Below are 54038 nucleotides of genomic sequence, written 5' to 3' on the forward strand. Positions count from 1 at the left end.
AGTTGGTAAGCCTCCAGCACCGCTCCCAGATAGCCATCGCTGAAACCGCGGTTGGTGGCGGTGATCACCAGGCACATGAGAAACGCCATGATGCCGGACATGAAAAAGGCGAAGGCCACCGGCGACAGCTTGGCCGGCAACTTCCAGTTTCGGCGAGTACGGCTGCGGGTTGCTTCAGGCATGGGCTAAATCCTTCGAATAGTGAGATGCCGCCAAGGTGCGGCAGAGGCGGCTATTATCGCGGCGGCCCGTTGCAGCGAGTAGCGGGCCGCAGGTAAGGTCAGTACCAAGCTAACCTTATCAATTCGACCATCAGTAGAAAGCTTTACCATGGATACCCTGCGCGGCATCGAGAGTTTCGTGAAGGCGGTGGAAACCGGCAGCATCGCTGCGGGCGCTCGCCTGCTGGGTATCAGCGCCGCTGCAGCCAGCCAGAACATCGCCCGACTGGAGTCTTCCCTCGGCGTGAGGTTGCTGACGCGCACAACCCGCAGCCTGGCACTTACCGAAAGCGGTACGCTGTATTTCGAGCAGGTGCGCGATGTGCTGCGCGACCTGGAGCTGGCACGCAGCACGGCCACGCAAGCACACGACACGCCTCAAGGTCGGTTGCGGATCGCGTCCAGCGCCGCATTCGGTCGCCATGTCCTCGCGCCGTTGCTGCCCGCCTTCACCGCCCGACACCCGCGTATCGCCTGCGAGCTGATCACCACTGACCGCAGCGTCAATCATATTCAGGAGTCGGTGGATATCAGCATCCGTATCCCACAGCAGCTCGAAGATGGCCTGGTGGCACGGCATATTGCCAGCGTGCCATCGATCTACTGCGCGTCGCCGGCCTATCTGCACAAAGCCGGAACGCCAGTCACCCCAGAAGACTTGCGCGAGCACGATTGCCTGGCTTTCAAGGTTGCCGTGGACGGACGCCTGATGCCTTGGCGGTTCGTACGCGATGGGATTCGCTTCGATGCACAGATTCGCGTGGCGCTGGTCAGCGACGATATCGACGTGCTCGCCAGGGTTGCCGCCCACGGTGGCGGTATCACGCGCCTGGCGGCCTTTGTCGCCGAGCCCTATCTGGCCAGTGGTCACCTGCAGCAGTTGTTCGCCAACCCGCAGCAGTCGAGTAGCCAGGCGCTTAGCGAACCCCTGGACTACTACCTGTGCGTGCGTGATCGCTACGAACTGACGCCCAAGGTGCGCGCCTTCGTGGAGCATCTGCAAGACAGCCTGCGCGACGACTGGCGCCCCTAACGAATTTGACTCGCCAGACGAATCCGGTACGCTCGGCAGCTCATTTGAATGGAGTGTTTCCCCCATGGCCAAAGCCACTGCCCGTCACATCCTGGTTGCTACCGAAGACAAGTGCAACGAACTGAAAGCTGCCATCGAAGGCGGTGCCGACTTCGCCCAGGTCGCCAAAGACAACTCCAGCTGCCCGTCCAGCCGTGACGGCGGCAACCTCGGCTCGTTCGGCCCGGGCCAGATGGTCAAGGAATTCGACACCGTCGTGTTCAGCGCGCCGGTCAACGTGGTTCAGGGCCCGGTGAAAACCCAATTCGGTTATCACCTGCTCGAAGTGACCAGCCGCCAGGACTGATCATCCCGCGCCTGGTGCCCCACGGCACCAGGCCGCTCGCCCGCTTTCCCCGGCACGCCGCCCTGGCCACAGAAAATGCCGGAACCGCCCCACCACCGCACCACTCTATCGCTCCGGTAGTTCCCACCTTCCGCGAGGCCATGATATGAACCGGTTCTTCCAAGCCCTCGGCCTGCGCATTGGCGATTCGGCAAAACAGGCTCGCACGCCCAGCCAGAAGGCATTGGGACAATGCACCTGCGGCCAGCCGATTTTCTTCCGCAACAGTCAGTGCCTGGCCTGCCAATCGCCGCTGGGCTACGAGCCAGAACGCGGCCAGGTGGTAACCCTGGTGGCCAGCGAGCAAACCGACGTATGGCGGGTGGACGGTGATCCGCAGGGCTGGCGCTACCGGCGCTGCGACAATCTGCATACCGCCGCGGGCTGTAACTGGCTGCTACCGGCCATGTACGGCGCCGGTCTGTGCACGGCCTGCCAGCTCAACCGCACCATTCCCGACCTGTCGGTGCCGGACAACGATAGGCGCTGGGCGCGCTTCGAAACCGCCAAGCGCCGCCTGGTGGCGCAGTTGCTGACCATGGGCCTGCCGCTGATCAGCAAGACTCAGGACGAGATCAACGGCCTGGCCTTCGACTTTCTCGGCCCGGATGCCGAAGGCAAGCAGCCCACCACTGGGCACGCCAATGGCTTGATCACCCTGAACATCGCCGAAGCCGACGACGACGTGCGCGAGCAGACCCGCATCCAGTTGCGCGAGCCCTACCGCACCCTGCTCGGCCACTTCCGTCATGAAGTCGGCCATTACTATTGGGATCGGCTGATCGCCAACAGCCAGTGGCTGAACGATTACCGGATGCTGTTCGGTGACGAACGTGCCGACTACGGCACCGCCCTGCAGCGTCATTATGAGCAGGGCGCGCCGGCCGACTGGCAAACTTCCTTCGTCAGCGCCTACGCCACCATGCACCCCTGGGAAGATTGGGCGGAAACCTGGGCCCACTACCTGCACATGATGGATACCCTGGACACCGCCCTGAGCTTCGGCATGCGTGCCGGTGACGTGGAGCTGGAATTCCGGCCCTTCACCCGAGCGGCGTTGTATGACCCGAACGATCCACTGGCAGAAGAGTTCCTGCAGTTCGTCAACGCCTGGATCGAACTGGCTGCCATGCTCAACGAACTGGCGCGCAGCATGGGCCAGAAGGATCTCTACCCCTTCGTGTTGCCCGCCGCGGTGATCGGCAAGCTACAGTTCATTCATCGTGTGGTTCAGGGTGCGTCTCCCATCCAGTAGGCGCGCAGCGGCTGCACCGAACCACCGGCTGATTTTTTAGGAGCGCGCAGCATGGCTCATCTTGAGAAACACGGCAGTTGCCTGTGTGGGGCGGTCAGCCTTACGTTGCAGGTCAGCACTGCAAACGTGAGCGCCTGCCACTGCGCAACGTGCCGCAAATGGGGCGGTGGCCCGCTGCTGGTGGTCGAAGGGGAAACCGCGCAGTTCAGCGGGCAACAGCATATGCGCACCTACGCGTCTTCAGAGTGGGCCGAGCGTGCATTCTGCGCGGAATGTGGCACCCACTTGTTCTATCGTCTCACCAGTGGTGGGTTCTACGCAGTGCCGGTGGGCCTGCTCGACGGCGAGGAGAACTGGCAGTTCGAAAGCCAGGTATTCATTGATGCCAAACCCGCTTACTACTGCTTCGCCAATCAGACGCGGGAGCTGACCGGCGAACAACTGTTCGCGCAATACAGCTCCACATGACAATGCCTCAATCGGCGTCCAGCGACGGGCCGACCATAGCCGCCAGCTGTTCGTAGACACCCGGCGCGGCGACCAGATAGGGATTACCGCCGAGCAGCCCATCGCCACGCAGAAAATCGTTATGGCTACCACCGGCCTCGCGTACCAGCACCAGCCCGGCCAGGCAGTCCCAGCTTTTCAGGTGGGTTTCGTAATAGCCGATCAGGCGACCAGCCGCCACATAGGCAGTCATCAGGGCGCCGGAACCGTTGCGCAGGAACATGCCACCCTCATCCAGCAGCGCACCGACGAAGGGCAAGAAGTTCTCCTTGCCCGGCCGGTGAGTGGTGCCCACACCGACCAGTCCCTCACGCACATGGCGGGCGCCATGAGCCGCCAGCGGCGTGTCGTTGACGAACGCACCGTGGCCGATGAACCCATGGAACAGCTCATCGTGATTGGGATCGGCAATCGCCCCGAGCAGCGGCTGCCCATCCACCAGCAGACCTATGGACACGCACCAGTTGTGCAAGCCATTTAGAAAGCACGCGGTGCCGTCGATGGGATCGATCACCCAGATGCAGCGAGCCTCCAGGCCACCGCTACCGCCCTCCTCGCCAACGATGCCGTCCTCGGGAAAATGCGCGGCCAGCTCGGCGCGAATGAAGGCCTCCACGTCCTGATCGGCGATGCTCACCACATCCTGCAGGTCATCGCCCTTGTGCTGCACGGCCAGGCTGTGGCGCCGTTCGTAGTAGCTCATGCCGCGCTCGGCGGCTTCCACGGCTACGCGTTTGGCAAACGCGTAACGAGCGGTCAGATCCTGGTTGGTTACGTTGCTGGCGTTCGACATGCTCGGGGCACTCCTGAGTGACAGCGGGAATCAGCCGACTTGCGATGCAGCGGCAACAGCCTCTACCCTGCGCGCTTCCTGATCGGGCTGCAGTGCAATGACCCTCGTCGACCTCTTGTTGTTCGCCATTCCGGCAGTTTTTCTCACCGGCCTTTCCAAAGGCGGCTTCGGCGGTGCGCTGGGCGGTATCGCGGTGCCGTTGCTGGCCCTGGCCACCTCACCGATGCAGGCGGTGGCGGTGATGCTGCCGATACTCTGCCTGGCCGACGTGGTCGGGCTCAAGGCTTACTGGGGCAAGTGGGACGTGGCCAACCTCAAGGTCATGCTGCCCGGCGCGCTGATCGGTATCGCCATTGGCTCGCTGACCTTCGAGCTGCTCAACGAGAACCTGATCGGCCTGCTGATCGGCCTCATCGCCATTTCCTTCGTGTTGATGGGGTTGCTCAAGACCGACCCAGCACCTCGCCCACTGCAGCCCAAGCGCGGCTTGATCCTCTCGTCACTGGCCGGCTTTACCAGCTTCGTTGCCCATGCCGGCGGGCCACCGGTGATGATGCACCTGCTCCCGCAGCAGTTGGAAAAAGTGCGCTACGTGGCCACCATCAACATGTTCTTTCTGCTGACCAATGCCATGAAACTGATTCCCTACACCTGGCTCGGGCAGTTCAGCCGGGAGAATCTGCTGCTCAGTCTGATGCTCGCGCCCATCGTACCGCTCGGCGTATGGACGGGCCTGTGGCTGCAGTCGCGGATCAACCACACCTGGTTCTACCGCATCGCCCGCATAGGCATGCTGGTCGCAGGGCTGCAGCTGATCTGGAAGAACATCTGAACTACAAGGCCGACAACGTGCGGTATTCGTCCTGTGCATGCTGATCGGTCATGCCGCTGATGAAGTCCTGCAGTAAACGGCAGCGGTAGTAGAACTCCCAGGCGGCCTGGTCGCTCCCGACTGACTCGCGCACAGCCTGACAGTAGGCCTTGAGCAGTTGCCCCGGCAGGCGCCGCACAAGCATCTGCAGATAGGCCTCACGACGGCACTGACCCTCGGTCAATTCCAGAAAGGTCTGCGCATCGACGCGCAGCAGCGCGCCATAGCTGTCCAGCAAGCCCTGGATGATTCGGTAGCCCTGCAACTGCAGAGTTTCCACCTCGCGGTGGCAGAACACCCGCGCCATGGCGACATCCTTGAAAGTCTGCACGATGGCGTGAGGCAGGCTGTCGTCCTCGATCAGCGCACGGTCCAGAGTGCCAGCGTATACCGCCTCGATGTTATCGATGAACTGACGTGCAGCGTGCTGCACCAGCGGGTGGATCATGCTGACCCGTAGCTTGACGAAGAACTCGCCAGCCTTGTTGATTTCTTCTTGGTGATAGCTCTCCAGCGCCTGCTCCACCAGGCTGCGGAACGAGTGACGCGAGCCGGGAATCTGCACATCGGGCGACTGCATGTCTGCGAAGGTGTCGATCAGCAGCGGCGCCAGCTCGGCCACGCCAAGAATGCCCTTCTCCACCGAGTCCTCGATATCGGCGAGGCAATAGGAAATGTCGTCGGCCGCCTCCATGATGTAGGCCACCGGATGGCGCGTCCCCGGCTGCTGACCCAGCTTCTGCTGCAGGCCCGTGACGAAGTCTTCCTCGGAAAGATAGAAGCCCGGTTTCTTGTTCAGGTAGGCGTTGGCAGCCCCTTTGGCCGGCTTCGGCTGATAGGCGGGGCGCAGGTATTTGAGCAGACCCGCGGTCTGGGTGTAGGTCAGGCGCAGGCGCTGCAGGTTGACCACCAGCCTCACGGCCTGGGCATTACCTTCGAAATTGCGCAGGTCGGCACGCATTCGGGTGTGCAGTTCGTCGTTGTCCGGCGGTTGCGGTAAAGCTACGGCAAACAAGCCGTCCAGCCCACGATCGAACCACTCACCGATGGCGAACTCACCAAAGTGGCCAAACGGCGGATTGCCGATGTCATGCATCAGACAGGTCATTTCCACCAGGCTTTCCAGCGCGCCCTGCAAGCCATCCAGGCCGTAATCCACGGCGCGCTCACCTAGTTGCACATACAGCGTGCGGACGATGAAGCGCCCTGTCTGCTGCACTTCCATCGAATGGGTCAGGCGGCTGCGCACCGCGGCGTTTCGCTCCAGGGGAAATACCTGGGTGCGCTGTTGCAGACGGCGGATGGCCGCAGAATTAATGATGCGCCCACGGTCGCTTTCGAAGGCATAAAGCAGATCGACATCGGCTGCTACGCCAACCTGATCGCCAGGGCGCAGTGCAAGAATCCTGTCTTTGAAATTCACCACTGAAGGCATCGCTTGAGTCTCGACCAGGCGCAGAAACCGCGAGCCTAACGCGCAAGGAGCGGTTTACCAAGCACCTGCGCGTGGCGAGAATGGGCACCACGCCAATTGAACCGCAAGAGATCTCGCTATGAGCCGCGCCGACTTTCACCAGCAACAAGCCGAGCAGGCCAGCGCCGAAGCCATGCGCCTGCTGGAGCAGCAGGCGGCACTCGGGCCTCGCTGGCTGGGCTGGGTAGCCAGCGAGCTATACAGCCTGTCGCCTCCCGAGTACGCGGCCATGGTCAGGCGCGAGCTGCAGCGCCTGACGGAGGTTTAGCTAAACCGGCTTGCTCTCGTGTAGGCGCACGTTGAGCTCATCGACCACCGGCGCCCACTCGGCGTCTTCGAGCAGCTCTTCTTTCAGAAACGCCGCCTGGGATTCGTTCCAGAACGGCGCCTCGGACACCTTGACCTCATCGGGCAATGGATAGTGCTCGGCAATGAAGGCGTCGATGCTGGCCGGGTCGGAATCCAGCCCCAGCTGTGCGAACAGGGTGCCGAGGTCTTTATTGGGAAGTTCCATGTAGGTCTCCGTCAGGTAAGTCGGTTTTCATGCACGTACGCAATAGAGCGACGTCGACGAACGACAGTTCAACCTCTCCGGCCCACGGTTCAGCGGCTGCTCGCTGCCGTTATCGGCTATGGTTGAAGCCAACAGCCATGATCGGGAAAGCACCATGAGCACCAGAGCCGCATGCCGCAACGCCCTCGTTCTACCCGCAATCGCCCTGCTGCTCGGTGCCTGCGCCAGTTCGCAGACACCTCCGGCCGAAAAACCCGAGCGGATCGGCCGTGCCCAGGATCTTTACGAGCTGCGTCCGGCCTACCAACCTGGCACCTACCGGCACATGGACGAGCTGTTCTTCACCCGTACCGTGCCCCGCGGCCCCAAGGTCTATCCACTGCCAGCCCGTGCCGAAGTACCGGTGCAGTACAGCGTCGACGGCCAGTCACTGGGTGTCGACGAGTTCATGCGCCGCAATCAGGTCGGCGGCGTGCTGATCATCAAGGACGGCAAGGTCGCGCTGGAAAAATACGCCATGGGTAACGACGCCAGTACCCGCTGGACGTCGTTCAGCGTGGTCAAGTCGATCTCCTCGACGCTGATAGGTGCCGCCGTGCAACAGGGCAGTATCGCCAGCGTGAAAGACCCGCTGACCCGCTACCTGCCACAACTCAAGGGCGGCGCCTATGACGGTGTGAGCGTCGAACAGATTCTGCAGATGAGCTCCGGCGCGGCCTGGGACGAAACCTACCGCGACCCGAAATCCGACCGGCGTCGCATGTTCGAGCTGCAACTGGCCAACAACCCTGGCGCCCTGCTCAAGCAGATGTCCGGGCTCAAGAAAGCCCACGCCCCAGGCACGACATTCGCCTACAGCACGGGTGAGTCCCACCTGCAGAGCGAACTGGTTCGCGCAGCAACCGGCATGAGCACCAGCGATTACCTCTCCGAGCGCATCTGGTCGCGCCTGGGTATGGAGCGCGATGCCTTCTGGCAACTGGACAGCCGTGCTGGCCAGGAAATCGGCAGCAGCGGCCTGTCCGCAACCCTGCGCGATTACGGACGCTTCGGCCAATTCATCCTCAATGACGGGGTGATCGACGGCGAGCGCATCCTGCCTGCCGGTTGGCTGGTAAGTGCCACCCGCGCCACCCCAGGCTCGCACCTGGAACCCGGCAAGCTGTATGACGGCGAATACGCGCTCGGCTATGGCTACCAGTGGTGGCTGTTCCCCACCGGCGCCGCAGCGCTACCGGAGCACGACGGTGGCGCCTTCGAGGCCCAAGGCATCTTTGGCCAGTTCCTTTATATCAACCCCAAGGAAAAGGTCGTGGCGGTGATCTGGAGCACCTGGCCAAAGCCGGAAATGGATAAGCGGGAAATGGAAACCTATGCCTTCATCGGCGCTGCGGTGAAGGCATTGCGTTGATCGGGCCGGCTCGCGCGCACCACAAAGATCGTCGGTTGGTCGAACCCGGCGACGCCGTGCTGGTCGATACATCAGATTTGCCTGAGGGATACCTATGATTGATTGCCGACACGGCGTTGGCTGCCTGCTGCTGAGCCTGATGCTCGGTGGCTGCGCCTCCTCGACTTCCTGCGACGAGCCCCTGAGCGGCGACAGCTGCCGCGACCAACAACTGCTTTACCAGAACGATATGCTGCAAGCCAAGATGCTGGTGGCGTCCGGCGACATGGAAAGCCACGAGCTGGTCAACGCCCTGCTACGCCGCGCGGAAAGCCTGGATGAACGCGGAGAGGTCGAGTTCTATCAGGCGATTCTGATGATTCGCGAAGGCCCGCAGACCGAAGAAGTGCTCAAGAAGCTGGAAGATGCTGCCGCGCAGCAGCAACCCTATGCCGTGGCCCTGCTCTACAAGATCTGGTCGGAGCCCTACCTGGTCGACGAGGCCGACCTCATACGCGCGGAGGAATATCGCGCCGACTATTCCGAACTGGACGTCGCCAAAAGCGGTTACCCATCATTCGAAAAGGCGCTGGAACTGGTCAATCAACTGGTGCAGACGCCCTGACGCTGGCATTGCTGCACGCGTTATGAGGCTGTAAAGCAATTTGCAGGGTGCCAGCGCGGCGACGACGGATTAAAATCCGCCACCAGATTCGCCGCGCAGCCCTTACCCGCCAACGCAAGGCTGCGCCTATCCATCATCCGCATAGTCGAGAGAACAGACATGGGCGCCCAGTGGAAAGCCAAACCTAAAGAAGCCGCCGCCAACGCCAGAGGCAAGATTTTCGGTCGCCTGGTCAAGGAGATCATGGTCTGCGCGCGTAACGGCGCCGATCCGGACATGAACCCCAAGCTGCGTCTGGCCATCCATCAGGCCAAGAAAGCCTCGATGCCCAAGGACACTCTGGATCGGGCGATCAAGAAAGGCGCAGGTCTGAGCGGCGAGACGGTCAACTTCGAACGCACCACCTACGAAGGCTTCGCACCGCACCAGGTGCCGCTGATCGTCGAGTGCCTGACCGACAACGTGAACCGCACCGTAGCGGAGATTCGCGTGCTGTTCCGCAAGGGCCAGCTCGGCAGCAGCGGCTCGGTCGCCTGGGATTTCGACCATGTCGGGCTGATCGAGGCCTCCAGCGAGAGCGGCGCCGACCCGGAACTGGCGGCCATCGAAGCCGGCGCTCAGGATTTCGACGAAGCCGATGAAGGCAACACCCTGTTCATCACCGAGCCGACGGATCTCGATCTGGTCAGCCGTGCACTGCCGGAACAAGGCTTCACAGTGAACTCGGCTAACCTCGGTTACCGCCCGAAAAACCCGGTCGCGAACCTGACGCCCGAGCAGCGTGAAGAAGTCGAAGCCTTCCTCGAAGCCATCGACAACCATGACGATGTACAGAACGTCTATGTAGGTCTGGCAGGCTAACAGAGGCCAATTGCGGCAGTTCATCACGGTATTGCCGCAATAACCGGCTATACTGTGCGGCTTCCTTCTTTGCGGATAAATCGCAGAGCGGAACATTGCCGCACAGGAGCTGCATCTTGCACAAGTCACTCGTTCTCGCCGCCTGCTTAATGCTTGGAGCTTGCAGTAGCGCGCCTCAATCGTCGTCGCCCTCCACCACGGCCGACCACGACACTATCGTTCGTAGCAACCTGGAAGCGATCCACAACGCCCAGGTTGTTCCGCTGCCGCTTAATGCGCATTCCGCTCTGCCACCTGGCAAGGTCGGGAGCGCGAACATGCAGTTTGGCAGTTCGCTGTCCAACTACCGTTTGTATTCCCTCCAGTTGAAACAGGGCGAGCGCTATCGTCTAAACGTCAACTCGCTGTGCGATCACACCTGCATGGGCATCAACAAGTTCGCCCTTAAGCCGCACGCGGTTCTGATGGACGCCTACGGCACGGTGATTCCCAACAAGCCCGCCCGCTCGTCTAGCGTAATTGGCATGACCACTCTGGGTTGGGATGGCGAAGCACCGGAAGACGGTACCTACTACCTGCTCGTGGCTGCCGACAAGGAAGACATCGGCCGCACCATCGTCATCGACAATGTGTGGATCAACAACTCGCCACTGATGGCAGTGAAAGTCGGCCTGCTCGACGACCTGATGCAGCCAAAGAATCTGCACTGAGCCATGCCCCCACGTACTCTGCACATCGCAGCAGCCTGCCTGTTCGACGAAACGGGTCGCCTGCTTCTGGTGCGCAAGCGCGGCACGCACATGTTCATGCTGCCCGGCGGCAAACGTGATGAGGGCGAAACACCGCTGCAGACGCTCCTGCGTGAACTCCACGAAGAGCTGGATCTGCATCTGCCCGAGTCGGCGTTCGTGCAGTTGGGCCATTTCGGCGAAGTCGCCGCCAACGAAGCGGATACCCGGGTCGAGGCCGATATTTTCAGGGCCCTGCTCCCACACCCGGTACTGCCCGCAGCCGAGCTGGAAGAGCTGCGCTGGCTGAGCGCCCACGACCCGCGCACCGACGACCTGGCGCCGCTGCTGCGCCGTCACGTGCTGCCACGGATCTGGCCAAGCGCCTGAGCCTACGATTTCGCCATCCGCGCTGAAACAACGATAGCCACTATCGAAGCGAATGATTTCTGCCAGAAGCGAGCAGTGAATAGCCTATGACCTATCCAAACGGCCTCGCTCACAGGTGCTCTCATGCAACGCTCGCTGATCCTTCTGCTCACAGTCTTTACCTTGCTTCTCACTGGCTGTGCCGCCCCGCAGTCAGCCGCTGAACGACCTTACACAAACGCCGAGGTCAAGCAGTTCGCCCTGGAGATGATCAGCCGCAGCGGCCTTTCGTACGAGGATTACGAAAAAATCCGCAGCGCCCTGCAAGCGCCGAACTATCGGGCCTCCAACTCGATTCGCGATGCAGACCTACCGCGCGGCATCGATCCCGAAGGCTGAGTGCATCAGGCCTATCGACAGCCTCGATCATAGGGCCAGGGTTTCCACCGCAATCCGAGCTTCTGCGACAAGGCGTCCACTGAACCGCCTGCCATCCATTGATCTGCAGCAAGGTCTCTTTGTTTCCAGTGCGTAGCCTGTGGTGATCCGCTCCGTATCCTCGAGGGTTCACCATGGCTATCACTTCTGCCGACATCTGCGCAGCCGCCGACCAGTTGAAAGGGTTCGTCGGCTTCAACGTCAAGACTGGTCAGCACATCGTGCGTTTCAGTGAAGACTCCTTTGGCCTCAATATCGCCGAAGACAGCATCACGCCGACCAGCGAGTTCGTCTGGGCAGTTGGCGAGACGCCCGAACTGATGACCCTGAAACGCGAACGCCTGGGCCTGTTGTCCGATCTGCGCATCGACGAACGCCTGAACCTCGGCGAGCCGCTACGCATCTACCTGCGTCGCGAGGATCTGCCGGAAATCAGCGCGCAACGGCAACTGCAAGCGAACGGCTGATCAGGCGCGAACCACTGGTTTCACTCTCGCCCGCAACTTAGACTGGCCAGCCATTCAACGCTGCAGCCTGCCATGCCCGTGTTCTGCCTGTTGCCCGATCATCTGCGCCCATTGGCGGACAAGTTCTATCGCAGCCACCGCTCCGCCATGCGCACCCGCAGCGACCATCAGGTCTGGGTCGCCAGGGACGGCGAGATTGTTGCCGCACTTTGTCTGCAGGAGGCAGCTCACGGCCACTGGCTGACCAGTCTGCTGGTCGCGCCAGCGCGGCGCCAACAAGGCCTGGCCAGCACCTTGATCGCCGCGGCGCTAGAGGAGACAGATAAGCCTACCTGGCTGTTCTGCCACCCTGACCTGCAGCCGCTCTACGAGCGCCTGGGTTTTCAGCCCTGTGACGAGCTGCCCTCGCCGCTGGCCGAGCGCCTGGCCCGCTACCGGCGTACCAAAACACTGGTCGCCATGCTGCGCTGAAGTGCACCGTTCGTACTTCCTGGCGTATATGCTGGCACTTTGACCACTTCCCCCACTTGCCGCCCGCCAAAGCGCTCGCCAATGTGAACGGCTGACCGGGGTTGAACTCCTATGGGCAAGCGACCTGTCCGTAGTCATCGAGCATGCGCGTCCACAACAAGAATGAAAGCACCATGGCTATTCACGTGAAGCGTCTGCTTGCGCGGCTGCGCAAGGACTTCCAACTGTCGATCATCACCCTCATGGGTCTGTTCGGCGTGCTCGGCATTTCGCCCTATGCCGTCTATCGAGCCCTGCACGGCAACTACCTGGTCAGCATCGCCGATACGGTGATCGTGCTGTCGACCATCATGGCCGTCATCCATGCCTGGCGCACGGGCGACACGGTCAAGCCCGGTGTCTGGCTGGCCGGCATCTTCTCGCTATGCGCCACGCTGATCACCATCAATCTGGGGGTCAACGGGCTGTTCTGGATCTACCCGTTGATCCTCTTCAATTTCTTCATGGTGTCACCGCCAAGGGCGCTGCTCGCCACCGTACTGGTGGTCGCAGCGCTGGCGGTGTACGCCCTGCTGTTGCCGGGTACGGTATTCGAAAGCCGTTATCAGATGCTGTCGTTTCTGGTCACCGCGCTGATGGCCAGCGTGCTGACCTTCATCTTTGCCTACCGCACCCAACATCAGCGCGAACAGCTACACGCCTGGGCCACCCGCGACCCGCTGACCGGTGCCCGCAATCGCCGGGTGATGAACGACGAGTTGAAGATCGCCATGGCCAACCTTCGCCGGCATGACATCAGCGCCGCGGTACTCCTGATCGATCTCGACCATTTCAAGCAGATCAACGACCGCTTCGGCCATCAGGCCGGCGATCAGGTGCTGGTGGATTTCGTCGAACTGGCCCAGCGCAGCGTCCGCCAGGAAGATCGGCTGTTTCGCTTTGGTGGTGAAGAGTTTTTGCTGTTGCTGGGCAACACCGATCAACAAGGGCTGCTCTCGGCTGCAGAGCACTTGCAGGCGCAGATTGCCGAGCACCTGAGCAGCCCTGGCGGCGCGGTGACGGTTTCCATGGGTGGATCGGTGCTACGAGCGGGCGAACGATGGGAAAGCTGGCTGGAGCGTGCGGATCAGCAGCTCTACCAGGCCAAGGGCGCAGGCCGTAACCGTATCCATATTGATCGCGACACAACGCTCGAGCCAAGCTAGGAACAACCTCAAGCGCAGGTGCCACCTATACAAGAGCTAGCCTTAGCAGGCCGTTGAAAAACGTTGGCGAGGCAGCCAGCGCAAGGCAAAAACAGGCGAAAAAGCGGAGTTTACGTGTTGTAAATGAGCATTTTTAGCCTGTTTTTAACGCCGCGATGGCCACGCAGGTAGTTTTTCAACAGCCTGCTAGCCCGACGGCGCAACACTGCAAACGCACCTGGCCAGCTAACGCCTGATTGCCAATCGCAACAAAAGAAAAGGGCGACCCTCGGGTCGCCCTTTTCCTTACAGCAGGATCGATCAGTGAGACGAAGCGCCACTGGCGCCCAGGCCGGTGTGCGAACGTACGAACTGCGGCAGGAACAGCGCACGTTCCTCTGCAGCCGATTCGGACTTGTCGGTGATCGAGAAGAACCAGATACCGACGAATGCCACGATGATGGAGAACAGCGCCGGGTATTCGTACGGGAAGATCGCCTTCTCGTGACCGAGCACCGTGACCCAGATGGTTGGACCGAGCACCATCAGCACCACGGCAGTGATCAGGCCGAGCCAGCCACCGATCATTGCGCCACGGGTGGTCAGGTTCTTCCAGTACATGCTCAGGAACAGCACAGGGAAGTTACAGCTCGCCGCGATGGAGAACGCCAGGCCCACCATGAAGGCGATGTTCTGCTTCTCGAAGAGAATCCCCAGACCGATGGCCAGGACACCCAGGCACACAGTGGTGATCTTCGATACGCGCAGTTCATCCTTCTCGTTGACGTTGCCCTTCTTGATCACGCTGGCATACAGGTCGTGGGATACCGCCGAGGCACCGGCCAGGGTCAGACCGGCAACCACCGCGAGGATGGTGGCGAAAGCCACGGCCGAGATGAAGCCCAGGAAGATGCTGCCACCCACGGCGTTGGCCAGGTGCACCGCTGCCATGTTGTTACCGCCCAGCAGAGCGCCAGCAGCGTCCTTGAAGGCCGGATTGGTGCTGACCAGCAGAATCGCGCCGAAGCCGATGATGAAGGTCAGGATGTAGAAGTAACCGATGAAGCCGGTAGCGTAGAACACCGACTTACGGGCTTCCTTGGCGTCACCCACGGTGAAGAAGCGCATCAGGATGTGCGGCAGACCGGCAGTACCGAACATCAGCGCCAGGCCGAGGGAAATCGCCGAAATCGGGTCTTTCACCAAACCGCCGGGGCTCATGATCGCTTCGCCGTTGGCGTGAACCTTGATTGCTTCTGTGAACAGGGTGTTGAAGTTGAAGCCAACGTGCTTCATCACCATGAACGCCATGAACGACGCACCGGAGAGCAACAGCACTGCCTTGATGATCTGTACCCAAGTGGTAGCCAGCATGCCGCCGAACAGCACGTACATCACCATCAGGATACCGACCAGCACAACCGCCACGTGGTAGTCGAGGCCAAACAGCAGCTGGATCAGCTTGCCGGCGCCGACCATCTGCGCGATCAGGTAGAACGCCACCACCACCAGCGAACCGCTGGCTGACAGGGTGCGAATTTCCTTCTGCTTGAGGCGATAGGACGCCACGTCGGCAAAGGTGTACTTGCCCAGGTTACGCAGGCGTTCGGCGATCAGGAAGAGGATCACCGGCCAGCCGACCAGGAAGCCGATCGAATAGATCAGACCGTCGTAGCCGGACGTGAACACCAGGGCGGAAATACCCAGGAAGGACGCCGCCGACATGTAGTCACCAGCGATTGCCAAGCCGTTCTGGAAGCCTGTGATACCGCCCCCCGCGGTATAGAAATCAGACGTGGACTTGCTACGTTTGGAAGCCCAGTAGGTGATGCACAACGTGCCACCGACGAAGGCCAGGAACATCAGAATTGCGGGCGTATTGACGGCCTGACGCTGTACTTCACCAGTCAATGCATCGGCGGCCCACAAAGCTGGGGCCAGGGCCATAAGGGCCAGAGCGGAGAGGATACGGCCGATCATTTGCCCACCTCATCCAGGATCACCTGGTTCAAGTGGTCGAATTCACTGTTGGCACGACGTACGTAGATACCGGTCAGCACGAAGGCCGAGAGGATTACGCCGAGGCCTACGGGAATACCCCAAGTGATCGGAGAGCTATCAGTGATACGTGTGCCGAGCCAGCCGGGCACGAAGGCGATCAGCAGAATGAAGCCGATGTAGATGCCAAGCATGATGGCGGAGAGTATCCAGGCGAACCGCTCACGCTTGGCTACCAGCTCCTTGAAATGCGGACTTTGCTCGATCCGCCGATAAATGCTGTCGTTCATTTTATTGTTATCCTCACCCAGCTGGATGCTGGTTGGGATAACTGTAAATCTGTGCTCAGCCTGCGACAGACGACCTTAGTCGAAGCCCAGTGCTTTTTAGACCAAAGTCTAATGCCCGATGCAGCATCAGCGGCGCTGCTGATATTGCTGCGAGCCCTGCCCCGGATAGCGCTGAACCTCATAGCCGTTCGGATATTCGGTGCTCTGGCGAATGCCGCCGCGGGTTTCGAAGGTCGAGCTGCGCTGGCCACTTTCATAACGGCGTGAATCGATACCTTGCGGTATGCGCTGGCCACCATAAAGGTTGTAACGTTCCTGACGCTCATAGGTGTCGACGCTGCCACTGGCGCCTGGGCTAACGTAAGCCTTGGGGATCACGCGGATGGTCTGCGGTGAGCGCTCGTCGGCGGATGCGACCGTGGCGGTCAGCACAGCCAGCATCAGGGTAAAACCGATCAGTGATTTCATCTCGAACTCCGGTAGCCGTTGAGGCGCCAGGCAATGGCGCCTTCGCCTCATGTCCAGCTAAGACAACACGCAGCGCGGATCATTTGCGGCTCAGCGCCTCGCCGATCCCATAAAAGTGACCGCCGGCTACGTGATGGATGCTGCGCCAGGCAGGATCGGCGTCCTCGAAGTGCCAACGTCCGTCGCTGAATACTCGAGAATCGGCCCATGCACCGGTCACCTCGGCGATGAACAGGTCATAGGTCTGCTGGTTGTGCGGCTCGACGATCAGGCGGCAGGCCAGCCACGCAGAGCAGCCCGCGACGAAAGGCAGATCCTGATCGCTCAGGGTGATGAGTTCGACACCGGTAGTGGCCAACTTGTCGGGCTCGTCGTTGAGGCTGCGCGAGCCGACCTGATGGGTCAGTTCCAGCTGCGCGACCGTGGGCACCTGAATGACCAACTGGCCGCTACGCTCGACCAGCACGCGGGTCGCGGTGATCTTGTCCAGCACCACGGTCAGCTTGGGCGGATCGAAATCCAGGGCACAAGCCCAGGCGGCGGCCATCACCCCGTCCACGCCGTCATGGCGGGCCGACACCAGCACCGTGGGGCCGTGGTTGAGCAGCCGGTAGGCTTTATCCAGGCTCACGGGCTTGATCGGGTTGTCCATCGCTGCGCCTCATCGATAGTCGAAAACGGCAATGTACAACATCGCACCTCGCGAGCCAGCAGCTGCAACGACGTGATCGCCCGGACAGCCACTCGCGCGCTAGAATCGGCGCCCGTGCCGGCTTTGCTCGAGCCCTCCATCCCATTCAGGTGCAGCATGACGCCAGACGTCGCCCGCCTGTCAGCAACCAGTGGTGAGACCATGATCGAGGTAACCGAAGTTTCCATTGCCCAACTGCGTGCCGCGCTCGAGGCAGGTCGCACCACGGCGGTCGAACTGGTCAAGGCCTACCTCGCCAGGATCGATGCCTACGACGGCCCGCAAACGCCCACCGCGCTGAATGCCGTGGTGGTACGCAACCCGGACGCGCTGCGCGAGGCCGAGGCATCCGACGCCCGCCGCGCCCGTGGCGAAACCCTCGGCCCGCTCGATGGCATCCCCTACACGGCCAAGGACAGCTATTTGGTCAAAGGGCTGACCGCCGCCTCGGGCAGCCCGGCCTTCAAGGATCTGCTCGCTCACCGCGACGCCTTTACCGTCGAACGCCTGCGCGCTGCCGGCGCCATCTGCCTGGGCAAGACCAACATGCCGCCCATGGCCAACGGCGGCATGCAGCGTGGCGTCTACGGCCGCGCCGAAAGCCCGTACAACGCCGAGTACCTGACCGCACCGTTCGCCTCGGGCTCATCCAATGGCGCAGGTACCGCCACGGCTGCCAGCTTCGCCGCCTTCGGCCTGGCCGAGGAAACCTGGTCGAGCGGCCGCGGGCCGGCTTCCAACAACGGCCTGTGCGCCTACACACCGTCACGCGGAGTGATCTCGGTGCGCGGCAACTGGCCGCTGACGCCGACCATGGACGTGGTGGTGCCCTACGCGCGCAGCATGGCCGATCTCCTCGAAGTGCTCGACGTGGTCGTCGCCGATGATCCCGACACCCGTGGCGACCTGTGGCGCCTGCAGCCCTGGGTGCCGATTCCCAGCGCCTCCTCGGTGCGCCCCGACTCCTATCACACACTGGCTGCGGATGCCGGCGCACTGGCCGGCAAACGCTTCGGCGTACCGCGCATGTTCATAAATGCCGACCCCGAAGCGGGCACCAGCGAGTCGCCAGGCATCGGCGGGCCAACCGGGCAGCGGATCAATACCCGCGCCTCGGTGATCGCACTGTGGGAGAGCGCCCGTAAGGCGCTGGAAAGTGCCGGTGCCGAAGTGATCGACGTCGACTTCCCGCTGGTTTCCAACTGCGAGGGTGATCGCCCTGGCGCCTCGACGGTGTTCAACCGTGGCCTGGTTTCCAAAGAGTTTCTGCATGACGAACTCTGGGAGCTGTCGGCCTGGGCCTTCGATGATTTCCTGCGTGCCAATGGTGATCCGAAACTCAATCGCCTAGCCGACGTCGATGGGCCGCAGATTTTCCCCCACGACCCAGGTACCCTGCCCAACCGCGAGGATGATCTGGCCGCCGGGATGGACGAGTACGTGCGCATGGCCGAGCGCGGCATCACCCCGTGGAATGAGATTGCCACGCTGCCCGATGGCCTGCGCGGACTGGAGAAGACCCGGCAGATCGATCTCGAGCAATGGATGGACACGCTCAAGCTCGACGCCGTGCTCTTCCCCACAGTCGCCGACGTGGGCCCGGCGGATGCCGACGTCAACCTCGCCTCTGCGGACATCGCCTGGAGCAACGGCATCTGGGTCGCCAACGGCAACCTCGCCATTCGCCACCTCGGCGTGCCCACAGTCACCGTGCCGATGGGCGTGATGGCCGATATCGGCATGCCCGTCGGGCTGACCTTCGCTGGCCGCGCCTACGATGACTCGACGCTGCTGCGCCTGGCCTGTGCCTACGAGTCGACCGGCTCGAAACGCCAGATTCCACCGCGCACCCCGCCGCTGTCAGAGGCTGAGTAATGAGACACCGTCGATTACTGGAGCAAACGGCTTGAGCAAATCGAATTGAATTTTCCCTGCTGCATTCGTAATTCGAATAACAGGCAGCTGGATTATGCGATTTACGGGAAGAAGGCACCCGACACATACTTTCCCCATAGGCTCACCGCACCCTGTGTGGAGAAACTCGAATCAACAGCGCTAGCGGAGAAATCACGACTGCGCTGTAGATGAGCGCAGCGGATGCATAAACAGGAACGATATGTTGTCGAACAGCGGTAAAGACCTGCAAGCAATCAACCTCTCTATCGCCTGGGATGGGTTCAAGGCATTCCTGCCTATTTCGGCCTTCGTCGTGTTGTTCGGCCTGGCTTTCGGGCTGGCCGCCACACAGACGGGGTTGAGCACCGAGACCAGCCTCGTCATGAGCGCACTGGTCTTCGCCGGGGCATCACAGTTCGCGGCGCTGGATCTGTGGGGCACCCACATACCGCTAGTGCCTCTGGCGCTGACGGTGTTCGCGATCAATGCCCGTCACCTGCTAATGGGCGCAACGCTGTACCCCTGGCTGAGCAACCTGCCACCAGCCAAGCGCTACGGCGTCATGCTGGTCGCGTCAGACGCCAACTGGGCCGTGTCCATGCAGGCCTTCGGCTCTGGCAAGCCGGGGCTGGGGCTGCTGCTCGGTGGCGGCGTGGCGCTGTGGGCAGCCTGGCTGCTGGGAACCTGGCTGGGTATCTACTTCGGCAGTGCAATCGACGACCCGGTGAGCTTCGGCCTGGACATGGTCATGGGCTGCTTTCTGCTGGCCATGGTGGTCGGCGGCCAGAAGAACCTGCGGATTCTGATCATCTGGACGGTCGCGGCCTGCGCCTCGCTGCTGGCCTACTGGTATTTACCCAGCAATAGCCATGTAGTCGTCGGCGCACTGGCGGGCGGCATGCTCGGTGCCCTGTGGATGGAGAAGAAAGCATGATGATCGAATCGACCGGTGCCGGCGCCATGATCGTCGTCGCCGTGATGGCAGTGGTGACGCTCGCCACCCGCTGGGGCGGTATTTTCGTCATGTCGTTCGTGCCGATAAACCTCAGAACCCAGCAGTTCATCAGCGCCATGTCCGGCTCGGTACTGGTGGCACTACTGGCCCCCCTGGCGCTGGAGGGTGACAACGGGGCACGGCTGGCATTGGCCAGCACGGCGATTGTCATGCTGCTGGTCAAAAAACCACTGCCAGCGATTGCTGCCGGGATACTGGTTGCCGCTCTCGTCAGGCAAACGGGGCTCTAAGGCAGCCGCTTGGTGGATCGGCCAAGCTGCCCCCCTTCAGGGCCTGCCTAACATTGCAAAAACGCATTGAAGGCTTGCCGATTCGCCAATTTTCTATGCACAGACGCTAACTTATACTGGCTGGCCAGTATCAACCGAGCTGGCCAGTTTCTCCTCCCCAGGCTCCTGCAATGCAGGTGCAGGAACTGCTCCGTCAGAGCCTGTCGTTAGCCAATCCGACTACCGTTCCTGGCACCAAGCCCAGGGAACCGGCCAGCCTAAAGATAGTTTTTGAGTCTCCGACGTGACAGATCTCGCCCTGGCATTTCGCCCCCGTACCCGGTAATCGATCATGAACACAGAACAAGGCATCCAGCGCCTATCAATCGCCGTCACCCTGCTGCTGGCGGGTGGAGGTATCGTCTTCGGCCTCTTGTCGGGCTCCTTCTCCATCGTCTTTGACGGCGTCTATTCGCTCGCCGATGCCAGCATGAGCGGCCTGGCGCTGATCGTGGCCACCCTGATCCGCAAGCACACGTCCAACAGCGACGCCAACCGCCGCCTCGCCGAACGTTTCAATATGGGGTTCTGGCACCTGGAGCCCATGGTGCTCGCGCTCAACGGCACGCTGTTGTGCGGCGTGACGCTGTACGCGCTGATCAACGCGGTCGGCAGCCTGCTGGCTGGCGGCAAACCCCTCGATTTCGGCTTCGCGATCATCTACGCGCTCGTTGCAACCGTCGCCTGCTTCAGCCTCGCCGTCCTGGAGTTCCGCGCCAACAAACTCATCCGCTCGGAATTCGTGGCCCTGGACGCCAAGGCCTGGGTCATGTCCGGGAGCATCTCGCTGGCATTGTTGATCGCCTTCGTGCTGGGCGAACTGACCGCCTCGACCGTCTATGGCTGGCTTGGCCCGTACATCGACCCTGCTGTGCTGGCGATCATCTGCCTGGTGATTCTCCCCATGCCGCTGCTGACCATCCGCCAGGCGCTGGCCGATATTCTGCTCGTCACGCCGCCAGCGCTGAAGATGCACGTCGACGAGGTGGCTTCCGGCGTGGTGGCCCAGCAAGGCTTCATCGGCTATGAGACCTACGTGGCCAAGGTGGGCCGCGCCCTGCAGGTAGAGCTGTACTTCATCGTGCCTGCGGACTGGCCGGCCCAGACCCTGGACGACTGGGATAGGCTGCGCGACGCCATTGGCGAAGCGATTGGCGATGAAGGCCCCAACCGCTGGCTGACCATCGCCTTCACGACCGATCCGCAATGGGCTCGGTAGTGAGGCCCAGTGCCCGCGCGCCAGTCGATGGATATGCTCGGCCCAAGCAACAAAGCGTCAACTACAGCCCTGTATATCCTCACCACGCAAACCAATAGAGTGCCGCCATCCGCATTCCACGAGGTCTTTTGGCCATGGCATCCGTTCGTTTTCAGTACATCTTCGATCCCTTGTGTGGCTGGTGCTACGCCAGCTCCCCCGCGCTTACCACGCTGGCACAGGTCTGGCCTGAGCAGCTCGAGATGTGCCCCAGCGGCCTGTTTTCAGGCCCAGGTGCGCGGGAGATGTCCGCAGACTGGGCGGGCTATGCGTGGAGCAACGACCAACGCATTGCCGCGGCAACCGGTGAGGTGTTCAGCGAGGCGTACCACGACAAGGTTCTTATGGATGCCAGCACGCCGTTCGACTCCACCGCCATCAACCGGGCGCTGACATTGGTTCAGCAGATCGACAGCGAGCTGGAGCCTGGCCTGCTCAGGCAACTGCAGGTCGCCAGGTATGTAGCAGGCGCGAACACCTCCAGCGCTCAGGTCGTCGCCGAAGTGACAACCAGGTTTCTCAGCGATACAGGCCACGCCATCGACGCCACGGCGCTCGGCCAGCGCCTGGAAGCAGACCAGGCACTGACCCAACAGACAGAAGCACGCATCAGCGCCACTCAACAACTGATGAACAGGCTCGGCATCCGTGGCGTGCCGCAACTGCTGGTACAGGTCGATGAAAAGCTCCACGCCATTCCCTCGGCAGCCTTGTACCAGGGACGGGACGTACTGCTGGGCGAGCTGCGCAAAGTGGCCGGCAGCGCACTGGGCTGATCGCGCCTCTGCGCTTTTCCGAGCCCGCGAGCATCAGGAAACCCCATGCCTGAGTCCACCGGCAAGACGCTGCGCCTGCTGTTTCCCAATGGCTGGGCGGCAACAACCCGCCGGACAACCTGGCGCTCAAGAGGATGCGGGCCAGGCTTGCGCTGATTGGAACACGCAGATCCGTCTCGCACTCCCAGCCTATCTAACCAACGAGCTGCCCTTGCTCACCGGCCGGACTAACCGCCTGCCCACGCAACACGGCGATATCCCGCTTGGGCGGCACGCCGAACAGGCGGCTGTACTCGCGGCTGAATTGCGAGGGGCTTTCGTAGCCAACCTTGAAGGCGGCGCTAGAAACGTCCAGGTGCTCGTTGAGCATCAGCCGTTTGGCCTCGTTGAGGCGTAGCCACTTCTGGTACTGCAGCGGACTCATGGCGGTGAGCTGGCGAAAGTGATGATGAAAGGTCGGCGCGCTCATCTGTACACGAGCAGCCAGTTCCTCGACACGCAGCGACGTGGCGAAGTTGAGCTTCAGCCAGTCGATGGCCTTGGCGATGCGATAGCCCTGACCATCGACGGAGGTGATCTGGCGCAGCTTGCCCGCCTGGTCGCCCATCAGCAGGCGATAGTGAATCTCGCGCTGGATCAACGGCGCGAGCACCGGTATGGCTTCCGGTTCATCCAGCAGCGCCAGCAGCCGCTCGAACGACGCCAGCAGCGGCGCGGTGGTGCAACCGATCCCCACCCCCGTTCCCGCGGATCGATCACGGCTGGTCGGCAAACCACCCTCGGCGATCAGCTCGGCCAGCACGCGCAAATCCAGCTTCAGGGTCAGCCCAACGCAGGGCCGCTGTGGGCTCGCCACCAGTACTTCGGAGTTGGCCGGCAGATTCAGCGAGGTGACCAGAAAGCGCGAGGGATCATAGGGGTAGCCTTCGCCGCCGACCCACAAGCGCTTCTCGCCCTGGGCGACGAGGATAATGCTCGGCTCGACCATGCACACCACGGGTGGCGACGGCTCTTCACGCCTGAAGAAACCAAGCCCGGCAATAGCGGTTTTGTCATCCCCCGGCCGGGCAATGCGCGCACCGATACTCTGCGCGAGCGACTCCTGTAGTGATGCGATTTGCGCGTTGTGTCTGTTCATCATCAAGCCTGTATCTGCGTCGTTATTGCACTCTAACGCGCTCGTCACGAGCTTCCCATCGAAAGCCGGCAAGCTCATCGGATCGGGCAAGTAATCCAGTGAAATGCGCTACAGACCGCGTGGGCAGCTACGCAGAATGGCACGGCCTGCGACAGACCACCGATCGCATCACCACCGGAGTGCATTCAATGGACAACTCGTTTTCACGCCTGGGGCTGATCCAGAGCGCCCTCTTTGCCGGCATCGCGGCCTTCGCCAGCGTGCCGGCCGCACTGGCCCAGGAAGCGCATCGCGCGACAGGAGAAAAGACCATGACGCTTACCCAGCATTGGGACAAGACCTTCCCCCAAAGCAGCAAGGTCGACCATCAGAAAGTGACCTTCAAGAACCGCTATGGCATCACCCTGGCAGCCGACCTGTACCTGCCCAAAGAGCGCGGCAGCCAGCCGCTTCCGGCCCTGGCAGTCAGCGGCCCATTCGGCGCGGTGAAGGAACAATCATCTGGTCTGTACGCCCAGACCATGGCCGAGCGTGGCTACATCACACTGGCATTCGACCCGTCCTATACCGGTGAAAGCAGCGGCGAACCCCGCGACCTGGCCTCGCCAGACATCAATACCGAAGACTTCAGCGCCGCGGTCGACTTCCTCGGGCTACAGAAATCGGTCGATCGCCAGCGCATCGGCATCATCGGCATCTGCGGTTTCGGTGGCATGGGCCTGAGTGCCGCAGCGGTCGACACGCGCATCAAGGCCGTGGTCACCACCGCCATGTACGACATGTCGCGCGTCATGGCTAAGGGCATGAACGACAGCCTGACACCAGAACAACGCGCGCAGACCCTGGAGCAACTGAGCCAGCAGCGTTGGGTCGATGCCCAGAACGGCACGCCCATGCCAGGGCCGCGCATCCTGCCGGAAAAACTCAGCGGCAACGACGGCGCGATCATCGAGGAGTTCTTCGACTACTACCGCACGCCGCGCGGCTTCCACAAGAACTCGCCGAACTCCAATGGTGCTTGGACCACCACCACGCCACTGCCGTTCATGAACCTGCCGCTGCTGACCAACATCGCGGAAATTTCGCCACGGCCGATTCTGATCATCGCCGGTGAGCATGCGCACTCACGCTACTTCAGCGAAGACGCCTTCAAGGCCGCCGCACAGCCCAAGGAGCTGCTGATCGTCAAGGATGCCAACCATGTGGATCTCTATGACCGCCTGGACAAGATCCCCTTCGAGACGATCACCAGTTTCTTCGACAAGAACCTCAAGTAACCACAGGAATGACTGACCGAACGCGACATGCCCGCGTCCGGTCAGTCTTCGCGCTACAACCGCAAACGCCCTTTCCTGGCCTTCGCGGCCACCCCGAATACACCGTTCGCCACCTCGTTGCAGTTGGCCATTGCCACGCCGGACAGCGTCCGGGAAACACAGGATTCACTCATGCCCCCCACACCTCTTTCGTCAGCGCCCCAGGCACCCCACGCCTGGGGCGCCGTACTTGCCATGTCGCTCGCCGCGTTTGCCCTGGTCGCCTCGGAGTTCATGCCGGTCAGCTTGCTCACGCCGATTGCAGCAGACCTGCAAATCACCGAGGGCCAGGCCGGCCAGGGTATCGCCGTGTCAGGGCTGTTCGCGCTGCTCACCAGCCTGGTCATCGCAGCGCTGGCGGCACGCGTCGATCGCAAGCGGCTGCTACTCTCGCTGACGCTGCTGATGATCGTCTCCGGAACGGTGGTGGCGTTCGCGCCGAACTACCTGATCTTCATGCTGGGCCGCGCCCTGATCGGTGTCGCCATCGGTGGCTTCTGGTCATTATCGGCGGCGACGGCGATGCGCCTGGTACCCACGGCTCAGGTGCCTCGGGCACTGGCCATCGTCAACGGCGGCAACGCGCTGGCAACGGTGATTGCAGCACCTCTGGGCAGTTTTCTCGGCTCGCTGATCGGGTGGCGCGGCGCGTTTTTCTGCATCGTGCCGGTCGCCGCGCTGGCTGCTATCTGGCTGCTGCTTAGCCTGCCCTCGATCAAAACCGAGCGCAGCGGCAAAAGCAGCAATGTCTTCCGGCTGATGAAGAGCCTGCCCGTGGCGCTGGGCATGATCGCCGTGAGTGTCTTTTTCATGGGCCAGTTCATGCTGTTCACCTACCTGCGCCCGTTTCTGGAAACCGTCACCCACGTCGGCATAAACACGCTGTCATTGATGCTGCTGGTACTGGGCGTGGCCGGTCTGGTCGGTACCTTCGCAATCGAGGTATTCCTAAAAAGAGGCCTGTATCGCACGTTGATCGCCATCCCGCTGCTGATGGCGGCAATCGCCATGGCGCTGATTGCCTTCGGTGCCTCTGTAGCAGCCACTACCGTGTTGCTCGGCATCTGGGGGCTGGTGGCGACGGCGGCGCCAGTCGGCTGGTGGACATGGCTGGCGAAAACCCTGCCAGACGATGCCGAAGCAGGCGGTGGGCTGATGGTGGCGATCATCCAGCTGGCGATAGCACTGGGCGCCACTGTGGGTGGGCTGGTGTTCGACCTGAGCGGCTACCGTGCAACGTTCGAGTTGAGTGCCGCGCTGCTGGTGGTTGCGGGTGTGCTCGCCTGCCTGGCAGGGCGTGCCGCGTTGCAGGCGCCGTCGATGGTATCGCGTGCGGCAGCATAAGGTGAGCGAGGCAAGGCACGCTTGCCGCTGCTATCAACGCCACTCGGCTCTCACCGTTCGCGCGGCAGCGGTTTCGCTTACCGCCAACGAGAAAAAGGCACCTGCGTACAGGTGCCTTGCTGTTGCCGAGTGACCTTTACTTGTTGCCGGTCAGGGCCGCGTAGCTGGTCATCAGGTTGCGGTAGTCAGGGATGTGATCGGAGCAGATCTTCGCCAGCCCCTCCACATCGTTGCGCCAGTCGCGGTGCAACTCGCAGGCCACGCCGAACCAGTTCATCAACTGGGCGCCAGCGTTGGACATACGGTTCCAGGCCGCGTCACGGGTGATCTGGTTGAAGGTGCCGGAAGCGTCGGTGACCACGAATACCTCGAAGCCCTCCTCCAGCGCCGACAGTGCCGGGAACGCCACGCACACCTCGGTCACCACACCGGCGATGATCAGCTGCTTCTTGCCGGTGGCCTTGATCGCCTTGACGAAATCTTCGTTGTCCCAGGCGTTGATCTGGCCAGGGCGAGCGATGTACGGCGCATCCGGGAACAGCGCCTTCAGCTCGGGTACCAGCGGGCCGTTGGGGCCGGTTTCGAAGCTGGTGGTGAGGATGGTCGGCAGGTTGAAGAACTTGGCCAGATCAGCCAGGGCCAGCACGTTGTTCTTGAACTTGTCCGGGTCGATGTCGCGTACCAGCGAGAGCAGGCCAGCCTGGTGGTCGACCAGCAGAACGACGGCGTTGTCTTTGTCGAGGCGGTTGTAGGTGAAGGAAGTAGTCATGGCGCGATCCTCTATTTTCAGTTGGCTGCCGAGTCGTTCGGCTGGATTTGGTTGGTGTCGTGCAGTTGTCGCTGCATGTGGTAAAGATTAAATTCGATACCCTCAACGCACCAGACGGCAAAAATCGCCTACAGCGTTCCATTTTCAGAACGGTATATCGATGGAAGATCTCAACACCCTCTACTACTTCACCCAGGTGGTAGAACACGGCGGCTTCGCGCCCGCCGGCCGTGCTCTGGATATTCCCAAGTCCAAACTCAGCCGACGCATCGCCCTACTCGAAGAGCGCCTGGGCGTGCGCCTGCTGCACCGTACCAGCCGCCATTGCTCGCTGACGGAGATCGGCCAGGAGTACTACCAGCGTTGCGTGGCCATGCGCGTGGAGGCGGAAGGCGCTGCCGAAGTGATCGAGCGCAACCTCAGCGAGCCTCGCGGCCTGGTGCGTCTGGCGTGCCCGACCACCCTACTCAACTCCTGGGTCGGGCCGATGCTGACGCGCTTCATGCTGCGCTACCCGGCCGTGGAGCTGTTCATCGAGAGCACCAACCGCCGCGTCGACCTGCTCCACGAAGGCTTCGACATCGCCCTGCGGGTGCGCTTCCCGCCGCTGGAAAACACCGACATGGTGATGAAGGTACTGGGCAACAGCCGCCAGTGCCTGGTTGGACGCCCGGACTTTCTCAAGCAGTTGCCGGAGCAGTTTCAGCCTGCCGACCTGGGCCAGTTACCAAGCCTGCATTGGGGTGGCTCGCAACGTGAATACCAGTGGGAACTGTTCGGCCCGAATGAGGGAAAGCTGCTGATCCCCCATCGCCCGCGCATGGTCACCGACGACCTGATCGCCCTGCGCCACGGCGCCCTGGCGGGCGTCGGCATTGCCCACGTCCCGCGGGTCGCGGTGCGCGAGGATCTGGACGCCGGCACCTTGGTAGAGATGCTGCCGGGCTGGGAACCAAAATGCGGCATCGTCCACGCCATCTTTCCGTCCCGCCGCGGCCTACTGCCCTCGGTACGCACACTGATCGACTTTCTGGCCGAGGAGTTTCGCGACAGCGATATGGCCTGATCCGCACGCACCAGGCCTTACCGTTACGCCTGATCGTTCCCCACGCTCCGCGTGGAAATGCATCCCGGGCGCTCTGCGTCCCTGCTGACCAGGCAACGCGGGCGCAGCGCGACCAGGCCGGGGCTCTCACGCGGGACCGTGGGAGCCATCAAAAGCTAGGCATCAGGCCGGAGAGTGCGGCGCAGCAGCCATCGATTCGCACCCGGGGCGACGCTACGCATGGGCCTCTGACTAGCCCCAGCCCACGCCACCAACGCAGCGACTTGCACCATCCCCTCCCCCCTAAACGGCGGGATGGAGCTGAGAAGCCGCGAGACCGAACACCACCGCCAGGGCGATCAGCAGCACTAGGTTGAGCAGGATCCGCCGCCCTTTGGAAAGGCCGGCAAACTCCTTGGCAACACTCGCGACGAAGACGGCAGCCACCACCACAAAAGCAGGCATGGAAACCAGCCAGTCGGCGAGCTGGCTGTTCATCAGCCGCTCGCTTTCCGGGTAAAGCCCCTGACTGATGGCCATATAGTCGGGCCTGGCCTCGGCAAGGCCCCAATAGGCCGCCACGGTGATCAACTGAAGCACCAGCAGGAGCAGGTTGCAGAATGTCTTCAGGCGGGGGAAACGTCCCACGTCACGGCTGTGCACAGAGCGCGCTCCCGTTCTGGGTCTTGCCCATCATGTCCTTGATCACACCACGAATCTTGGTGTCCGCCAGTTGCCCGCCTTTGGACTCGACCTTGATTCGGCTGAGCGAGAACGTGGATTCGTTGTTCGCATCAAAGATGGTGAAGTTCACGTCCACGGTGCCACTGAATGCCAGTGTCCCCTTCAGCTCCACCTCGCCCAACTTGCCGACCAGGGATGAGCGACTGCACAGCCAGGCGTGCTTGGTCGTGTCGATCTTCATCCAGGCCGTTTCGATATGCCCGGCGATCAACGTGCCGCTGTTGCCACCGATCTCGAACCCCGAGGCGATACCGAACGTCTGCGGTTGATCGGCGCTGGAACGTCTTAGCTGGATATAAACACCACTGAACAGGCTGAAACCAATGCTGGTCTTGGGTAGAGCTGCGCCAATACCGCTGGCCAATATCTTCATTTCCATCACATGCTCCTTATGTGTACGCAGGTCGGTGGCGATGTCGCTGAACAAGCATGACGAAGCAACACGCAATCCACCGTGAATGACCACGCACAAAAGAAATAAATCCCTGGTGCGCCGCTCAATCCACGATCACATTCGTAGAGCCGTGGGTGACCATGCTGCGCCTGATACGATTCGCCCATGAACCACCTTACCTGCATTCAGACTCTGCTCAGCACCGGACGAACATCGCTGGCGAATACTGCAGCACCTGTTCGACCTCGTGGTACGGCCAGCCGGAAAGTTTCGAGACGAGAAAAGGCATCTATTTCTGGAGCGCCTACAAAGCAAACAGTGGCTAGCCAGATGGCCTGATCTGACCGTGATGGGCTAAGCCAGTCTTGTTAGACCGTAGCCTGGGTCGAGCGCAGCGATACACGGGAAACTGCCCTGGGTGTCGCTGCGCTCGACCCAGGCTAAGAAGAGCGACATTGAGTGCAGGGGATGTGATCAGGCAAACGTTAGCGACCAAGCGCAGCGACCAGTTCAGCTTCCACGTCGCCTTCTCTGGCGTCTTTCTGAAACACCGCGCAGGTCGCCGTTCCGGCATCCGTGGTGCAGCGGTACACCGCAATCACGCTGCCCGGCCCAACCCCGGTGTGGCCCGTGAGGACGATGCCGCCCTCGATATCGCCCTGCATCAAACCCAAGGCATAGCCAGCAACGATCCATGGACGCCCTGGAAGAGGCCCGCCCAGAACGCGCCGTGCCTGCATCTGTACCAACAGCTCATTGGGCAGCAGGCTGCCACCCAGCAGCCGATCCAGCAGTAAGGCGGCATCGGACACGCTGCCCACCAGCAAGCCGTGATAAACCCAGCCAGGGTGGTAGGCAGCAGCGCTACCCATATCGACATCGCGCAAGTCAGCCGACGTCTTCGCCAGGCGAACCTGAGAGATGCCAAGGGGCTGCAGCAGCCGCTGCTCGATAGCGCTTTCGAGCGAGCTGCCACTGAGCTCCTCGATCAATCGGGTGACGTACAGGTAGCCGACATTGGAATAACCCCAGCCGACGCCAGGCTGATAACGCAGACGCGCGGCATCAAGGCGCTCGAGCATTTCGCTGGCTGGCCAAGGCTCGTCGCCACGGGCGACGGCGGCATGGTAGTCGGCAAGTTCAGAGTAGTCCGCCAGGCCGCTCTCGTGTTTCAGCAACTGGCGCAGTGTGAAGGGGCCGCCCAGCACCACCTCGTCGAGCGATACCAGACCATCGCGCACCAAAGTCAGGGCGGTCGCCGCCAACACGGTTTTGGTGAAGCTCCACCAGGGTACGAGTGGCTCCTGGCGATTGGCAGCCGACGGCTGACCATTCACCACCATCGAGCAAGCAAATGTCGACATCCAAACCTCTCCTGATACACCCAATCCCTACAAAAGCCCCGAATCAACCCTCGACCTGACTCCACTGCTTGCTCAGGCGCTTGTCCGATACCGCCATCTTCGTGCCCAGTTGCTGGGCGAACAGCGACACGCGGTACTCCTCGAGCATCCAGCGGTAGAGCACCAAATTGGCGTCACGCTTGCCTTCCTGCAGGTGCTTGCCGAGGCGCGCCTGGTACTGCTCCCAATAACCGGCCAGCTCGCCACTCCACACCCGGTCGCGTTGCAGCTGCGCGGCAATCTTGTCGAAGCGTTGCTCGATGGCCTTGAGGTAGCGCGGCACTTCCTTGAGCCATTCGCCAGGCGTTTCGCGGACGAAACCGGGATAGACCAGATTACCCAGCTGCGCTTTGATGTCGTTGAGCGCCACTGCCTGGGCCAGGTCGATCTTGCCCTTGAAGCGCTTCTGCAGGTCGTGCCACAGCTTGAGAATTTCCAGGGTCAGGCGGGCCAGGCGCTCGGCATGGTCGGCCCAGGCGCCGCGTTTTTTCTCGGCCAAGGCGGCCAGCGCTGCGCCGTCACGGGGCAGCGACTGTTCGCCTTCGAGGATGCAGCTGTCGAGGCTGGCCAGCAGAATGTCTTCGACCAGCGCATCGACCCGGCCCAGGTCGCGGTGCAGCAGGCCCAGCTCGGTCAGCCCCGGCAACTTGCCGCGCAGGAACTTGGCAGGCTCCGCCAGCTGTTGCAGCAACAGGCGCTGCAGGGCGCGGCGGTGTTGGAACTCGGCTTCGGCCTGGGTCGGGAAGCGCCCCTCTTTGACCACACCGCCCTCTTCCACCAGCGCCGGGAACACGGTCATGGAGAGCCCGGCAACCTTTTGCTGAGTCTTCTCGGCGACCTGGGCGAAGCCCTTGGCCTCCACTGGTTTCTGCACCTTGTCCGTTTGCGGAATGGCCAGTGCGGCCTGGCTGGCCTCGGCGAAGCGCGCGGTCAACTCAGCCAGATCCCGGCCTTCACCGAGCAGCTTGCCGTGGGTGTCGACCACTTCGATATTCATCTTCAGGTGATGTTCGAGCTGGCGGGTTGCCTCGACCCACGCATCACTGTCGATGCGCGCACCGGTCATGCGTTGCAGCTCGTGAGCCAGGCTTTCCGGCAGGCTGCCCTGGCCAAAGGTAAGCTTGCTCAGGGCGGCGCCGACGAAGTCCGGCACCGGCACGAAATTCTTGCGCAGCGCCTTGGGCAGGCCACGCACCAGGTCGATGGCCTTGGCCTCGATCAGCCCCGGCACCAGCCACTCCAGGCGCTCACCCGGCAGCTGCGGCAACAGCGGCGCAGGTACGCGCAGGGTCACGCCGTCGCGCGGGTGGTTGGGTTCGAAGTGATAGGTCAGCGGCAACTGCAGCTCACCGATATGCAGGGTATCGGGATACTGGGCGGCGGTGACTTCCAGCGCCTCGCGGGCCAGCACATCTTCCTCGCGCATCATCAGCAGCTGTGGGTCTTTGGCGCTCTCGCGCTTGTACCAACTCTCGAAGGTCGCCGTCTGGTAGATGTCCTGGGGAATGCGCGCCTCGTAGTAGGCGAACAGGGTTTCCTCGTCGGCGAGAATGTCGCGGCGGCGCGCCTTGGCTTCCAGTTCGTCGAGCTTTTCCAGCAGCAGTCGGTTGGCGCTCAGGCACTTGGTACGGCTGTTGATTTCGCCACGCACCAAGCCTTCACGGATAAACAACTCACGCGCCACCAGCGGATCGATGGGCCCGTAATGCACGGGCCGGCGGCCGATCACGATCATCCCGTACAGGGTCACTTGTTCGTACGCCACCACCTGGCCGCGCTTCTTCTCCCAGTGCGGCTCGAAGTGATTCTTCTTGATTAGGTGACCAGCCAGCGGCTCGATCCAGTCCGGCTCGATCTTGGCGACCTGGCGCGCGAACAGCTTGGTGGTCTCGACCAGCTCGGCGGCCATGATCCAGTTGGGTTTCTTGCGGCCGATCACCGACGACGGGTGCACCCAGAAGCGCCGCTGACGGGCACCGAGAAAGTCGCCCTCCTCGGTCTTCTGGCCGATCTGGCTGAGCAGGCCGCTGAGAATCGCCTTGTGCACAGCTGCGTAACCCTTGGCGCGCTGCGCGGCTTCATTGGCCTCGGCCTGCTCGCGGAGGATCACATTGACCTTGGTGTCGGTAGTCGGCTGCGGACGCGAGTCGCCGCCATGGGTATCGCGTTGCTCCGACGCTGCATCCGCATCTTTCGTCGGATGGCGTTGAGCGGAGCGATACCCATCGAGCTGCAACTCCTTAGCCAACAACACCAACTGGCGATGGGAATCGCGCCACTCGCGTAACCGCATGTAGTTGAGGAAGTTCTTCTTGCACCAGCTACGCAGCGGGCTGGAGCCGAGCTCCTGGCGTTTTTCCTCGAAGCCGCGCCACAGGTTGATCAACGCGGCGAAGTCGGAATCCACATCCTTCCACTGCGCATGGGCCTGATCGGCCGCCTGCTGGCGATCCATCGGTCGCTCGCGCGGATCCTGCACCGACAGCGCGCTGGTGACGATCAGCAGCTCCTGCAGGCTGCCGAGCTTGGCGGCCTCCAGCACCATGCGGCCGAGGCGCGGGTCGATGGGCAAGCGTGCCAGCTGACGCCCCAGCGGGGTCAGTTGTCCTTCGCGGCTGACCGCCGACAGCTCCTGCAGCAGGTTGAAACCATCGCTGATGGCCTTGCCATCCGGCGGCTCGATAAAGGGAAAATCCTCGATGCTGCCCAAGCGCAGGTGCAGCATCTGCAAGATCACCGCCGCCAGGTTGGTGCGCAGAATTTCCGGATCGGTGAATTCGGGCCGACCTAGGAAGTCCTCCTCGGCGTACAGGCGCACGCAGATGCCCGGCTCGACCCGGCCGCAACGGCCCTTGCGCTGGTTGGCACTGGCCTGGGAAACCGCCTCGATGGGCAGGCGCTGCACCTTGGCGCGGTAGCTGTAACGGCTGATGCGCGCCGTACCGCTGTCGATCACATAGCGAATGCCTGGCACCGTCAGCGAGGTTTCCGCGACGTTGGTGGCCAGCACGATCTTGCGCCCACCCATGGGCGCGAAAATCTTCTGCTGCTCGGCAGGCGTCAGCCGCGCATACAGCGGCAGCACTTCGGTGAAACGCAGGTTGGCCTTGCGCAGCACTTCCGCAGCATCGCGAATCTCGCGCTCACCCGGCAGGAAAATCAGCACGTCGCCCGGGCGCTTGCCCTCGGCATTCTCATGGGCGGCGATCTCGTCCAGCGCGGCGAGAATGCCCTGATCGACGGTGAGATCGTCGAGCAGCCGCTCGCCCTCCTCATCCACCTCGGCGGCCAGCGGTCGATACCAGGTTTCCACCGGATAGGTGCGGCCGGAGACTTCGACGATAGGCGCGTCCGGAAGGCCGGCCCCACCAAAATGCTTGCTGAAGCGATCCAGATCGATGGTCGCCGAGGTGATGATCACCTTGAGGTCGGGCCGCCGCGGCAGCAGGGTTTTCAGGTAGCCAAGCAGGAAGTCGATGTTGAGGCTGCGTTCGTGCGCCTCGTCGACGATCAGCGTGTCGTACTTTTCCAGATAGCGATCATGCTGGGTTTCGGCGAGCAGAATGCCGTCGGTCATCAGCTTGATCAGCGAAGTGTCCTTGCTCTGATCCTCGAAGCGCACCTGATAACCGACCAGCTCGCCCAACGACGTGCCGATCTCCTCAGCCACCCGCGTCGCCACACTGCGCGCCGCCAAGCGCCGCGGCTGGGTATGGCCGATCAGCCCGTGTTGGCCACGACCGATCTCCAGGCAGATCTTCGGCAACTGGGTGGTCTTGCCCGACCCGGTCTCACCGGCGATCACCAGCACCTGATGCTTGGCCAGCGCCGCCTTGATCTCATCGCGCTTGGCCGCGATCGGCAACGCATCGTCATAACGCATCACCGGCACACTCAACCGCCGCGCCTCGACCTTCGCGCAAGACGCCTGAAAACGCTCCAGCCACTGCGCCTGCTTGGCTTCGTCGGGCTTCTTCTGCAGCTCATGCAACTGCCGACGCAAACGATGGCGGTCGGCAATCATGGCGTGGTCGAGGTTGTTCTGCAGGGCAGCGATATCGAAGGGGACGTCGGTCATCAGGCTCGGGCGGGTCGCGGAGAAAGGTGGGATTGTCGCAGATTCCACGCCAAGGCGTGCAGGGTGGGCCGTCGATAGACGGAGTCTGGCGACCCTACACGGGCAGCAACCCTCGGACTGCATGCCGACGGGCGGTTGCCTCCTCATTGACATATCGGTAAATCTCGATATTATCAGGCTCATGGAATTGATCGATATATTCAAAGCCCTCTCAAACCGTACGCGTCTTGAAATCCTCAAGGGGTTGAAGGATCCGGTGAAGAACTTCCCTCCACAGGATGAAGGGGACGTTCATACGGTGGGCGTCTGCGTCAGTAGCATTCAAGAAGGCGTCGGCCTGTCGCAGTCGACGGTGTCCGATTACCTTGCGACGCTGCAACGAGTGGGCCTGGTCGAAGTCCGGCGCATCGGGCAGTGGACCTACTACAAGCGCAATGAAGCAAACATCAGTGCTCTTGCCGAGATCCTAGGTAAGGAGCTGTAATTTTTTACCCTTATATATCGATAAATCCCGATATCCCTTTTTACCGAAACGAGGATCTACTAATGAAAGCGATGATACTTAAATCATTTGGCGGGCCGGAATCGTTCGAGTTGCGCGACGTGCCCAAACCAGTGCCGGGTGCAGGACAAGTCCTGGTCCGGGTACACGCAACCTCCATCAACCCCTTGGACTATCAGGTTCGACGTGGCGACTATGCCGACCTGGTGCCACTGCCGGCCATTACCGGACACGACGTATCGGGCGTTGTCGAAGCAGTTGGGCCGGGTGTGACGACCTTCGCGCCGGGAGACGAAGTCTGGTACACCCCGCAAATATTCGACGGGCCAGGAAGTTATGCCGAGTACCACGTTGCGGCCGAAAGCATTATCGGGAAGAAGCCGCCATCACTGAGCCATCTTGAGGCGGCAAGCCTGACCCTGGTTGGCGGGACGGTGTGGGAAGCACTGACCGTGCGAGCGGCGCTCAGAGTGGGGGAAAGCATTCTGATCCACGGCGGCGCGGGAGGCGTCGGTCATGTCGCGATCCAGGTGGCAAAAGCCATTGGAGCGCGGGTATTCACGACCGTGCGCGAAGCCAACTTTGAGTTCGCACGCAGCATGGGCGCCGATGTGCTCATCGACTACGAGAAAGAGGATTACGTCGACGCCATCCTGCGGGAAACCGATGGACACGGCGTCGATGTGGTGTTCGACACCATCGGCGGCAACACATTGTCGCGTAGCCCCGACGCGCTCGCACAACTTGGCCGCGTGGTATCAATTGTGGACATTGCCCAGCCACAAAACCTCGTGCAGGCCTGGGGTAAGAACGCGAGTTATCACTTCGTTTTCACCAGACAGAACCGCGGCAAGCTCGATGAGTTGAGCGCATTGGTAGAGCGCGGTCAGCTGCGCCCGCACGTTGGCGCGGTCTATTCGCTTGCCGACCTTGCGCTCGCCCATGCCCGGCTGGAGAGCCCAAACAACGGCCTTCAAGGAAAAATCGCGATTGCAGTCGAGCCATCGCTCATCTCGTAAGTGCGTACTTTTAACGGCTCAAGTCATTTTGGAGGAACACCATGATTTATGAGATCGCTCTGCTCCCCGTTCACAAAGAACGCACTGAAGCGTTCAGACGTGCATTCGCCGAAGTTGCGCCTTTGCTCACCCGCGCAAAGGGTTACGGCGGCCACATGCTCGCGCAAGGAATTGAAACCCCCGAGCAATTCAACCTGATAGTGCGCTGGGCTTCACTCGAGGATCACACGCCGGGCTTCGAAGCAAGTGAAGACCATCGGATATTCATGCTGGGCTTGGAGGAATATTTTTCGGAAGAACCGAAGGTTTACCATATTGAGGGGGCGGCTTTTACTACTGGAAAACATGATGATCAGAATTGGCCGCTGTCAGAAACATGCAGGCCAGATGTCGCTCATTTGTAGTGATCGCGATTTGATCTGACAGTTACCTGCTTTGAAGCCTATGACTGTCAGATCAAATTCAGCGGTTCAGTGTGGCGATTTTATTGCGATCAGGCTGGATCGCCACTGATCGGAGACTATATCGACTGACCGCTCCTGGCCGGTAGCAGCTGGTGACGACGGGCAGCTACCGGCCAGAAGCGGTCATTCCGGAAGAAAAATAAATCTGTCACCGTTTCAGTCACCTTTTCACCGTTGCGCTTGACCCTATTCCCTCCTTGCGGCCACATACGCGTACTGATCCAAAAACAAGGAAGACTCTCACATGCCCCGCCTAGTTTGGCTGCGTGACCATATGCAACACAGCGACACCCTGGCGCAGTGGCTGCATCAGCAGTTCGCATACGAGTTTGTTGAACAGCCATTGGCCGATTGGCAACGCGAATTCGCGGAAGGCCAGGGCAACGGTGATTGGCAATGTCTGATCGCCCTAGAGAATGACCAGCTACTTGGCGGCGCTGCACTTGCCGCCAACGACTTGCCCGAACGCCCGGAGCTGGGGCCCTGGCTAGCCTGCGTCTTTATCGCCCCGCAGGCAAGGAAGCGAGGGTTGACGGAACAATTGATAGAAGGCATCTGCGACGCCGCAAAGGCCAACGGCACCACGCGGTTGTACTTGCACACCTATGATCGCAGCGACTACTACGCCAAGCGTGGATGGCAGGTGCAGGAGTTTTTTCGGGCGTGGGGTAAGGAGCAGCGATTGATGCTGCGGGATCTTTGAACTCGCTCAGGTTTGCAGCATAAGATGGAGAGCAAACGCCTGGGAGCGCGGATGTTCGCAACAGGGACGAAAGGCTAGAAGCTGCTAATTCAGGAATGTCCGCCGCCAAAAGCAGTCATTGATAGATCCTATATGGCGGTAATTTAAGATTTGCGCCTTTACGCGTTAGTGATCTGCGCTCTAGCGAACTAATAGGGCTTTAGCTTTTCGATCTGCGCAATGGAGTGACAGAAAGGAAATCCAAATTTTATTTGGCCGGCGAAGTGTATGATTACGCCAGCTGTATACTTGAAGGTGATGATCTTTATGTTTGCCATGAGACGTCATGCGCGACGGAGAGCGCTTTAAGTAATTGTTTTAGGGAAATAAGCTTAACAGCCTTCGGCAGGAAGCTACTCATTGGCCTGCATCAACTCCAGAGTGATATGATCTGGCCCGGTCACATATACAACTAGAGTTCCCTTGCGTGGGCCTGCGGGAATCGCTTGAGGCTTGCCTCTTGCTTTCCAGCCTGATTGCTCAATGCGTTCGAGTGCGGCGTATATGTCTTGCACTCTCAATGCCAAATGCGCCGAACCAATCGCTGATGCCGTAGGTGGAGTGATACCGTGGCGGTCACCCTGCGAATACTCCAGCAACTCTACTCGGCTGCCATCCGGGCCTTTGACTATCGCCGTTCGCACGCTCGGATCGGCGGTGCCGGTTACTTGCAAAATGAATGATCCGCCCATTTCCGACTGACGCTCAAGAGTGAACCCAAGTCCAATTGTCCAGAAGCGAATGGCTTCTTCCAATGAACTGACTGCGAAGCCAATATGATCGACGGCATGCACCATGTGGTTAGAATTCATCAAATGATCCTTTAAAGGTTCACGGGCAAATAGGGAGGTGAGCTTGCGCATCCAGCTGTTACGGCCAAAACACAGAAAATAAATGTGTGAGAGGTACGCATAATCAGGCCAATCCAAGAGAAGCAACATTTGCGATTTTTAGACATTGAGTATTCCTCTGACCGGTCTTATTCTCCATTAGGCATTCAGGATATGGCTACCTCGGATATGACATTGGATAACGTAAACCAGCCATGAACCGCGCGCTTATGCCACTGTTGGCGATAGAGCAATGCGACCGGGCGATCCGCGAAACGGCGCCCCACACTCATACGACAGGCCAACTAATCGCAAGCCTTGCCGGCCTGCTTTCCGTCAGCACTGACGGCGGCTCATGGATAGTGCCGGCTACCCATGCCATTTGGATACCTCCCCGTGTCGCACACGCGATGATGTCACATGGCGCTTTTGCAGGAGCGATGGTCTATATCGCGGAGCAAGAGTGCGGGATCCTGCATCAAATGCCATGCACATTTAGGGTCAGCAGTTTGCTGCGCGAAGCGGTAAGCCGCGCTGCGTCGTGGGGACAACCACCCCGCAACGAAATGGAGTCGCGGGTTGCAGCAGTCATCTTGGATGAAATTGCTACCTCACCCGCTGAACCCATCGGTCTGACGCACCCCAATGACCCGCGCTTGAGGCGTATCACCGATGCGATACTTGCTCAGCTTGATGACAATAGATCACTTGAGGATTGGGCTGCTTGGTCAGGTATGGCACCTAGAACACTTGCCCGGCGTCTGGTCGCTGAAACCGGTTTTAGTTTTTCTGAATGGCGACAACGTGCACGCACGTTGCGCGCAATTCAACTATTGGTCGAGGGGATGTCAGTGACGACAACGGCGATTGAGCTTGGCTACGAAAATATTAGTGCTTTCATTGCCATGTTCCGTCGGATAATGGGTGTTACGCCAGGACAATATGTGCGAGCGCAGACACTGATTAGCAAAGAGGCAATTTCTAGATCAAGTTGATGGGTGTAAGAACCGCTGTACCATCCAACCCGATCCTGCACGCTACAGGCTAAACCTTCAACCATGTGCCGGAACAGATGAAGAAAGAAATGCCAGCTACTTCAGGAGTCGCCAGAGCATCAGTTTTCTTTTAACTGGTGGGGCACTCACGCTGCACTCAGCTGGCGCTTGTAACTTCAACCGTGCTAGTTGCGTATCCCCCCCCAATACCACCACAAGCACTCTACGAGCTGTTCGTTAGTGCATTGGCTCAAGCATAACGTTAGTGTACGCGAAGTCCATGCTTCGCCTAATTGTGCGGCGCCAAGTGCTAAGGTGCTTTTGTAGAGAGTGCTGCGCGCACCACGCGATAGCCTTGCGTACGCCGCAATGATGTCCATTGGGAAAAGAGAACAGATTTATTTCTCTGCTCTAAACGTCCGCTTCTGGCCGGTAGCGGCCAGTTTCCAGAGTCCGCTTCCGGCCAAGCCGCGACTCTGCCTCATCCTTCAGCAGTCCAGGCCATTGTTTGTACTCGGATATGCGGATGACTCTCCAGGCTCTCCCACTCATCCAGAAATGAGAACCCTTGCCTTAAATAGAACCGTGCAGCACGCGCATTTTCCGGGGAGACATCCAGGTATACGCGCTCATGGCCTTGTTCCTGGGCGAGGGCTTTGACCGAATCAACCAGGCGTGGTGCCACTCCGAGGCCTCGTGCAGCCGGTTCGACCCACATGCCGATCAGGTTGAAGCGCCCCGCTTCGCTGACCGAAGCTCCGATCATTCCCTGTACCTGGTGATCGGCGATCGCCAACCAGAAAACCGTACCCGTCGATGAGGCTCGTTGTTTCCACTGCTCGTCGCAGTAATCGGCGGCCGCCTGATAGCTCACGCCAAAGGCTGTGGGTGAATCCAGAAGTGCAGCAAGCCGTACCTGCTTCAAGCGCAACCAGTCTTCGATTGTGGTCAGCCGAATTTCCATGCTCCGTCCGTATTCGTGCCGATAGGGAGGGCAGCATAGCAAGTCGTCTCCGTGTATTGACCTGTTGCTCAGAGCGTTATCGCCATAGGCCGGAAACTTCCTTTGACTAAGGTCGGCTACCGGTCTGTAGCAGACAGATCGTGATCGTTCTACAGTCTCGGCGCTTTGTATCAGCCAGCAGAGCATTAGCGCAGAGAGGAAAAATACTGTGTAGGCGGTTTACCCAAGGCTTTCTTGAACATCGTGATGAAGGCATTAACAGAGTCATATCCCAGAATGCCCGCCACACGCTGCACGGAGACTCCTTCCGCCAGATGACTCAGTGCGATCATCAAATGCAGTTGCTGGCGCCAGCGTCCGAAGCTCAACCCGGTCGTGCTTTCCACAAGTCTGGCCAGCGTTCGTTCACTGGTTGCAAGCCGGGTAGCCCACTCGCGCAAAGTGGTTCGGTCGCCGGGGTCTGTAAAGAGCGTATCCGCGATTTGTTTGATCTTGGGGTGGTCGGATATCGGCAAATGCAGCTCTTTCAGTGGCGCATCGGAAAGCTGCTCAAGTAGGACTGCAACCAGCCGTGCTGTCTTGCCTTCGGAAAGATAAGAAGGTTCCTGTTCAGCAAGATGCAGGATCAACTCCCGGACAAGGGGCGTGATGGCAACCGTACAGCACGCTTCAGGCATGACTGCCGCGCCGGGCTCAACGAACAGAAAGCAGGTTCGGGCGTTCTCGGTCACGCGGCAACTATGCGGCGTGCCGCCGGGAATCCATACCGCGTGCTGGGGAGGGACAAGCCAAAGTGCATTTTGCACCTCACAGCTCACCGCACCGTGCAAAGACAGGATCAGCTGGCCTTTACGATGATCATGCGGGCTGGCACCCGAATGATTGAGTTTGGGTGCAACCTTGAGGGCAATCGCTGCTTGTGCAAAAAGGTCTGAATCGAAATCTTCTGGCGAGGAAACGACATTGTTTGAGATTGGCATAATATAGGTATCGGCTGTCTTGATATCTATATTAGATAATTCTGAAGCTCTCTACAGTTGTCTTCTTTTCAGAGGACAGATAGAGAATATGTCAGACACAAAAAACAAGTGGCATGCCATCGCGCTCGTCGCGGGCATTCTACTTATTGCCGTAAATCTGCGCGCTCCCTTTACGGGCATCGCGCCCGTTTTGCCGCTCATCCAGAATGATTTTGGCTTGAGCGCATCAGCTCTAGGCCTCCTTACTTCACTGCCATTACTTGCCTTTGCCGCCTTCTCCCCGCTCAGCGCATCGGTCGCCCGCAGGTTCGGAATTGAGCGCACGCTTTTCGGTGCACTGGTGGTCATTTCATCGGGCATCCTGCTCCGTTCCACAGGCAGCGCATGGGCGTTGTACGTCGGTACGATACTGATAGGCACCGGGATCGCCCTGGGAAACGTGCTGCTGCCCGGCCTGATTAAACGTGACTTCTCAACGAAAATGGCGTCCATGACCGGCGCTTACTCCATCACGATGGGCGCAGCGGGCGCTGTCGGTTCAGCCGTTATCATTCCCCTGACCCAGTCATGGGGATGGCCGATTGCCCTGAGTTTGTTAGTCGCAGCCCCGCTGTTGGCTCTGGTTGTGTGGTTGCCGCAGTTGAAAAAACACGATCACGTGAATCTGTCCGGCCCAAAACAATCCGCAACCGTGTCCGTCTGGCGATCGCCACTGGCATGGCAGGTCACACTGTTCATGGGGCTGAATGCGATGCCTTTTTATGTCGCCGTAGGCTGGCTGCCTACCATTTTGATGGATCATGGCATATCTCCCGAGCTAGCAGGAACGGTACACGGCACGCTTCAACTGACCACGGCAATACCCGGCTTGATTCTGGCGGCCACGCTTCGCCATCTCAAAGACCAGAGACTGGCAGCTGTTACCGTCAGCCTGTTAACCACCTTATCCTTGATCGGACTTATTTATGCGCCGGGCTACGCCATGTTGTGGGCCGCGTTCCTGGGCTTCGGCTCTGGCGCCAGCATGATGCTCGGCCTGACGTTCATCGGCTTGCGCACAAAAAATGCCGGCGACACAGCGGCACTGTCAGGAATGGTGCAGTGCGTCGGCTATCTGATGGCAGCCGCAGGCCCCTTGCTGCTGGGCGAACTGCACGACTGGAGCGGTAGCTGGACAGCACCGCTGTTGATCACATCCGCAATCTCCATTGCCGGCGCCTTCACCGGCATGCTGGCCGGGCGTAACGTTCAACTCGAACCCGCTCATCGCTGAGCTGAGTCTGTGTTTTTGAGTCAGGAGAAGGCAGCTTTTTTCTGATCAGCAAGTAGCTGAATCGCCGTCGCGAACGAGCCCGGTGATCCAGTCAGCAAATGCCTGCACGGTTGGCGAAAGAAAGCGCTGATGCGGATATAGTAAGGTGACCAGCACGGACGCAGGCTGCCAGTCAGTAAGCACTTCGACCAGCCGACCTTCTCGCAGATGCTCGGAAACCACGTTCTCGGCGAGTTGCACCAGCCCGAAGCCTTCAAGGCACATCTTTATATAGAGCCCAGTCTCGTTGACAGCCGCTGTGCCGCTCACCGGGACTGAGATCTTTTCGGTGCCACGGGCGAAGCGCATTTCGCCTGTTTGCCTTGCGCGGCCCGAGAAGTAATGGATGGCCCGGTGGTGAGACAAATCCTGCGGAGTTTGCGGAGTACCGTTTTCTTCGAGATAGGCGGCAGACGCACAGGTTACCCAGCGAAACCGGCCGAGTGGGCGCGCAACGAGCGTTGAATCATCGAGCTCGCCTGTGCGAATGACGCAATCCACACCCTCCTGCACCAGATCAACCTGCCGATCATTGACACCTATCATCAGGTAGATATCCGGATAACGCCTGTAAAAGTCTTGCAGGTTTGGCATAACGATGAAGTGTGCAATGCCGCCCGGCATATCGACACGCAAACGCCCCTGCGGTCTTTTTACTGAATCCGTCAGGCTGGTCTCCGTGTGTTCGATCAGCTCCAATATTTCCCGGCATTGCGCCAGATACTGTGCGCCCTCAGGCGTCAAGCCGACCCGCCGCGTGGTTCTGTTCAGCAGGCGCACCTGCAGGTACTTCTCAAGATTTTTAACGCTACTGGTCACCGTCGAGGCCGGCAAAGAAAGCGTCTGCGCCGCCTGGATAAAGCTTCCTGCCTCAGCCACACGCACGAAAACCTGCATCGCTTGAATACGATCCATGACTGTTAGCAGCCTCAAAGCAGTGATCGGAAAAGACGTTATTACTCGCCAATATTGAATAATAAAAACAGTTTAACCATCTTTTTCCCGCAGTATCGCCCTGCGTACATTTCTTCCAACGAAATTTGAAGAGGTGTACTGAAAATGACTGAATACAACCGCAGCATCGTGAAGGCCCCGGCCGCTCCGGCCGCCCGCACACTTATCCGCGGCGCCACTGTGCTGAGCATGGACGGCGATATCGGCAATCTGGCGTGCGGCGATATCCTTATCGAAGGCAGCACCATCACGGCCATCGGAGAAAACATCGAAGCCGGCGACGCTGTGGTGATCGAGGCATCCGGCATGATTGCCATGCCCGGCATGGTCGATACCCATCGTCACTCCTGGGAAGGGCAACTGCGTCGAGTCAATCCGAATGCCGAAACCTTGGAAGACTACTGCAACGCCACGCACTTCTCGTTCGCCAAATACTACCGCCCGGCTGACATGTATATCGGCAATCTGCTGACCGCATTGGGCTGCATCGATGCGGGCATCACCACAGTGGTGGATAACTCGCATAACAGCCGTACCGGCGCTCACTCCGACGCCGCGGTCGAGGCGCTGCTTGATGCTGGTATCCGCTCTGTACACGCCTCCGGTGCGCCAGTTTCTGGTGAATGGGACAAAGCCCATTGGCCCGGCAACTTGGAGCGCCTGCAGGAAAAATACGTCAAGAACGGCGACAACCCACTGCTCTCGCTGGCGGTGATGGCGCAGCTGGAACCTGAGCTATGGGCTGAAGCCCGGCGACTGGGCCTGCCGATCATTACCGAGTTTTTTGGCGGCGCGATGGCGGCCGAGCTCGAAGGGCTGCATCGGCAAGCAATGCTGGGCCCGGACAATATCTTCAACCACTGCACCGCGCTACCCGACGCGGGATGGAAAATCCTTCGCGAGGCTGGCGTGCGGGTCAACGTATGCCCGCGTTCAGATGCCCACTACGGCATTGAAGATGGAATGTTCGCCATGCAGTCGGCCCAGCGTCACGGCATCAGCCCGGGGTTGAGTGTCGATAACGAAACCTCCTACAGCGGTGACATGTTCATGGAGATGCGGGTGGCGTTCTACCTGCAGCGCGTCATGGGCATGCACCAGCAGCGCTGCTGCGGTGCAGAACATCATCCGGTGACCCTGCCCGCTCATGGCCTGCTCAAAGCCGCCACTGTTGACGGTGCCACCTGTGCCGGATTGCAGGACAAAGTCGGCAGCCTGGCCCCCGGCAAACAGGCCGACCTGATCCTTATAAACGCGCAGGACATCAACCTTTACCCGTCAGGTAACGCATTCGGCACCGTTGTACACGCGGCCGAACGCAGCAATGTCGACACGGTCATCATTGGCGGTCGCATCGTCAAGCGCGGCGGCAAGGTGCTGGGCGTGGACAGCGAGCAACTGCGGGCCGCAATCGACGAGTCCCGTGAGCATCTGTTTGCTGCTGCAGGCTATCAGCAGGATATTTTTGCCGAGACATTCCTGCCCCTGAGTCAGCCAAGTAAGGAGGCGTGAGATGAACGCAGCCTACTACCTCCTGGCCGTCTGCGCGGGGCTTGGCATCACCCTGCAGACAACGCTGAATGGCCAACTCGCTAAAGGTGTGGGTGGAGATTCCGTAGCGGCGGCGCTGTTCTCATTTACTGCCGGTGCGGTATGCCTGGGCGTCTTTTCATTGATGCGCGGCGGGATAGTGGCCTCACTGGCGGCTATACCTGCCCAGCCCTGGTGGAGCCTGCTGGGCGGTCTGCTGGGTGCCGGTGCCTTGCTTAGTTATGTGGTGCTTGCGCCAAAAATCGGTCTGTCAGCCCTGCTGGGCCTCGCTATTGCCGGGCAGATCATTTCGTCACTTGTGATCGATCACTTCGGATTGATGGGGGCACTGGAAAGGCCGGTGTCTCCCGTCAAGCTGATCGGCACGCTGGTGATGCTCGCCGGCCTGGCCATCGCCTTGTTCAGTGACAGGTGGTCAGCGCTTTTCTCCGGCTAGTATGGAAATTGCAATCCCAAAGATCCGCTTCTGGCAGAAAGCAGCCTGTCGCGGGTGTCCGCTACCGGCCAGAAGCGCTCGTTACAGCCAATAAATAAATCCGCCCCCTCTTCTGAACGTAACTATCTAGCCTCGCCCACATCGAATAGATGGGCACCATGCTAGCTTCAACTTACGCAAGCAGTTGCCGAATGGCTCCCGGTGACTGCCCGGTAATTCGCTTGAATGCCCGACTGAACGCAGCTTGAGAGGTATAGCCAAGACGATGAGCTACGGTATCGATCGACAGCTTTTCTTGGCTGAGCCACTCGCTGGCAAGGCGCATTCGCAATTCCGTTGCATAGCGCAGCGGCGGCACGCCTATCGTGGCCTGAAATCTTTGGGCAAATACAGAACGCGAGACATAGGATTGTGCAGCCAACTCAGCAACAGTCCACTCTTTACCGGGCTGACGATGCAGGGCCAATATCGCACGTGCGAGACGTGGGTCGCGCAACGCTGCTACAAGACCGGAGGCGTTCTCACAACCGCACTCAATCCACCCACGAACGATCATTGCGGCAGCTACTTCTGCCAATCGAGCAAGAATCCCAGCAAAGCCGATACGCCCAGAGCAGACCTCACGTTTCATAGCGTCCAGAATGGGCAGGAGGCCAGCGTAACGTTGCCCTTCGGTGTCAGCCACCATGACGCTAGGCATCAGCTTTCCAAGGCCATGCATGCCGCCCAGGTCGAACTCCATGCAACCGTAAAAAAGTACTGCGCTTGGCGTTGGGTGAGTACTGGGGCATGTATCGACCCCGCTAACAGCCTCCCCTAAAGGCACGGCCTCGAAGCTGTCGATCTGTTTAGATGACATCTGCGTGTCCGAAAGCAACTGATGCTTTGTACCTTGAGGCATAAAGACTGCGCTGCCCGCCGAGAGCACGTTTACAGCACCGTCACCGGCAAGCAGGTAGGCCGTACCAACCGCGAGATAATAAAAGTGCGCGTGTTTCGGCCTGTCATCGAAGCCCAGGCCAAACGACGGGCCGGTTTGAATGCGGCGATACTGGACACCGCGCAGACGCATGCCCGTCAACAGCTCGCTGATGAGATCGGACGACAAGGCAAATTGTTCGACTTCAGCCATATTCGGTGTTTCGATCAAAAAAACTGGACTCGGCATCATAGTTCATCCTAGCTCCCGCCCCTAGACTTTCGGCTGTAATCGTTATCTAGGATCTATTCAGATGAGCAATGATGTGATTGATACTGCACCAGGCGATGCGGTCAATGTGGAGTCACCAGGGTCGGCCTGGATGGCCGTATTTTCTTTAGCGATGGGAGTATTCGGGTTACTGACTGCAGAATATCTACCCGCCAGTCTATTGACCCCGATGGCTAAAGACCTTGGCGTTTCGGAGGCTCTTGCCGGCCAGGCGGTGACCGTAACGGCAGTGGTGGCGCTGTTCGCTGGCCTGCTGGTTCCTGGCCTGACTCGCAAGCTTGATCGGCGTCTGGTGCTGCTGGGCTTCACCGTACTGATGATAGTCTCCAACCTACTGGTGGCGCTTTCTTCAAGCCTCACTGTACTCCTAGCGATGCGAGTCCTATTAGGCATCGCATTGGGTGGGTTCTGGAGCATGGCTGCAGCCATTGCCATGCGCCTGGTTCCGGCGAATCTCGTCCCACGTGCGCTGTCCATCATTTTCAGCGGTATTGCCGTCGGTACCGTAGTCTCGGTACCGCTAGGAAGCTACATGGCCGGGCTATATGGATGGCGTAGTGCTTTTGTAGCGGCAGCAGCTGTTGGCGCTCTGACTCTGCTCTTCCAGCTATTCACGCTCCCCGTCATGGCGCCACGCAAAAGCGTACGAACAGCATCGGTGATGGAGTTGCTCCGCCGCTATGGCATAGCAATGGGAATGCTGGGATGCATACTGGCGCATACGGGGCAGTTCGCACTGTTCACCTACATCCGCCCTGGCCTCGAAAGCATTGCTGCAATTGACGTAGATGGGTTGTCTTTGGTGCTGCTCGGGTTCGGTGTAGCCAACTTCGTAGGTACCCTGCTGGCCGGCTGGCTAATGCAGCGCAGCTTGCGTACCACTCTGATATTGATGCCTGCACTGGTGGGCGTAGCAGCGCTTGCCATGATCTGGCTCCCCGTCCAGACAGCAGGCCTGGTGCTGCTGGTGGCGCTGTGGGGATTGGCATTCGGTGGCGTCCCGGTAGCGTGGTCTAACTGGGTCGCACGCGCTGTTCCGGATCAAGCGGAAACAGCGGGCGGCATGGTGGTCGCCTCCGTGCAATTCTCGATCGCAGCGGGCGCGGCGTTGGGTGGACTTGTCTTTGGATTGGGCGGCGTGACCGGTGTATTTATTACCGGAGGCGGTGTAATGCTGCTCGCCGCTCTTTTCATCGGGTTTAAAGTTCGGGTCGAGATGCCACGGCACGATGAGGCTGCAGGTCGCGCAGTACACGTTAGGCAATAGGCCACTCTATCCGCGACTCCTGACTGAAGCGTCCGGTAGTAATCAGGGATAGGCCACGATTAATTTCAAGCCGTGGTCTGTCCCCGATTCACACTGCCCCTCACACCACCGCAGCCGCCACAGTTCGAGATCGCCAAGCAAACCCCAACACCATCAACAACCCCAACCCCGCCATCGCCGCCCCCGCCAGTGAAATCGCCGGGTATCCCAGCCCTGCGTTGATCACCGCGCCGCCCAGCGCCGCGCCAATCGCGTTGCCGAAGTTGAAGGCGCCGATATTTACCGCCGAGGCCAGGTTGGGTGCGCCCTTCGCGGCCTCCATCACGCGCATCTGCAGCGGCGGCACGATGGCGAAGCTGGCAATGCCCCAGACCAGGATAGCCACGGCGGTCGGCAGCGGCCAGCGCATCAGGACGGTGAACGCCAGCAGTACAACAATCAGCACGCTCAACGAAACGATCAGAGTGCGATCAATGGAGCGGTCGGCGGCCTTGCCGCCCCACATGTTGCCCAGCGTGAGGCCCACGCCGTACAGCACCAGCATGGCGGTGATGAAGGCGGTGGACGCGTGGGTCTCGCTGCTGAGGATCGGTGCGATATAGGTGAAGACGGTGAACATCGCACTCGAGCCGACCACGGTCAGCGCTAATGCCCCCAGCACCGGGCCACGGCCCAGCGCGCGAACTTCGGCCATTACACCGACGCTTTTCGGCGCAGGCAGGTTGGGCAAGGCGAACCACAGCGCGGCCATGGCCACCACGCCGAGGCCGGTAATGCCCCAGAATGCGGTGCGCCAACCGAGCACTTCGCCAAACCAGGCAGCCAGCGGCACACCGCCGATGGTCGCCAGGGTCAGGCCCATGAACATCGCCGCAACCGCCCCGGCACGTTTTTCCGGGGCGACCACGCTGGCGGCGACGATGGAGCCAACGCCAAAGAACGCACCGTGGTTCAGTGAGGTGACCACCCGGGCGACCATCAGGCTGTAGTAATCGGTCGCCAGGGCGGACATCAGGTTGCCCAGGGTGAAGATCGCCATGAGCCCGATCAGCAGATAACGCCGGGGAATCCTGCCGGTGGTCAGTGTCATCAGCGGCGCGCCGAGCAGTACGCCCAACGCGTATGCACTGACCAGCAGGCCTGCCGCGGGAATGGAAACACCGAGATCCGTGGCGATGCTCGGCAACATGCCCATGGGGGCGAACTCGGTAACGCCGATGCCGAAGGCACCAATGGCGAGTGCTACTAGGGGTGGATTGATGTGCATGAGCGGCTCCTTATCTATGCTGCGAATGCTACGATCAAGCCTTTTCAGGCGGTAGATAGCATTTCTGGAAAGCACTTTTGCTTTAGGAGCACAAATGGACTTCAACGGCCGCTCAGGTGAAATGAGCGTGTTCGCCACGGTGGCGCAGGAAGGCAGCCTGTCGGCCGCCGCGCGTGCATTGGGGCTGACACCCTCGGCGGTCAGCCGGATCATCGCGCGTACCGAACAGCGTCTTGGCACTCGTCTGCTGTTGCGCACCACCCGGGCGATCACCTTCACCGCCGAGGGCGAGGCTTACCTGCGTGGCGCCCGGCGTATTCTGGCGGACATGGCCGAGGTCGAAGAAGCCATCGCCGACCAGGGCGTACCCAGGGGCCGTTTACGGGTCAGCGCCGCCCTTGGCCACGGGCGGCTGGCCATCGTGCCCCTGGTGGCAGCCTTCAGCGCGCGCTACCCGAACATCACCGTCGACCTGACCCTGGGTGACGAAGTGGTCGACATTCTCGGCGGCCAGGCCGACGTAGCAGTGCGCTTTGGCAATCTGCCCGACAGCCCGCTGACCGCGCGCAAGATCGGCGACACCGGCCAGGTGGTGGTGGCCTCGCCGGATTATCTGAAGCGCCATGGCCTCCCCCAGGAACCGGAAGACCTGCTGGGGCACAACTGCCTGCGCTTCAACTTCCGCCGTGCCGAACCCAACTGGCCGTTCGTGCGCGATGGAAACGAGTTCTTCATGAAGGTCAGCGGCAATATCGAATGCAGCAGCGGTGAAGCGCTGGCACAACTCGCCCGGGTAGGTGCTGGCATCGCCCGCATCGGCGAGTTCAGCGTGAGCGAAGATCTGCAGCGAGGCGACCTGATACAGCTGCTGGAAGCCTGGAACCCCGGCGACCGGGAGCCGATTCACGCGGTGTTCGTAGGCGGCTCGGCCATGCCGGTGCGGGTGCGGGTATTCGTGGACTTCCTGATCGAGCATCACCGGATGTAGGCGCAGAGCCGATCGTTCCTCACGCTCCGCGTGGGAATGCCTTCCAGGACGCTCCGCGTCCGCTGTTGGGTGACTTCATGGGCCCATACGGGCGCGGAGCGCCCTGGACTGTGCTACCACGCTGGAGCGTGGGAGCGATCCTGACGTAGGGTGGATCGGCTGCACCACCTTTGTGGGAGCGCGCCATGCGCGCGAAATCACGGGCATGGCGCGTTCCCACAGACCGTACGATGGGGCACGTTCTAATGATCCAGCACTGCAACCACCCAATGGTGGACGGATAAAGCGTCGTCCACCCTACGTGCTTCGTCCGCAGCGGCAGTTGGCTACATGAGGCCCTTTAATCCGATAAACAGCAGCGCAATGACAACCAGCACCACCAGCAAAAAGACGAAACCAACGAAACTCGGCAGGAAATGCAGGTAGCTGTTGGTATCGCGATAACGCCCGAACGTCATCACCTTCAACACCCAAAGCCCGAGCGCTCTGAACACGATCTCAAATAGGACACCGATAATGTTGAAGACCACTTCCATGATGTGTCCATCTCCTCTGCGTACTGGGTAACCCAACCGCCTTGATTCCAGCGTTAGTGATTCAGGAAAAACAGCACCAGCAGATACAGACCGAATCCCAGAACCGGCAGCAAATGCCACAGGTTGGATAGCCATGGCGCCGAGTTCAGGTAGCCGACTATCAGCAGGCCGGCGGTGAATATCGAGATAGCCGGTAATAGCAGCATCAGGCTCGACAGCAGACGATCCTGAAACGGCGTCAGCTCAATGTTGTTAGCGAGCGCAGCGCCGGAAAACACCACGATCAGGCCTTGCAGGCCAGCAAAAAACAACTGGGCGATCACGCCCATGATCAATGCCGTGAGAGACATGCTTTTGCTTCCTTTCATTCACCCGGTTGCAGGTTGGCCAGCAGCTTGCCGGTGAGTGCATGCAGCTGCTGTTTTTCCTCGTCACTAAGGGCGGCCAGAACGCGCTGCAGGTTATCGACGTGGGCACTGAGCATGCTGTCGATCAGTTCAAAGCCTGCCGCCGTCAGCGCCACCAGAATGCCGCGACGGTCGCTCGGGTGACGGCGGCGTTCGATCAGCCCGGCCTTTTCCAGGCGGTCGATGCGGCTGGTCATGCCGCCTGAGGAGATCATCGCGCTCTCGTACAGCGCGGTAGGCATCAGTGCGTAGGGCTCGCCTGAACGGCGCAGGGTGGCGAGCAGGTCGAACTCGCCGGCCTGCAAGCCGTGAGCGGCGAAGAACGGCAGCAGGTGATCACGGCTGACCACCTGACTCAACTCACCCAGGCGACCGATCACCGCCATGGAGAACCCGTCCAGATCCGGGCGTTGCTGTTGCCACTGCTCGGCGGCCAATTGTGCACGATCCTGCATGTCGCCCTCGATTTATCTTGCCATCAAGATACTTTTCAAAAAGAATGTTGCCATCTTAGCGTATTCATCCGATGGAACCAGCCATGTCCCCCTCCAATTCACGACCACTTCTCGCGCTGCTGCTGTTGCTCGCCATCGGCGCGCTGATGGGGCTGACCAGCAATCTGGTCAAGCTGGCCAGTGCAGCAGGCTGGGCGCCGGTAGCCTATCTGTTGTGGAGCTTGCTGGGTGGTGGTCTGCTGTTGCTGGTGTTCACCCGTCTGCGTGACGAGGCGCCGGGCCTGAGCCCTCCCCTGCAACGCTACTACCTGGGCTCGGGCCTGCTCAGCATCGCCCTGCCCAATGGCTTGCTGTTCAGCTCGATTCCCCACGTCGGTGCCAGCTTCGCCTCCATGTGCCTGGCGTTTCCGCCGCTGATCACCTACCTGCTGGCACTGGCGCTGCGCATGGAGCCACTGAGCCGCGTGCGCCTGCTGGGAATCTGCATTGGCCTGGGCGGCAGCCTGCTGCTGGCGCTGGACAAGCTGCACAGTGGCGACAGCCCGCTGCTGTGGATCATCGCCGCGCTGGCCGTGCCGGTGTTTCTGGGCCTGGGCAATATCTACCGTTCGCGCTATTGGCCGGCAGGTGCCAGCCCACTGTCGCTGGCGCCCGGCATGTTGCTCGGCGGCGCCCTGCTCCTGCTGCCTCTGGCACTGTTCGACGTCAGGCTCGCCCCCACCCTGGACAGCGGCCTGGCGATCACCCTGCTGTTGGTACAGATGGCATTGTTCGCCATCGTCTACGCCCTGTATTTCGTGCTGCAGAAACTCGCTGGCGCGGTGTACCTCAGCCAGATCGGCTCGGTGGCGGCGATGCTGGGCGCGACCATGGCGGTAACGCTGCTGGATGAACGCGGCGGCCTGAACATGCTGCTGGCGGCGCTGTGCATCGTCGGTGGTGTATTGCTGGTGGCCTGGCGTGGTGCCCAGGAGAACAAACGATGAAACGCCAGTCATTGCTGTTGATCGCCATCGTCCTGCTCGGCCTCAACCTGCGCCCGGTGCTGGCGGCGGTGGGCCCGCTGCTCGACCGCATCCAGCTCGACACCGGCCTGGGTCATGTCGGCGCCAGTCTGCTGACCAGCCTGCCCATCGTGATCATGGGCCTGGGCGCACTGGCTGCCGGTTTACTGCGCCGGCGCCTGGGTGAGAAGAACGGCATCCTCGTCGGCGTTGTGCTGATCGCCCTGGCCTGTGCGATCCGAGGAGTGCAGCCGCACGCGACACCGCTGATCGTCAGCGCACTGTTGGCCGGCGCTGGCATCGCTTTCGTACAGGCGCTCTTGCCTGGCTTGATCAAGGCACGCTTCAGCAACGACAGCGGCCGCCTGATCGGCTTTTACAGCTGCGCCATCATGGGCGGTGCCGCGTTTGGCGCGGCCCTCACGCCGTGGTTCGCGCAGTGGGTCGGCTGGGGCTGGGCTCTGGCGCTGTGGGCTTTTCCGGCGGTCGGTGCGGCTCTGCTCTGGAACAAAGCCGCACCCACTGACAGTGCGCCGCCGAGTGGCGCGGTAGAACATCTGGACGCCTGGCGTTCGCCCAGAGCCTGGTTGCTGATGGCGTTCTTCGGCGTCGGCACAGCCGGCTACACCCTGGTGCTGGCCTGGCTGCCGCCCTACTACACCGCACTGGGCTGGAGCGCCCAGTCCAGCGGCCTGCTATTGGCAGCACTGACGCTTTGTGAGGTGACCGCCGGGCTGCTGGCATCGAGCCTGCTGGCGCGCTTTGCGGATCGCCGCATTCTGCTTGCCGTCGTGCTGCTGTCGTTGCTGGCCGGCCTGTTGTGCTTGCTATTGGCACCGCGGCAGTTGGTGGTGCCGATCTGCATCCTGGTGGGGATCGGTATCGGTGCGCTGTTTCCGCTGTCGCTGGTGGTGGCTCAGGATCATCTCGACGACCCACGCCAGACCGGCGACTTGCTGGCCTTCGTGCAGGGCGGTGGTTACCTGATCGCCGCCTGCGCCCCGCTGCTGGCTGGCCTGCTGCGCCAGTACACCGACGACTTGCGCCTGAGCTGGCTGGCCATGGCCGTCGCCACCCTGGCGCTGATGGTCATGGCAGCGCGCTTCAAGCCGGGTAGCGGGCACTTTCAGACGCGAACCGGCTAAGGCATTCAGGCTCGGCGGTCACGTAGATAGGCGATCACCGATGCTTCGTCGCCGGCGAACTCGATGCGCTCGGCCTTGCTGTCGCGCTGATAGGCGTACATGGGGTCGTAGTATTCGCGCAGCAGGCCTTCGATCCAGCCGCGGTGCAGGTCGACCTTGCCGCTGCGCTGTTGCTCGTCCAGAGCGGCCTGCATGATCGCCAGCAGGCGCTGGTGCCGTTCGCCACCCAGGCGCTTATAGATATTGTCGAGGCTCTGTAGCAGTCGCTCGGCGAACAGCTCGAAGCCGTTTTCCGACCCATACGTGGCGATGAACTCGGCGCACAGGTTGACCACGTAATCACGCAGGATGCGCTCGACACGGCTGTCGAAACTGTCCTCCAGCCAGACTAGCGGATAACCCTGCATGCCCTGGTATAGCGCTAACGGCACATTGCAGCTACCGACGATACGGCCTTCATCCTCAACCACGAACTGCTCGATACCCGCCGCGCGCTTTCTGAGGATGTCGACGGCCAGGGCGTTCTCGAAGT

Annotated in this window: 60 protein-coding genes (2 of these 60 cut by a window edge); 36 read left to right on the forward strand and 24 right to left on the reverse strand. The window is 60.8% G+C overall.

Annotation, left to right across the window (positions count from 1 at the left end; genetic code table 11):
* Positions 1 to 182, reverse strand: the 5' portion of a protein-coding gene (locus ACZ3GY_RS13080) for a DUF2798 domain-containing protein (protein WP_465910385.1). 85 nt of this gene lie to the left of the window's left edge; the window shows 182 of its 267 coding nt (coding positions 1–182); it begins with the start codon at positions 180 to 182; its stop codon lies off the left edge, out of view.
* Positions 183 to 330: 148 nt separating this feature from the next.
* On the opposite strand from ACZ3GY_RS13080, the gene ACZ3GY_RS13085 reads away from it, so the two are divergent.
* The 4 genes from ACZ3GY_RS13085 to ACZ3GY_RS13100 all read left to right on the forward strand — a co-directional run bounded on the left by ACZ3GY_RS13085 (position 331) and on the right by ACZ3GY_RS13100 (position 3362).
* Positions 331 to 1254, forward strand: a complete 924-nt coding sequence (locus tag ACZ3GY_RS13085) for a LysR family transcriptional regulator (protein ID WP_465910386.1) — start codon at positions 331 to 333, stop codon at positions 1252 to 1254.
* A gap of 64 nt (positions 1255 to 1318) precedes the next feature.
* On the forward strand, positions 1319 to 1600 hold the full coding sequence (locus tag ACZ3GY_RS13090) for a peptidylprolyl isomerase (RefSeq protein ID WP_042554371.1): 282 nt from the start codon (positions 1319 to 1321) through the stop codon (positions 1598 to 1600).
* Between the two features lie 145 nt (positions 1601 to 1745).
* Positions 1746 to 2894, forward strand: coding sequence for a zinc-binding metallopeptidase family protein (locus ACZ3GY_RS13095; RefSeq protein ID WP_463565554.1), 1149 nt, complete (start codon positions 1746 to 1748; stop codon positions 2892 to 2894).
* 51 nt (positions 2895 to 2945) lie between these two features.
* Complete coding sequence (locus ACZ3GY_RS13100; protein ID WP_465910387.1) at positions 2946 to 3362, forward strand: GFA family protein; 417 nt, start codon at positions 2946 to 2948, stop codon at positions 3360 to 3362.
* A gap of 7 nt (positions 3363 to 3369) precedes the next feature.
* Here the strand turns inward: ACZ3GY_RS13100 and ACZ3GY_RS13105 are convergent, their stop codons facing one another.
* Positions 3370 to 4194, reverse strand: a complete 825-nt coding sequence (locus tag ACZ3GY_RS13105) for an inositol monophosphatase family protein (protein WP_465910388.1) — start codon at positions 4192 to 4194, stop codon at positions 3370 to 3372.
* 97 nt (positions 4195 to 4291) lie between these two features.
* Between ACZ3GY_RS13105 and ACZ3GY_RS13110 the strand changes: the two genes are divergently transcribed.
* Positions 4292 to 5026, forward strand: a complete 735-nt coding sequence (locus tag ACZ3GY_RS13110; protein WP_463565557.1) for a sulfite exporter TauE/SafE family protein — start codon at positions 4292 to 4294, stop codon at positions 5024 to 5026.
* 1 nt (position 5027) lies between these two features.
* On the opposite strand, the gene dgt is transcribed toward ACZ3GY_RS13110, so the two are convergent.
* Positions 5028 to 6500: a dGTPase gene (dgt, locus tag ACZ3GY_RS13115; protein ID WP_465910389.1), complete on the reverse strand. Its 1473-nt coding sequence runs from the start codon at positions 6498 to 6500 to the stop codon at positions 5028 to 5030.
* A 118-nt stretch (positions 6501 to 6618) separates the two neighbouring features.
* Between dgt and ACZ3GY_RS13120 the strand changes: the two genes are divergently transcribed.
* Complete coding sequence (locus ACZ3GY_RS13120; protein ID WP_225833794.1) at positions 6619 to 6807, forward strand: hypothetical protein; 189 nt, start codon at positions 6619 to 6621, stop codon at positions 6805 to 6807.
* Here the strand turns inward: ACZ3GY_RS13120 and ACZ3GY_RS13125 are convergent, their stop codons facing one another.
* Complete coding sequence (locus ACZ3GY_RS13125) at positions 6808 to 7053, reverse strand: DUF2789 domain-containing protein (protein WP_463565560.1); 246 nt, start codon at positions 7051 to 7053, stop codon at positions 6808 to 6810.
* Between the two features lie 154 nt (positions 7054 to 7207).
* On the opposite strand from ACZ3GY_RS13125, the gene ACZ3GY_RS13130 reads away from it, so the two are divergent.
* The 9 genes from ACZ3GY_RS13130 to ACZ3GY_RS13170 all read left to right on the forward strand — a co-directional run bounded on the left by ACZ3GY_RS13130 (position 7208) and on the right by ACZ3GY_RS13170 (position 13607).
* Positions 7208 to 8464 (forward strand): serine hydrolase domain-containing protein, encoded by a 1257-nt coding sequence (locus ACZ3GY_RS13130; protein ID WP_465910392.1) that lies wholly within the window; start codon positions 7208 to 7210, stop codon positions 8462 to 8464.
* Positions 8465 to 8558: 94 nt separating this feature from the next.
* Positions 8559 to 9068: a hypothetical protein gene (locus ACZ3GY_RS13135; protein WP_463565562.1), complete on the forward strand. Its 510-nt coding sequence runs from the start codon at positions 8559 to 8561 to the stop codon at positions 9066 to 9068.
* A 159-nt stretch (positions 9069 to 9227) separates the two neighbouring features.
* Positions 9228 to 9929, forward strand: coding sequence for a YebC/PmpR family DNA-binding transcriptional regulator (locus ACZ3GY_RS13140; protein ID WP_042554383.1), 702 nt, complete (start codon positions 9228 to 9230; stop codon positions 9927 to 9929).
* Between the two features lie 317 nt (positions 9930 to 10246).
* Positions 10247 to 10639, forward strand: a complete 393-nt coding sequence (locus ACZ3GY_RS13145; protein ID WP_463565563.1) for a hypothetical protein — start codon at positions 10247 to 10249, stop codon at positions 10637 to 10639.
* A gap of 3 nt (positions 10640 to 10642) precedes the next feature.
* Positions 10643 to 11047, forward strand: a complete 405-nt coding sequence (locus tag ACZ3GY_RS13150; RefSeq protein ID WP_465910396.1) for an NUDIX hydrolase — start codon at positions 10643 to 10645, stop codon at positions 11045 to 11047.
* A 123-nt stretch (positions 11048 to 11170) separates the two neighbouring features.
* The gene (locus ACZ3GY_RS13155; RefSeq protein ID WP_465910398.1) at positions 11171 to 11425 is read left to right on the forward strand and encodes a hypothetical protein; all 255 of its coding nucleotides are present in this window, start codon (positions 11171 to 11173) and stop codon (positions 11423 to 11425) included.
* 173 nt (positions 11426 to 11598) lie between these two features.
* Entirely contained in the window at positions 11599 to 11931 is a 333-nt protein-coding gene (locus tag ACZ3GY_RS13160; RefSeq protein ID WP_463565566.1) for a DUF2025 family protein, read from the forward strand.
* A gap of 72 nt (positions 11932 to 12003) precedes the next feature.
* Entirely contained in the window at positions 12004 to 12402 is a 399-nt protein-coding gene (locus ACZ3GY_RS13165; RefSeq protein ID WP_465910400.1) for a GNAT family N-acetyltransferase, read from the forward strand.
* A 173-nt stretch (positions 12403 to 12575) separates the two neighbouring features.
* A complete protein-coding gene (locus tag ACZ3GY_RS13170; protein WP_463565568.1) occupies positions 12576 to 13607 on the forward strand; it encodes a GGDEF domain-containing protein in 1032 nt (343 codons plus the stop codon).
* Between the two features lie 300 nt (positions 13608 to 13907).
* On the opposite strand, the gene ACZ3GY_RS13175 is transcribed toward ACZ3GY_RS13170, so the two are convergent.
* The 4 genes from ACZ3GY_RS13175 to ACZ3GY_RS13190 form a co-directional block, all read right to left on the reverse strand.
* Positions 13908 to 15566: a cation acetate symporter gene (locus ACZ3GY_RS13175; protein ID WP_463565569.1), complete on the reverse strand. Its 1659-nt coding sequence runs from the start codon at positions 15564 to 15566 to the stop codon at positions 13908 to 13910.
* Entirely contained in the window at positions 15563 to 15874 is a 312-nt protein-coding gene (locus ACZ3GY_RS13180; RefSeq protein WP_463565570.1) for a DUF485 domain-containing protein, read from the reverse strand. The genes ACZ3GY_RS13175 and ACZ3GY_RS13180 overlap by 4 nt, the downstream gene beginning before the upstream one ends.
* A 126-nt stretch (positions 15875 to 16000) precedes the next feature.
* Positions 16001 to 16342 (reverse strand): hypothetical protein, encoded by a 342-nt coding sequence (locus ACZ3GY_RS13185; RefSeq protein ID WP_465910403.1) that lies wholly within the window; start codon positions 16340 to 16342, stop codon positions 16001 to 16003.
* Between the two features lie 79 nt (positions 16343 to 16421).
* Positions 16422 to 16994 carry a flavin reductase family protein gene (locus tag ACZ3GY_RS13190; RefSeq protein ID WP_463565572.1) on the reverse strand — a complete coding sequence of 191 codons (573 nt, stop codon included), beginning with the start codon at positions 16992 to 16994 and terminating at the stop codon, positions 16422 to 16424.
* Positions 16995 to 17195: 201 nt separating this feature from the next.
* On the opposite strand from ACZ3GY_RS13190, the gene ACZ3GY_RS13195 reads away from it, so the two are divergent.
* The 5 genes from ACZ3GY_RS13195 to ACZ3GY_RS13215 all read left to right on the forward strand — a co-directional run bounded on the left by ACZ3GY_RS13195 (position 17196) and on the right by ACZ3GY_RS13215 (position 22247).
* On the forward strand, positions 17196 to 18908 hold the full coding sequence (locus ACZ3GY_RS13195) for an amidase (RefSeq protein ID WP_465911036.1): 1713 nt from the start codon (positions 17196 to 17198) through the stop codon (positions 18906 to 18908).
* A gap of 241 nt (positions 18909 to 19149) precedes the next feature.
* Positions 19150 to 19863 (forward strand): AzlC family ABC transporter permease, encoded by a 714-nt coding sequence (locus tag ACZ3GY_RS13200; protein WP_465910406.1) that lies wholly within the window; start codon positions 19150 to 19152, stop codon positions 19861 to 19863.
* Positions 19860 to 20174, forward strand: a complete 315-nt coding sequence (locus tag ACZ3GY_RS13205; RefSeq protein ID WP_463565574.1) for an AzlD family protein — start codon at positions 19860 to 19862, stop codon at positions 20172 to 20174. The genes ACZ3GY_RS13200 and ACZ3GY_RS13205 overlap by 4 nt, the downstream gene beginning before the upstream one ends.
* Positions 20175 to 20505: 331 nt before the next feature.
* The gene (locus ACZ3GY_RS13210) at positions 20506 to 21432 is read left to right on the forward strand and encodes a cation diffusion facilitator family transporter (protein WP_465910408.1); all 927 of its coding nucleotides are present in this window, start codon (positions 20506 to 20508) and stop codon (positions 21430 to 21432) included.
* A gap of 134 nt (positions 21433 to 21566) precedes the next feature.
* On the forward strand, positions 21567 to 22247 hold the full coding sequence (locus ACZ3GY_RS13215; protein ID WP_465910410.1) for a DsbA family protein: 681 nt from the start codon (positions 21567 to 21569) through the stop codon (positions 22245 to 22247).
* Between the two features lie 193 nt (positions 22248 to 22440).
* Here ACZ3GY_RS13215 and ACZ3GY_RS13220 read toward each other — a convergent pair whose 3' ends face one another.
* Entirely contained in the window at positions 22441 to 23385 is a 945-nt protein-coding gene (locus ACZ3GY_RS13220; RefSeq protein WP_465910411.1) for an AraC family transcriptional regulator, read from the reverse strand.
* Positions 23386 to 23573: 188 nt separating this feature from the next.
* Between ACZ3GY_RS13220 and ACZ3GY_RS13225 the strand changes: the two genes are divergently transcribed.
* Together ACZ3GY_RS13225 and ACZ3GY_RS13230 are read left to right on the forward strand one after the other, a co-directional pair.
* Positions 23574 to 24662 (forward strand): alpha/beta hydrolase, encoded by a 1089-nt coding sequence (locus tag ACZ3GY_RS13225; protein ID WP_465910412.1) that lies wholly within the window; start codon positions 23574 to 23576, stop codon positions 24660 to 24662.
* Between the two features lie 171 nt (positions 24663 to 24833).
* Positions 24834 to 26045, forward strand: coding sequence for an MFS transporter (locus tag ACZ3GY_RS13230; RefSeq protein WP_465911037.1), 1212 nt, complete (start codon positions 24834 to 24836; stop codon positions 26043 to 26045).
* Positions 26046 to 26181: 136 nt separating this feature from the next.
* On the opposite strand, the gene ycaC is transcribed toward ACZ3GY_RS13230, so the two are convergent.
* Positions 26182 to 26814, reverse strand: coding sequence for an isochorismate family cysteine hydrolase YcaC (gene ycaC / locus ACZ3GY_RS13235; RefSeq protein ID WP_465910413.1), 633 nt, complete (start codon positions 26812 to 26814; stop codon positions 26182 to 26184).
* Positions 26815 to 26974: 160 nt separating this feature from the next.
* On the opposite strand from ycaC, the gene ACZ3GY_RS13240 reads away from it, so the two are divergent.
* On the forward strand, positions 26975 to 27880 hold the full coding sequence (locus ACZ3GY_RS13240; protein WP_465910414.1) for a LysR substrate-binding domain-containing protein: 906 nt from the start codon (positions 26975 to 26977) through the stop codon (positions 27878 to 27880).
* 282 nt (positions 27881 to 28162) lie between these two features.
* Here ACZ3GY_RS13240 and ACZ3GY_RS13245 read toward each other — a convergent pair whose 3' ends face one another.
* Positions 28163 to 28522, reverse strand: coding sequence for a hypothetical protein (locus ACZ3GY_RS13245; protein ID WP_465910415.1), 360 nt, complete (start codon positions 28520 to 28522; stop codon positions 28163 to 28165).
* Positions 28509 to 28982: a hypothetical protein gene (locus tag ACZ3GY_RS13250; protein ID WP_463565585.1), complete on the reverse strand. Its 474-nt coding sequence runs from the start codon at positions 28980 to 28982 to the stop codon at positions 28509 to 28511. Before ACZ3GY_RS13250 ends, ACZ3GY_RS13245 begins: the two co-directional genes overlap by 14 nt.
* A 250-nt stretch (positions 28983 to 29232) precedes the next feature.
* On the opposite strand from ACZ3GY_RS13250, the gene ACZ3GY_RS13255 reads away from it, so the two are divergent.
* Positions 29233 to 29355 (forward strand): nucleotidyltransferase family protein, encoded by a 123-nt coding sequence (locus tag ACZ3GY_RS13255; protein WP_465911039.1) that lies wholly within the window; start codon positions 29233 to 29235, stop codon positions 29353 to 29355.
* A gap of 127 nt (positions 29356 to 29482) precedes the next feature.
* Here ACZ3GY_RS13255 and ACZ3GY_RS13260 read toward each other — a convergent pair whose 3' ends face one another.
* Positions 29483 to 30361 (reverse strand): serine hydrolase domain-containing protein, encoded by an 879-nt coding sequence (locus ACZ3GY_RS13260; protein WP_465910418.1) that lies wholly within the window; start codon positions 30359 to 30361, stop codon positions 29483 to 29485.
* A 43-nt stretch (positions 30362 to 30404) separates the two neighbouring features.
* Entirely contained in the window at positions 30405 to 34478 is a 4074-nt protein-coding gene (gene hrpA / locus ACZ3GY_RS13265) for an ATP-dependent RNA helicase HrpA (RefSeq protein ID WP_465910419.1), read from the reverse strand.
* Positions 34479 to 34659: 181 nt separating this feature from the next.
* Here hrpA and ACZ3GY_RS13270 point away from each other — a divergent pair, with 181 nt between their 5' ends.
* From ACZ3GY_RS13270 to ACZ3GY_RS13285, 4 genes are all read left to right on the forward strand, one after another.
* Positions 34660 to 34962 (forward strand): ArsR/SmtB family transcription factor, encoded by a 303-nt coding sequence (locus ACZ3GY_RS13270; RefSeq protein WP_465910420.1) that lies wholly within the window; start codon positions 34660 to 34662, stop codon positions 34960 to 34962.
* A gap of 62 nt (positions 34963 to 35024) precedes the next feature.
* A complete protein-coding gene (locus ACZ3GY_RS13275; RefSeq protein WP_465910422.1) occupies positions 35025 to 35999 on the forward strand; it encodes a zinc-dependent alcohol dehydrogenase family protein in 975 nt (324 codons plus the stop codon).
* Between the two features lie 41 nt (positions 36000 to 36040).
* On the forward strand, positions 36041 to 36403 hold the full coding sequence (locus ACZ3GY_RS13280) for an antibiotic biosynthesis monooxygenase family protein (protein ID WP_463565591.1): 363 nt from the start codon (positions 36041 to 36043) through the stop codon (positions 36401 to 36403).
* A gap of 304 nt (positions 36404 to 36707) precedes the next feature.
* Positions 36708 to 37166 carry a GNAT family N-acetyltransferase gene (locus tag ACZ3GY_RS13285; protein WP_465910423.1) on the forward strand — a complete coding sequence of 153 codons (459 nt, stop codon included), beginning with the start codon at positions 36708 to 36710 and terminating at the stop codon, positions 37164 to 37166.
* Between the two features lie 392 nt (positions 37167 to 37558).
* Here the strand turns inward: ACZ3GY_RS13285 and ACZ3GY_RS13290 are convergent, their stop codons facing one another.
* Positions 37559 to 38017 carry a VOC family protein gene (locus ACZ3GY_RS13290; protein WP_463565593.1) on the reverse strand — a complete coding sequence of 153 codons (459 nt, stop codon included), beginning with the start codon at positions 38015 to 38017 and terminating at the stop codon, positions 37559 to 37561.
* A 233-nt stretch (positions 38018 to 38250) separates the two neighbouring features.
* On the opposite strand from ACZ3GY_RS13290, the gene ACZ3GY_RS13295 reads away from it, so the two are divergent.
* The gene (locus ACZ3GY_RS13295; protein WP_463565594.1) at positions 38251 to 39030 is read left to right on the forward strand and encodes an AraC family transcriptional regulator; all 780 of its coding nucleotides are present in this window, start codon (positions 38251 to 38253) and stop codon (positions 39028 to 39030) included.
* Between the two features lie 481 nt (positions 39031 to 39511).
* Here the strand turns inward: ACZ3GY_RS13295 and ACZ3GY_RS13300 are convergent, their stop codons facing one another.
* Complete coding sequence (locus tag ACZ3GY_RS13300) at positions 39512 to 39994, reverse strand: GNAT family N-acetyltransferase (RefSeq protein WP_463565595.1); 483 nt, start codon at positions 39992 to 39994, stop codon at positions 39512 to 39514.
* A gap of 185 nt (positions 39995 to 40179) precedes the next feature.
* The gene (locus ACZ3GY_RS13305) at positions 40180 to 40974 is read right to left on the reverse strand and encodes an AraC family transcriptional regulator (protein ID WP_463565596.1); all 795 of its coding nucleotides are present in this window, start codon (positions 40972 to 40974) and stop codon (positions 40180 to 40182) included.
* An 88-nt stretch (positions 40975 to 41062) separates the two neighbouring features.
* Between ACZ3GY_RS13305 and ACZ3GY_RS13310 the strand changes: the two genes are divergently transcribed.
* Entirely contained in the window at positions 41063 to 42247 is a 1185-nt protein-coding gene (locus tag ACZ3GY_RS13310) for an MFS transporter (protein ID WP_465910426.1), read from the forward strand.
* 45 nt (positions 42248 to 42292) lie between these two features.
* Here the strand turns inward: ACZ3GY_RS13310 and ACZ3GY_RS13315 are convergent, their stop codons facing one another.
* Positions 42293 to 43201 (reverse strand): LysR family transcriptional regulator, encoded by a 909-nt coding sequence (locus tag ACZ3GY_RS13315; RefSeq protein ID WP_463565598.1) that lies wholly within the window; start codon positions 43199 to 43201, stop codon positions 42293 to 42295.
* 144 nt (positions 43202 to 43345) lie between these two features.
* On the opposite strand from ACZ3GY_RS13315, the gene ACZ3GY_RS13320 reads away from it, so the two are divergent.
* Positions 43346 to 44752 (forward strand): amidohydrolase family protein, encoded by a 1407-nt coding sequence (locus ACZ3GY_RS13320; protein WP_463565599.1) that lies wholly within the window; start codon positions 43346 to 43348, stop codon positions 44750 to 44752.
* 1 nt (position 44753) lies between these two features.
* Positions 44754 to 45227: a DMT family transporter gene (locus tag ACZ3GY_RS13325; RefSeq protein WP_463565600.1), complete on the forward strand. Its 474-nt coding sequence runs from the start codon at positions 44754 to 44756 to the stop codon at positions 45225 to 45227.
* Between the two features lie 172 nt (positions 45228 to 45399).
* Here ACZ3GY_RS13325 and ACZ3GY_RS13330 read toward each other — a convergent pair whose 3' ends face one another.
* Complete coding sequence (locus ACZ3GY_RS13330) at positions 45400 to 46359, reverse strand: cupin domain-containing protein (RefSeq protein ID WP_465910428.1); 960 nt, start codon at positions 46357 to 46359, stop codon at positions 45400 to 45402.
* A gap of 100 nt (positions 46360 to 46459) precedes the next feature.
* Between ACZ3GY_RS13330 and ACZ3GY_RS13335 the strand changes: the two genes are divergently transcribed.
* Complete coding sequence (locus ACZ3GY_RS13335; RefSeq protein WP_465910430.1) at positions 46460 to 47704, forward strand: MFS transporter; 1245 nt, start codon at positions 46460 to 46462, stop codon at positions 47702 to 47704.
* A gap of 100 nt (positions 47705 to 47804) precedes the next feature.
* Here the strand turns inward: ACZ3GY_RS13335 and ACZ3GY_RS13340 are convergent, their stop codons facing one another.
* Positions 47805 to 48971 carry an MFS transporter gene (locus ACZ3GY_RS13340; RefSeq protein WP_465910431.1) on the reverse strand — a complete coding sequence of 389 codons (1167 nt, stop codon included), beginning with the start codon at positions 48969 to 48971 and terminating at the stop codon, positions 47805 to 47807.
* Between the two features lie 94 nt (positions 48972 to 49065).
* On the opposite strand from ACZ3GY_RS13340, the gene ACZ3GY_RS13345 reads away from it, so the two are divergent.
* On the forward strand, positions 49066 to 49959 hold the full coding sequence (locus ACZ3GY_RS13345) for a LysR family transcriptional regulator (protein WP_463565604.1): 894 nt from the start codon (positions 49066 to 49068) through the stop codon (positions 49957 to 49959).
* Positions 49960 to 50285: 326 nt separating this feature from the next.
* On the opposite strand, the gene ACZ3GY_RS13350 is transcribed toward ACZ3GY_RS13345, so the two are convergent.
* From ACZ3GY_RS13350 to ACZ3GY_RS13360, 3 genes are read right to left on the reverse strand one after another with little or no spacing between them, the layout of a single operon-like run.
* Positions 50286 to 50495 (reverse strand): hypothetical protein, encoded by a 210-nt coding sequence (locus ACZ3GY_RS13350; protein WP_465910432.1) that lies wholly within the window; start codon positions 50493 to 50495, stop codon positions 50286 to 50288.
* A gap of 53 nt (positions 50496 to 50548) precedes the next feature.
* Positions 50549 to 50845 carry a hypothetical protein gene (locus tag ACZ3GY_RS13355; protein WP_465910434.1) on the reverse strand — a complete coding sequence of 99 codons (297 nt, stop codon included), beginning with the start codon at positions 50843 to 50845 and terminating at the stop codon, positions 50549 to 50551.
* Positions 50846 to 50859: 14 nt separating this feature from the next.
* Positions 50860 to 51357 (reverse strand): MarR family winged helix-turn-helix transcriptional regulator, encoded by a 498-nt coding sequence (locus tag ACZ3GY_RS13360; protein WP_465910436.1) that lies wholly within the window; start codon positions 51355 to 51357, stop codon positions 50860 to 50862.
* Positions 51358 to 51440: 83 nt separating this feature from the next.
* On the opposite strand from ACZ3GY_RS13360, the gene ACZ3GY_RS13365 reads away from it, so the two are divergent.
* Positions 51441 to 52343 carry a DMT family transporter gene (locus ACZ3GY_RS13365; protein ID WP_465910437.1) on the forward strand — a complete coding sequence of 301 codons (903 nt, stop codon included), beginning with the start codon at positions 51441 to 51443 and terminating at the stop codon, positions 52341 to 52343.
* Positions 52340 to 53506, forward strand: a complete 1167-nt coding sequence (locus ACZ3GY_RS13370; protein WP_465910438.1) for a cyanate transporter — start codon at positions 52340 to 52342, stop codon at positions 53504 to 53506. Before ACZ3GY_RS13365 ends, ACZ3GY_RS13370 begins: the two co-directional genes overlap by 4 nt.
* A gap of 5 nt (positions 53507 to 53511) precedes the next feature.
* Here the strand turns inward: ACZ3GY_RS13370 and mnmH are convergent, their stop codons facing one another.
* Positions 53512 to 54038: the 3' portion of a tRNA 2-selenouridine(34) synthase MnmH gene (gene mnmH / locus ACZ3GY_RS13375; RefSeq protein WP_465910439.1), read on the reverse strand. 568 nt of this gene lie beyond the right edge of the window; the window shows 527 of its 1095 coding nt (coding positions 569–1095); its start codon lies off the right edge, out of view; it ends in the stop codon at positions 53512 to 53514.

The sequence above is a fragment of the Pseudomonas sp. PME37.24/006 genome (genome assembly GCF_055556635.1).

Bases quoted from the DNA above. Each gene is read 5' to 3' on its own strand.
- ACZ3GY_RS13085 (WP_465910386.1), top strand. From the start codon at position 331: ATGGATACCCTGCGCGGCATCGAGAGTTTCGTGAAGGCGGTGGAAACC.
- ACZ3GY_RS13090 (WP_042554371.1), top strand. From the start codon at position 1,319: ATGGCCAAAGCCACTGCCCGTCACATCCTGGTTGCTACCGAAGACAAG.
- ACZ3GY_RS13095 (WP_463565554.1), top strand. From the start codon at position 1,746: ATGAACCGGTTCTTCCAAGCCCTCGGCCTGCGCATTGGCGATTCGGCA.
- ACZ3GY_RS13100 (WP_465910387.1), top strand. From the start codon at position 2,946: ATGGCTCATCTTGAGAAACACGGCAGTTGCCTGTGTGGGGCGGTCAGC.
- ACZ3GY_RS13105 (WP_465910388.1), bottom strand. From the start codon at position 4,194: ATGTCGAACGCCAGCAACGTAACCAACCAGGATCTGACCGCTCGTTAC.
- ACZ3GY_RS13110 (WP_463565557.1), top strand. From the start codon at position 4,292: ATGACCCTCGTCGACCTCTTGTTGTTCGCCATTCCGGCAGTTTTTCTC.
- dgt (WP_465910389.1), bottom strand. From the start codon at position 6,500: ATGCCTTCAGTGGTGAATTTCAAAGACAGGATTCTTGCACTGCGCCCT.
- ACZ3GY_RS13120 (WP_225833794.1), top strand. From the start codon at position 6,619: ATGAGCCGCGCCGACTTTCACCAGCAACAAGCCGAGCAGGCCAGCGCC.
- ACZ3GY_RS13125 (WP_463565560.1), bottom strand. From the start codon at position 7,053: ATGGAACTTCCCAATAAAGACCTCGGCACCCTGTTCGCACAGCTGGGG.
- ACZ3GY_RS13130 (WP_465910392.1), top strand. From the start codon at position 7,208: ATGAGCACCAGAGCCGCATGCCGCAACGCCCTCGTTCTACCCGCAATC.
- ACZ3GY_RS13135 (WP_463565562.1), top strand. From the start codon at position 8,559: ATGATTGATTGCCGACACGGCGTTGGCTGCCTGCTGCTGAGCCTGATG.
- ACZ3GY_RS13140 (WP_042554383.1), top strand. From the start codon at position 9,228: ATGGGCGCCCAGTGGAAAGCCAAACCTAAAGAAGCCGCCGCCAACGCC.
- ACZ3GY_RS13145 (WP_463565563.1), top strand. From the start codon at position 10,247: ATGCAGTTTGGCAGTTCGCTGTCCAACTACCGTTTGTATTCCCTCCAG.
- ACZ3GY_RS13150 (WP_465910396.1), top strand. From the start codon at position 10,643: ATGCCCCCACGTACTCTGCACATCGCAGCAGCCTGCCTGTTCGACGAA.
- ACZ3GY_RS13155 (WP_465910398.1), top strand. From the start codon at position 11,171: ATGCAACGCTCGCTGATCCTTCTGCTCACAGTCTTTACCTTGCTTCTC.
- ACZ3GY_RS13160 (WP_463565566.1), top strand. From the start codon at position 11,599: ATGGCTATCACTTCTGCCGACATCTGCGCAGCCGCCGACCAGTTGAAA.
- ACZ3GY_RS13165 (WP_465910400.1), top strand. From the start codon at position 12,004: ATGCCCGTGTTCTGCCTGTTGCCCGATCATCTGCGCCCATTGGCGGAC.
- ACZ3GY_RS13170 (WP_463565568.1), top strand. From the start codon at position 12,576: ATGGCTATTCACGTGAAGCGTCTGCTTGCGCGGCTGCGCAAGGACTTC.
- ACZ3GY_RS13175 (WP_463565569.1), bottom strand. From the start codon at position 15,566: ATGATCGGCCGTATCCTCTCCGCTCTGGCCCTTATGGCCCTGGCCCCA.
- ACZ3GY_RS13180 (WP_463565570.1), bottom strand. From the start codon at position 15,874: ATGAACGACAGCATTTATCGGCGGATCGAGCAAAGTCCGCATTTCAAG.
- ACZ3GY_RS13185 (WP_465910403.1), bottom strand. From the start codon at position 16,342: ATGAAATCACTGATCGGTTTTACCCTGATGCTGGCTGTGCTGACCGCC.
- ACZ3GY_RS13190 (WP_463565572.1), bottom strand. From the start codon at position 16,994: ATGGACAACCCGATCAAGCCCGTGAGCCTGGATAAAGCCTACCGGCTG.
- ACZ3GY_RS13195 (WP_465911036.1), top strand. From the start codon at position 17,196: ATGATCGAGGTAACCGAAGTTTCCATTGCCCAACTGCGTGCCGCGCTC.
- ACZ3GY_RS13200 (WP_465910406.1), top strand. From the start codon at position 19,150: ATGTTGTCGAACAGCGGTAAAGACCTGCAAGCAATCAACCTCTCTATC.
- ACZ3GY_RS13205 (WP_463565574.1), top strand. From the start codon at position 19,860: ATGATGATCGAATCGACCGGTGCCGGCGCCATGATCGTCGTCGCCGTG.
- ACZ3GY_RS13210 (WP_465910408.1), top strand. From the start codon at position 20,506: ATGAACACAGAACAAGGCATCCAGCGCCTATCAATCGCCGTCACCCTG.
- ACZ3GY_RS13215 (WP_465910410.1), top strand. From the start codon at position 21,567: ATGGCATCCGTTCGTTTTCAGTACATCTTCGATCCCTTGTGTGGCTGG.
- ACZ3GY_RS13220 (WP_465910411.1), bottom strand. From the start codon at position 23,385: ATGAACAGACACAACGCGCAAATCGCATCACTACAGGAGTCGCTCGCG.
- ACZ3GY_RS13225 (WP_465910412.1), top strand. From the start codon at position 23,574: ATGGACAACTCGTTTTCACGCCTGGGGCTGATCCAGAGCGCCCTCTTT.
- ACZ3GY_RS13230 (WP_465911037.1), top strand. From the start codon at position 24,834: ATGCCCCCCACACCTCTTTCGTCAGCGCCCCAGGCACCCCACGCCTGG.
- ycaC (WP_465910413.1), bottom strand. From the start codon at position 26,814: ATGACTACTTCCTTCACCTACAACCGCCTCGACAAAGACAACGCCGTC.
- ACZ3GY_RS13240 (WP_465910414.1), top strand. From the start codon at position 26,975: ATGGAAGATCTCAACACCCTCTACTACTTCACCCAGGTGGTAGAACAC.
- ACZ3GY_RS13250 (WP_463565585.1), bottom strand. From the start codon at position 28,982: ATGGAAATGAAGATATTGGCCAGCGGTATTGGCGCAGCTCTACCCAAG.
- ACZ3GY_RS13260 (WP_465910418.1), bottom strand. From the start codon at position 30,361: ATGTCGACATTTGCTTGCTCGATGGTGGTGAATGGTCAGCCGTCGGCT.
- hrpA (WP_465910419.1), bottom strand. From the start codon at position 34,478: ATGACCGACGTCCCCTTCGATATCGCTGCCCTGCAGAACAACCTCGAC.
- ACZ3GY_RS13270 (WP_465910420.1), top strand. From the start codon at position 34,660: ATGGAATTGATCGATATATTCAAAGCCCTCTCAAACCGTACGCGTCTT.
- ACZ3GY_RS13275 (WP_465910422.1), top strand. From the start codon at position 35,025: ATGAAAGCGATGATACTTAAATCATTTGGCGGGCCGGAATCGTTCGAG.
- ACZ3GY_RS13280 (WP_463565591.1), top strand. From the start codon at position 36,041: ATGATTTATGAGATCGCTCTGCTCCCCGTTCACAAAGAACGCACTGAA.
- ACZ3GY_RS13285 (WP_465910423.1), top strand. From the start codon at position 36,708: ATGCCCCGCCTAGTTTGGCTGCGTGACCATATGCAACACAGCGACACC.
- ACZ3GY_RS13290 (WP_463565593.1), bottom strand. From the start codon at position 38,017: ATGAATTCTAACCACATGGTGCATGCCGTCGATCATATTGGCTTCGCA.
- ACZ3GY_RS13295 (WP_463565594.1), top strand. From the start codon at position 38,251: ATGAACCGCGCGCTTATGCCACTGTTGGCGATAGAGCAATGCGACCGG.
- ACZ3GY_RS13300 (WP_463565595.1), bottom strand. From the start codon at position 39,994: ATGGAAATTCGGCTGACCACAATCGAAGACTGGTTGCGCTTGAAGCAG.
- ACZ3GY_RS13305 (WP_463565596.1), bottom strand. From the start codon at position 40,974: ATGCCAATCTCAAACAATGTCGTTTCCTCGCCAGAAGATTTCGATTCA.
- ACZ3GY_RS13310 (WP_465910426.1), top strand. From the start codon at position 41,063: ATGTCAGACACAAAAAACAAGTGGCATGCCATCGCGCTCGTCGCGGGC.
- ACZ3GY_RS13315 (WP_463565598.1), bottom strand. From the start codon at position 43,201: ATGGATCGTATTCAAGCGATGCAGGTTTTCGTGCGTGTGGCTGAGGCA.
- ACZ3GY_RS13320 (WP_463565599.1), top strand. From the start codon at position 43,346: ATGACTGAATACAACCGCAGCATCGTGAAGGCCCCGGCCGCTCCGGCC.
- ACZ3GY_RS13325 (WP_463565600.1), top strand. From the start codon at position 44,754: ATGAACGCAGCCTACTACCTCCTGGCCGTCTGCGCGGGGCTTGGCATC.
- ACZ3GY_RS13330 (WP_465910428.1), bottom strand. From the start codon at position 46,359: ATGGCTGAAGTCGAACAATTTGCCTTGTCGTCCGATCTCATCAGCGAG.
- ACZ3GY_RS13335 (WP_465910430.1), top strand. From the start codon at position 46,460: ATGAGCAATGATGTGATTGATACTGCACCAGGCGATGCGGTCAATGTG.
- ACZ3GY_RS13340 (WP_465910431.1), bottom strand. From the start codon at position 48,971: ATGCACATCAATCCACCCCTAGTAGCACTCGCCATTGGTGCCTTCGGC.
- ACZ3GY_RS13345 (WP_463565604.1), top strand. From the start codon at position 49,066: ATGGACTTCAACGGCCGCTCAGGTGAAATGAGCGTGTTCGCCACGGTG.
- ACZ3GY_RS13350 (WP_465910432.1), bottom strand. From the start codon at position 50,495: ATGGAAGTGGTCTTCAACATTATCGGTGTCCTATTTGAGATCGTGTTC.
- ACZ3GY_RS13355 (WP_465910434.1), bottom strand. From the start codon at position 50,845: ATGTCTCTCACGGCATTGATCATGGGCGTGATCGCCCAGTTGTTTTTT.
- ACZ3GY_RS13360 (WP_465910436.1), bottom strand. From the start codon at position 51,357: ATGCAGGATCGTGCACAATTGGCCGCCGAGCAGTGGCAACAGCAACGC.
- ACZ3GY_RS13365 (WP_465910437.1), top strand. From the start codon at position 51,441: ATGTCCCCCTCCAATTCACGACCACTTCTCGCGCTGCTGCTGTTGCTC.
- ACZ3GY_RS13370 (WP_465910438.1), top strand. From the start codon at position 52,340: ATGAAACGCCAGTCATTGCTGTTGATCGCCATCGTCCTGCTCGGCCTC.